We start from the raw sequence: 56,342 nt of genomic DNA on the forward strand, positions 1-56,342 counted from the left end.
GCATCACCAGCACCGTCACGGAGTTCACCGATACCGGGGACACCAAGGTGATCGAGTGGCAGCACCCGCTGGGCCACAAGTGGCGCTGGGAGTTCGTCGCGGTGGGCCCCTCGTCCACAGAGGTGACGGAATCGTTCGTCTACGGAACGGCGAAGATCCCGAAGATGCTCGAGGTGACCAAGCAGACGGCACAGAACGCGAACGGCATCACGAAGACGCTGGAGAAGCTGGCAGCCCGCTACTCCTGAGACCATGGTGCGGGCAGGCCGGAGGCCGGTCGGTGGGACCAGCTGGATCGTCCCCCTCGGGGCGCCGGTCGGGGCTCGAGCGATAATCGACGTGCGCCGACCGGCGCGCCCTTGCTCGACCCGAGAGGATCACCCATGACTGCCCGCACCGAGTTGCGACGCGTGGATCTACGCGGCAGCTCTCCGTCCACCGCCGAGCTGCGCGCGGTTCTCCCACGGGGTGGAGTGGACGTGAACTCGGTGCTGCATCTGGTCACCCCGGTGGTCGAGGCGGTGCGTGAGCGCGGCGCCGACGCGGCGCTCGAGTACAGCGAGACGTTCGACCGCGTGCGTCCCGACTCCGTGCGAGTCCCGGCCGCCGAGCTCGAGAAGGCTCTGGACCAGCTCGATCCTGACGTGCGGGCGGCACTCGAGGTGTCCATCGAGCGGTCGCGCATCGTGCACGAGGATCAGCGTCGGTCCGAGACCGTGACCACCGTCGTCCCCGGTGGAACCGTCACCGAGAAGTGGGTCCCGGTCGAGCGAGTCGGACTGTACGTACCGGGCGGCAACGCCGTGTACCCGTCGTCCGTCGTCATGAACGTCGTCCCCGCGCAGGTCGCCGGCGTCGGCAGCCTCGTCGTCGCCTCGCCGCCGCAGGCGGACTACGGCGGCCTCCCGCACCCCACCATCCTGGCGGCGGCAGCGTTGCTCGGCGTGGACGAGGTCTGGGCGGTCGGCGGTGCCCAGGGCGTCGCACTGCTCACCTACGGCGGCGTGGACACCGACGGAGCGCCGCTCGAGCCCGTGGACATGATCACCGGCCCGGGCAACATCTACGTCACCGCGGCGAAGCGGTTGTGCCGTGGAGCGGTGGGCATCGACTCCGAGGCCGGGCCCACCGAGATCGCCATCCTGGCCGACGACACCGCCGACCCGGTGCACGTCGCCGCCGATCTGATCTCGCAGGCCGAACACGACGTGCTGGCGGCGAGCGTGCTCGTCACCACCTCGGTCGCCCTGGCCGACGCCGTCACGCGCGAGGTCGCCGAGCGCACGCTCACCACCAAGCACTCCGAACGCGTCGCGACGGCGCTGTCCGGTGAGCAGTCGGGCATCGTGCTGGTGGACACGCTGGCCGACGGCATCCGCACGGTCGACGCCTACGCCGCGGAGCACCTCGAGATCCAGACCGAGAACGCCTCCGAGGTGGCGGGCCGCATCCGCAGCGCCGGAGCGGTGTTCGTCGGACCGTGGTCGCCGGTGAGCCTCGGCGACTACTGCGCCGGGTCCAACCACGTTCTGCCGACGGCCGGATGCGCCCGTCACTCGTCCGGGTTGTCGGTGCAGACGTTCCTGCGCGGCATCCACATCGTCGACTACTCGCGCGACGCTCTCGACGGCGTCGCGAAGCACGTCGTCGCCCTCGCGAACGCGGAGGATCTGCCGGCGCACGGTGATGCCGTCCGCGTGCGGTTCGAGAGCCGATCGTGACGGCCGCGCCCGGCGCCGGGACCGCACTGTCGGACCTGCCGCTGCGCGACTCGCTCGTCGGGAAGTCGCCGTACGGTGCGCCGCAGCTCGAGGTGCCGGTGCAGCTCAACACCAACGAGAACCCGCACCCACCGTCGGCAGCGCTCGTGGAGGACGTCGCCCGCTCCGTGCGGGAGGCGGCAGCGTCGCTGCACCGCTATCCCGATCGGGACGCCGTCGCACTGCGCACGGATCTCGCCGCGTACGTGGCGGCCCGTACGGGGGTGCCCGTCACCGTCGACAACCTGTGGGCCGCGAACGGATCGAACGAGATCCTGCAGCAACTGCTGCAGGCGTTCGGGGGGCCGGGACGCACGGCGCTGGGATTCGTACCGTCGTACTCGATGCACCCCATCATCTCGGCGGGCACCCAGACCGAGTTCCTCGATCTGCATCGGCGTGACGACTTCTCGCTGGACGTCGACGCGGCCGTGGCCGCGATCGAGTCGATGACGCCGGACGTCGTGTTCGTCACCAGCCCCAACAACCCGACGGGACACAGTCTCTCGCTCGACGACCTCCGGCGTCTCGCTTCCGCGACCACCGGGATCCTCGTCGTCGACGAGGCGTACGGCGAGTTCTCGGCGGCGCCCAGCGCGGTCGACCTCATCGACGAGTTCCCCAGCCGAGTCGTCGTCAGCCGGACCATGAGCAAGGCCTTCGCGTTCGCGGGTGGGCGACTCGGGTACCTGGTGGCCGCTCCGGCCGTCGTGGACGCACTGCTGCTGGTGCGGCTGCCGTACCACCTGTCGGTGCTCACGCAGGCTGCTGCGCGCGCCGCACTGCGCCATGCCGACGACACGCTGGCCTCGGTGGCCGAGCTGGCGGCCGAGCGTGATCGCGTCGTCGCCCGGCTCGCCGTCCTGGGCTACCGAGTGGTGCCCAGCAGCGCCAACTTCGTGCTGTTCGGCCTGTTCGACGATGCGCCCGCGGTGTGGTCGCGGTACCTCGATCAGGGTGTACTCATCCGCGACGTCGGCATCGCGGGGCATCTCCGCGTCACCATCGGCACCGAGGCCGAGAACGATCGGTTCCTCGAGGTCAGCGCCGACCTGTCCGAGGACGTCGTCCACTCGTCCGCCCCCGCCACCTGAACCCCAACAGAGGATCCGACCAGTGAGCAGCATCATGACCCCGAACCGCATCGCGCGCATCGAGCGGACCACCAAGGAGTCGTCCATCACGGTGGAGCTGAATCTCGACGGCACCGGCATCGTCGACGTGTCCACCGGTGTGCCGTTCTTCGACCACATGCTCACCGCGCTCGGGACGCACGCGAGTTTCGACCTCACGGTGCACGCGAAGGGCGACATCGAGATCGAGGCGCATCACACGGTCGAGGACACCGCTATCGTCCTCGGACAGGCGCTGGGCCAGGCACTCGGCGACAAGAAGGGAATTCGCCGTTTCGGTGACGCGTTCATTCCGATGGACGAGACGCTGGCACACGCCTCGGTCGACGTGTCCGGTCGGCCGTACTGCGTGCACACCGGGGAACCGGAGCACATGCTGCACGCCGTCATCGCAGGGTATCCGGGCGCGCCGTACTCGACGGTGATCAACCGCCACGTCTTCGAATCGATCGCGTCCAACGCGCGTATCGCCCTGCACGTCCGGGTGCTGTACGGACGCGACCAGCACCACGTCACCGAGGCCGAGTTCAAGGCCGTCGCTCGCGCCCTCCGCGCGGCCGTCGAGCCCGATCCGCGGGTCTCGGGAGTGCCGTCGACGAAGGGAAGCTTGTGACCAGCAAGTCTGTCGCGTTGCTGGATTACGGTTCGGGGAATCTGCACTCGGCGCAGCGCGCACTCGAACGTGTGGGCGCCGACGTCACGGTGACGTCCGACCACCGCGTCGCGCTGCAGGCCGACGGACTGGTCGTGCCCGGTGTCGGCGCGTTCGGCGCATGCATGGACGGTCTGCTGTCGGTGCGCGGCGACGAGCTCGTCGACAAGCGGCTCGCCGGGGGTCGCCCCGTGCTCGGCATCTGCGTCGGCATGCAGATCATGTTCGACCGCGGCGTCGAGTTCGACGTGCCCGCCACCGGCTGCGGCCAGTGGCCCGGCACCGTGGAGAAGCTGCAGGCCGAGGTGCTCCCGCACATGGGCTGGAACACGGTGCGCCCGGGCGAGGACTCAGTGCTGTTCGCGGGCATGGACCCCGACACGCGCTTCTACTTCGTGCACTCGTACGGCGTGCAGGACTGGGAGATGGCACCGAGCGAGTCGCTCGCCGCTCCGGTTCTCACGTGGGCCGATCACGGCGGCGAGTTCCTCGCGGCGGTGGAGAACGGCCCTCTCTCCGCGACACAGTTCCACCCGGAGAAGTCCGGCGACGCCGGCGCCACGCTGCTCGAGAACTGGCTCCGCACCCTCGGATGAGCGAGCCCCGCGAGTTCTCACTGGGTCGCCACACCGGGCTCGTGCTCGGTGCGGCGACCCTGATGCTCGCCGCGACCACGCTCGTCCTCTGGCTGCTGCAGCCGAGTGGTCCGGTGGGGCTGCTGGTGGTGGCCGTCGGACTCGTCGCCACGGGCGTCTGCGCGTCGCTGGTGGCGAAGGCGTCCGTTCGCCGATCCTTCGGCGAGGAGCCCGACGGGTCCGAGCCGTCCGACTGACGCGCCGCCCTGCCCGGTGTCGCCGCGGATCGTGCCGGTAACCTCGTCGAACGTGAGCCTGGTACTTCTCCCCGCAGTCGATGTCGCCGATGGTCAAGCTGTTCGTCTCGTGCAGGGAGAGGCAGGCAGCGAGACCGCCTACGGCTCTCCGCGCGACGCCGCGCTGGCCTGGCAGAACGACGGCGCCGAGTGGGTGCATCTGGTGGATCTGGACGCCGCCTTCGGTCGCGGTTCGAACCGCGACCTCCTCGCGAGCGTGGTGGGGGAACTCGACGTGAAGGTCGAGCTGTCCGGTGGCATCCGCGACGACGAGAGCCTGCGGGCAGCGCTCGCGACGGGCTGTGCGCGCGTCAACCTCGGCACCGCCGCACTCGAGGATCCGGAATGGTGCCGCCGCGCCATCGGTGAGTACGGCGATCGTGTCGCCGTGGGACTGGACGTGCGCATCGTCGACGGTGAGCACCGCCTGCGCGGACGCGGCTGGGTGAGTGACGGCGGCGATCTGTGGGAGGTGCTGGAGCGGCTCGACCGCGACGGGTGCTCGCGGTACGTGGTCACCGACGTCACGCGGGACGGCACCCTCACCGGCCCCAATCTCGAACTGCTCGAACAGGTCTGCGCTGTCACCGAGGCGCCGGTCATCGCGTCCGGCGGAGTGTCCACCGTCGCGGATCTGGTCGCCATCGCCACGCTGACCGACAAGGGCGTCGAGGGTTCCATCGTCGGCAAGGCCCTCTACGCCGGCCGCTTCACGCTGCCGGAGGCCCTCGCCGCCGTCGCGGACAGCGCACCGTCGGCGACATGACCGCCGTGGACCTGGACGCTCTCGCGGCCACCGCGCGCACCCTGCTCGACGGCACCCACGAGCGGTTCGTCGCGGGCGCCGGCGCGCCCAGCGCCGTGGCCAAGGGGCCGGACGACTTCGCCACCGCGGTCGACCTCGAGCTCGAACGTCGGCTGGTCGAGGAACTGCAGGAGCAGACCCAGATCCCCGTGCACGGCGAGGAGTTCGGCGGGCCACCCGTCGAGTCCGGCACCGTGTGGGTGCTCGATCCGATCGACGGGACCTTCAACTACTCGTTCGGGCTGCCCACGGCGGGCACCCTGCTGTCGCTGCTCGTCGACGGGCGCCCGGTCATCGGTCTGACGTGGCTTCCGCTGATCGGCCAACGCTTCTGGGCGGTGGAGGGCGGACCCGTGCACCGGGACGGGGAGGCGCTCCCCGCGCTGCCCACCTCCGCACTCGCCTCCTCCATCGTCGGATTCGGTGCGTTCAACATCGACAGCCGCGGCCGGTTGCCCGGCGCTTATCGGGTACAGGTGCTCTCGGACATCAGCCGCGTCTCGTCTCGCATCCGGATGCACGGGTCGACCGGACTGGACCTCGCGTACACCGCGGCGGGAACACTCGGTGCGTCGATCGTGTTCGGCCACCATGCGTGGGACAACGCCGCCGGAGCGATGCTGGTCCGCGCCGCCGGCGGAATCGTCACCGATCTGGCGGGGGAGCCGTGGACGGTGACCTCGACGTCGGTGCTCGCCGCAGCCCCCGGCGTGCACGAGGAACTGCTGCAGGTGCTCGCCGGAGTCGGCGAGCCGTCCACGTACACACCGACATCGCGCGCGCGGGAAGGAGTCCGGAGATGAGTGTCGCCGTACGCGTCATCCCGTGCCTGGACGTCGATGCCGGTCGCGTCGTCAAGGGTGTCAACTTCGCCGATCTGCGCGATGCGGGTGACCCGGTCGAGCTCGCCGCGAAGTACGACGCCGAAGGTGCCGACGAGCTGACCTTCCTCGACGTCACCGCGTCGTCCGGTGGGCGCGCCACGATGTTGGACGTCGTCACCCGCACCGCGGAGCAGGTGTTCATTCCTCTCACCGTCGGCGGCGGTGTCCGCACCGTCCAGGACGTGGACACGCTCCTGCGAGCGGGTGCCGACAAGGTGTCCGTCAACACGGCAGCGCTCGCGCGACCGGAGTTGTTGCGCGAGTTGAGCTCTCGATTCGGATCGCAGTGCATCGTGCTGTCGGTCGACGCCCGGACGGTGCCCGAGGGCGAGGCGCCGACGGCGTCCGGTTGGGAGGTGACCACGCACGGCGGCCGCCGCGGTACCGGCGTCGACGCCGTGGAGTGGGCACACCGCGGGGCCGAACTCGGGGTGGGCGAGATCCTGCTCAACTCGATGGACGCGGACGGCACGAAGGCCGGCTTCGACATCGCCATGATCACCGCTGTCCGCGCGGCCGTCCGGGTCCCGGTCATCGCCAGTGGCGGCGCCGGCGCCGTCGAGCACTTCGCGCCCGCCGTGGCCGCGGGTGCCGATGCCGTTCTCGCGGCCAGCGTCTTCCACTTCGGCGAGATGACCATCGGCGACGTCAAGGGCGCTCTGCGCGCGGACGGTGTGGAGGTTCGATGAGCGCCCCCGTTCTCGATCCGGCGATCGCCGACCGTCTCAAGCGCACCGACGACGGACTGGTGTGCGCCGTCGCGCAGGAACGCGGCACCGGTGACGTGCTCATGGTCGCGTGGATGGACGACACGGCCCTGGCCATGACGCTCGCGACGCGCAAGGGCACGTACTGGTCGCGGTCACGGCAGGAGTACTGGGTCAAGGGCGAGTCGTCCGGACACGCACAGTACGTCCACGAGGTCCGCCTCGACTGCGACGGTGACACGATCCTGCTGACGGTCGATCAGACCGGCGGCGCCTGCCACACCGGTGATCACTCGTGCTTCGACGCCGACGTGTTGCTGAGCGAGCCCCCGACCGCCTGAGTACCGGCGGTCAGCCACCGCCGTCGCGGGCGATGCCGGCGTCGAGGTTGGTGACCATGACCTCGGCGAGCGCTCGCATCGTCTCGACCTGCTCGTCGTCCAGCCCGTCGAACACGAGTGACCGCACCGTGGAGACGTGGCCGGGAGCCGTGGCGACCACCTTCGCGTACCCCTCGTCCGTGAGAACGGCGTGGGAGCCGCGGCCGCCGCTGATGCTCTCCCGCCGGGCCCATCCGGCGCGCTCGAGCTTGGTCATCACGTGCGACAGCCGGGACAGCGACGCGTTGGCGAAGTCCGCGAGGTCACGTAGGCGCAGCCGACGATCCGGAGCCTCGGACAGCGTCGCCATCACGAAGTAGTCGAAGTGCGTCAGTCCGGAGTCGCGCTGCAACTGGGTGTCCAGCGCGGCGGGCAACCGGGTCACGAAGGCGACCAGCACGCGCCAGGCGTCCTGCTGTGCCGGTGTGAGCCAGCGCATCTCGTCCGGGTGCGTCTCGGACGGCGGTGTCGCGGTCATCGGGTGCGCGTTCCTCTCCTCGTGCCGGATCACGACCGACCAGTTCGGTTTCCGACTCGTCGAGTGTCCCACCGCCCGTGCGACCACCGCGTTCGGCACCTCCCGAACCCGGCGGGACGGCACCCGGGAAGATGACACCCATGGATTCGCAGAAGGACCCGGCACCCGGAACCACCACCCGGGAGCAGTTCCGCCAACTGGCCGCCGTCCATCGCGTGGTCCCCGTCGTCCGCAAGGTCCTCGCGGACTCCGAGACTCCGCTGTCGGCGTACCGCAAGCTCGCCGGTGACCGGCCCGGCACGTTCCTGCTCGAATCAGCCGAGAACGGGCGGTCGTGGTCCCGGTGGTCGTTCATCGGTGCGGGCAGCCCCAGTGCGCTCACGGTCGTGGACGGCGAGGCCGCGTGGATGGGGGAGACGCCGGCGGGTGCCCCGTCGGGTGGCCATCCGCTGGACGCACTCGGAGCCACCATCGAGCTGCTCCGCTCCGAACGGTTGCCGGACCTGCCCCCGCTCACCGGTGGGATGGTGGGGTATCTCGGCTACGACGCGGTGCGCCACATCGAGCGACTGCCCGACCTCACCGAGGACGATCTGCAGATCCCCGAGATGGTGATGCTCCTCGCGACCGATCTGGCCGCGGTGGACCACCACGAGGGTGCGATCACCCTCATCGCCAACGCGGTGAACTGGAACGGCACCGACGAGCGGGTCGACGAGGCGTACGACGACGCCGTGGCACGGCTCGACCGCATGACTCTCGCACTGTCGTCCGCCGCGGAGTCCACGGTGGCATCGTTCTCGCGACCCGAGCCGCAGTTCCGGCGCCAACGGACCTCCGAGGGATTCGGCGCCGACGTGCACCGCCTGGTCGAGGAGATCGAGGCGGGCGAGGCGTTCCAGGTGGTGCTGTCCCAGCGTTTCGAGATGGAGACCACCGCGACGCCGCTCGACGTCTATCGCATGCTCCGACGCTCCAATCCCAGCCCGTACATGTACCTGATGCACGTCCCCGGCGCGGACGGCGAGACCGCGTTCTCGATCGTCGGGTCGAGCCCCGAGTCCCTCGTGACGGTCGCCGACGGTGTCGCGACGACGCACCCTATCGCCGGGACCCGGTGGCGCGGCGCCACCGAGGAGGACGACCTCTTGCTCGAGAAGGACCTCCTCGTGGACGAGAAGGAGAACTCCGAGCACCTCATGCTGGTGGACCTCGGACGCAACGATCTCGGGCGAGTCTGCGAGCCGGGCACGGTCAAGGTCACCGAGTACCGCCACGTCGAGCGCTACAGCCACGTCATGCACCTGGTGTCGACGGTGACGGGTCGGCTCGACGAGGGCAGGCACGCACTCGACGCCGTCCGCGCCTGCTTCCCGGCGGGCACGCTGTCGGGCGCTCCCAAGGTGCGGGCGATGGAGCTCATCGAGGAACTCGAACCGACCCGCCGCGGCGTCTACGGCGGCATCGTCGGATACCTCGACTTCGACGGGGACGCCGACACGGCGATCTGTATCCGCTCCGCCCTCATCAAGAACGGCACCGCGTACGTCCAGGCGGGTGCTGGCGTGGTGGCCGACTCGGTCGCCGAGTACGAGGACACCGAGGCGCGCAACAAGGCGATGGCGGTGCTCAGCGCGGTGGCCGCAGCGGAGACGGTGACCACCGTCGGAGGCGCCGAGTGAAACGCGGGGGCGTCGGTCTCGCCGCGCTGCTCCTGGCTCTCGCGGCGCTGGCGCTGTGGGCGTCGTCGCGCATGACCTGGGTCCGGGTCGTCAGCTCGGACGGGCTGGGGGAGCAGCAGACGTCCTCGCTCGTCGGGGGTACGTGGGCCGCGGCGACCACGCCGTTGGCCATCGCGGCCATCGCTGCGGTGGCGGCCCTGTTCGCGATCCGCGGACGGTGGACGGTGCTGCTCGCGGTGCTCGTCGCGCTCGTCGGTGTCGGAGCCGCCGTCCCCGCGGTGCAGTTGATCGTCTCGGGCGTGGATCCGGAGCGCGCCGGCGCGCTGGCGGAACTACCCGGTCGTGCCGAGGTCCTCTCCGCGGAGGCGAGCCGCGCGCCCGCCGCACTCGCGCTCCTGGGCGGTCTGCTCGCGCTGGCCGCCGCCGTCGTGGTCGCGCGCACGCCCCGCTCCAAGGCCGGCCTGTCGGCCCGGTACGACAGTCCCGCGGTGCGCCGTGAGCGCGCCGAACAGGACGTTCGGTCTGCCGCCGTGGACGCCGACGAGGAACCGAGCGAGCGGGCCATCTGGGACGCGCTGGACTCCGGCGCCGACCCGACCGTGACCGACGACGCCACCGGTGTCGACGACCGACCCCGCGGCGGTGAGACCCGCTAGTCGGTGGTGTTACTCCGGCCTCTACTCTGAGCGCACCGGATGAGCAGCGCCACACATCCACTGCGATGTCGAGCAGACATTCACCACTCTGGCGGAAGGACGCGGGGGACACCGATGACCGTTCTCGATTCGATCCTCGACGGTGTACGGGCCGACACGCAGGCCCGTGAATCCGTGGTGGACTTCGCCTCCGTCAAGAAGGCCGCCGCCGCCGCGCGGCCGGCTCTCGACGCCGCCGCCGCGCTCATCGAGCCGGGCATCGCCGTCATCGCAGAGGTCAAGCGCGCCAGCCCTTCCAAGGGTGCGCTGGCCGACATTCCGGACCCCGCCGTGCTCGCGGGTGCCTACGAGTCGGGCGGAGCGCGCGTCATCAGCGTGCTCACCGAGGAGCGCCGCTTCCGCGGATCGCTGGACGATCTCGACGCCGTGCGTCGCGCCGTCGAGATCCCCGTGCTGCGCAAGGACTTCATCGTCGGGCCGTACCAGATCCACGAGGCTCGCGCCCACGGCGCCGACATGATCCTGTTGATCGTCGCGGCTCTGGAGCAGGACGCCCTCGCGTCCCTGCTCGACCGCACCGAGTCGCTCGGCATGACCCCGCTGGTCGAGGTGCACACCGAGGAGGAAGCGGACCGCGCGCTCGAGGCCGGCGCCAAGGTCATCGGCGTCAACGCCCGCAACCTCAAGACGCTCGACGTCGACCCGGACACCTTCTCCCGCATCGCGCCCGGCCTGCCGTCGGACATCATCCGGGTCGCCGAGTCCGGCGTCCGCGGCACCGCCGATCTTCTGGCCTACGCCGGAGCGGGTGCCGACGCGGTTCTCGTCGGTGAGGGACTGGTCACCAGCGGCGACCCGCGGTCCGCGGTGCGTGACCTGGTCGCGGCCGGAACGCACCCCTCCTGCCCGAAGCCTGCGCGCTGATTTCAGGCTCCACCCGGCTCGTCGTCCCGGTGTGTCATCGGGCAGACTCGACACCGTGACTACCAGCTATCTTCCGAACTCGAGCGACGGCATCACCGATCGCACCGATCACGACCCCGACCTCGGCGGACACTTCGGTAAGTACGGCGGCCGCTACGTGCCCGAGGCGCTCATGGGCGTCATCGAGGAAGTCACCACCGAGTACGCCAAGGCGCGCGGAGATCGAGACTTCCTCGACGAGCTCGATCGTCTGCAGCGCGACTACACCGGTCGCCCGTCGCCGATCTTCGAGGCGGCGAATCTGTCGAAGCAGGCCGGTGGGGCCCGCATCTTCCTCAAGCGCGAGGACCTCAACCACACCGGTTCGCACAAGATCAACAACGTGCTGGGCCAGGTGCTGCTCGCCAAGCGGATGGGCAAGACCCGCGTCATCGCCGAGACGGGCGCGGGCCAGCACGGCGTCGCCACGGCCACGGCCTGTGCGCTGCTCGGCCTCGAGTGCCTCGTCTACATGGGCGAGGTGGACACCGAGCGTCAGGCCCTCAACGTCGCCCGGATGAAGCTCCTCGGTTCCGACGTCGTCGCGGTGACGTCCGGCTCGCGCACACTCAAGGACGCCATCAACGAGGCGCTGCGCGACTGGGTGACCAACGCGGACGAGACCTACTACTGCTTCGGCACCGTCGCCGGACCGCACCCGTTCCCCATGATGGTCCGCGATTTCCAGCGCATCATCGGCATGGAGGCACGCGCACAGATGCTGCACGATCACGGCCGGCTTCCCGACGCCATCGCCGCGTGCGTCGGCGGCGGGTCGAACGCCATCGGCATCTTCCACGCCTTCATCGACGACGCGGACGTCCGGCTGATCGGGTACGAGGCAGCCGGCGACGGCATCGAGACGGGTCGCCACGCCGCGACCATCGGTGCGGGTTCGCCCGGCGCCCTTCACGGCGCCTTCTCGTACCTTCTGCAGGACGAGGACGGTCAGACCATCGACTCGCACTCCATCTCCGCCGGGCTCGACTACCCGGGCGTCGGACCGGAGCACTCGTACCTCAACGACATCGGGCGAGCCGAGTACCGACCCATCACCGACACGGAGGCCATGGAGGCCTTCACTCTGCTGTGCAAGACCGAGGGCATCATCCCGGCGATCGAGTCCGCGCACGCCATCGCGGGTGCCGTGAAGCTCGGCCGTGAACTCGGTGACGGCGCCATGATCCTGGTCAACCTCTCCGGTCGCGGAGACAAGGACGTCGACACCGCCGCGAAGTGGTTCGGCATCCTGGACGAGAAGGGCAACGTGACGTGAGCACCCCCACCCCCATCCCGGTGCACTCCGGTCCGTCGCGGTTGGGCCCGGTCTTCGACCACACCCGCGGTGAGCACCGCGCGGCCCTCGTCGGCTACCTGCCCGCCGGGTTCCCGACGGTGCCCGAGTCGATCGACGCCGTGCGTTCGCTCGTCGACAGCGGCTGCGACATCATCGAGGTCGGCGTCCCGTACTCCGATCCCGTCATGGACGGCCCCACCATCGCGGCCGCCGCAGGGCGCGCCCTGGCCAACGGCGCCCGCGTCCGCGACGTCTTCACCGTGGTCGAGGCCATCGCCGACGCCGGTGGCAAGGCCGTCGTCATGACGTACTGGAACCCGGTCATGAAGTACGGCGTGACCGAGTTCGCCGCGAATCTCGCGTCGGCGGGCGGCCTCGGCATGATCACGCCGGACCTGATCCCCGACGAGGCCGGCGACTGGCTCGGCGCCTCCGAGGAGCACGGGCTCGATCGCATCTTCCTCGTCGCACCGTCGTCGACGGAGGAGCGTCTCTCGCGCACCGTGCAGTCGAGCAGCGGTTTCGTCTACGCCGCGTCGACCATGGGCGTGACGGGTGCCCGCGATGCGGTGTCCTCGGCCGCGCCCGCACTGGTGTCCCGCATCCGCGTGCACTCCGACATCCCCATCGGCATCGGCCTCGGGGTGCGTTCCGGTGCCCAGGCCGCGGAGATCGCCGCGTACGCCGACGCCGTCATCGTCGGATCCGCGCTCGTCTCCGCCGTCGACCAGGGTGTCGGCGCCGTCTCCGCGCTCACCGCAGAACTCGCCGAGGGCGTGCGGTCGGCGAAGGCCGCGTCGTGATGCTCGCGGCGAACACCGCCGTGCTCGCCTACATCCCCAGTCCGCCGCAGGGCGTCTGGTACGTCGGGCCGCTCGCACTGCGGGCGTACGCCTTCTTCATCATCGTCGGCATCGTCGTCGCGATCGTGTGGGGTGACCGCCGCTGGGTCGCCCGCGGCGGCGACAAGGGGACCGTCCTCGACGTCGCCGTGTGGGCCGTGCCGTTCGGTCTCATCGGCGGCCGGCTCTACCACGTCATCACCGACGCGCCGACGTACTTCGGCGAGGGTGGCAATCCGATCGATGCCCTCAAGATCTGGCAGGGCGGTCTCGGCATCTGGGGCGCCGTCTTCCTGGGTGGTGTCGGCGCGTGGATCGCCTGCAGGCGACGCGGGATACCGCTCCCGGCCTTCGGCGACGCCGTCGCGCCGGGCATCCTGCTCGCGCAGGCCATCGGCCGCATCGGCAACTACTTCAACCAGGAGCTCTACGGACGCGACACCACCCTGCCGTGGGGCCTCGAGATCTACGAACGCGTCGACGCCAACGGTCGGGTCGACTCCCTCGCCGGCGTCTCCACCGGGATCGTCGAGCGGGTCGTGCATCCGACGTTCCTGTACGAACTGTTGTGGAACGTCGTCGTCGTCGTGCTCCTGGTGCTGGTCGACCGTCGCTACCGCCTCGGACACGGCCGCATCTTCGCCCTGTACGTCGCGGGCTACTGCGCCGGACGCTTCGTCATCGAGCTGATGCGCAGCGACTTCGCGACGCTGATCGGCGGCATCCGCGTCAACTCGTTCACCTCCGGCATCGTCTTCCTGCTCGCGCTGGCGTACGTCGTCCTCGCGCCCAAGGGTCGTGAGGAACCGGCCACGCTGCGCACCCGGACCGACGAGGTCGAGCCTGACGGCGAGGTGACGGACGAGGCGGACGCCGATGCTCCGGCGAAGGACGAGGACCGATCCACCGACGAGGTGACCACCCCGACGACGAGTGAGGACGAGGGACGTGACCGATCCGGACAAGCCTGACCTGACGAAGAAGTCGACCGGCTCGGACCCCGTGGGGTCCGACGACGTCACCGGGAGCACTCCCGGTCCGGGGTGGAACACCAACGCCAGTTTCGGCGAGGGTCCGGGTTCCGGCGCCTACCCGTCCTACCCGTCGCCGGGGACGTACCCCGAACCGTCGGCCGGTGACACGGCTGCCTTCGGCTACCCGGTCGGCGAGTACGGCTCCTGGAATCGTGAGCCCGAGTCGACGGACTGGTCCGCACGGCCGGCCGCGGACACCCCGTACGCCCAGCCGCAGTACGCCCAGCCGCAGTACGGGCAGCCCCAGTACGGTCAGCAGCCGCAGTACGGGCAGCCACCGTTCGCGGGCGGCCACGGCGTCGATCCGATGGCGCCGTTCGGTCGAGACATGGGGACGGGTGAACCGTTCGGCGACAAGTCGAAGGTGACGGCAGGTGTTCTCCAGTTGGCCCCGCTGCTCTTCGGTCTGCCGCTCGGCATCGGCCGGTTCTACATCGGCTCGACGGTGCTCGGCGTCGCGCAGCTCGTGTCGTTCATCGTGAGCGTCCTGCTGACCGTGACGATCATCGGCGCGTTGATCGGTATCCCGCTCTACGCGGCCGTCTGGCTGTGGTGCCTCGTCGACGGCATCGTGATGCTCGTGAGCAAGGTCCGCGACGGGAACGGCCGACTTCTCAAACCCTGAACGACCTCCCGGTTAACTACTGGCCAGTAGCCCAATTGTCAGGACATAGAGCGGCGTCGTCGATAGGAATCGGGTCCGGCGGGGACTAGGCTTGCGCCCGTGACCCGACGGACGAAGATCGTATGCACCCTGGGACCGGCGACTGCCACCGACGAGAGAATCAAGGAACTCGTCGAGAGCGGAATGGATGTGGCTCGGCTGAATTTCAGCCACGGCGACTACCCCGACCACGAGGCGAACTACAAGCGGGTGCGTGCGGCGTCGAACGCCACCGGGAAGGCCGTGGGCATCCTCGCCGACCTGCAGGGTCCGAAGATCCGGCTCGGCCGGTTCAAGGAGGGCAAGACCACCTGGGCCAACGGTGAGCTGATCCGCATCACGGTCGAGGAGTGCGAGGGCACCCACGATCGGGTCTCCACCACCTACAAGGAACTCGCGCAGGACGCCAAGGAAGGCGATCGCCTCCTCGTCGACGACGGCAAGGTCGGTCTGGTCGTCACCGGTGTCGAGGGCAACGACGTCCTCTGCCGCGTGACCGAGGGCGGCCCCGTCAGCAACAACAAGGGCGTGTCCCTCCCCGGCATGGACGTGTCGGTTCCCGCCATGTCGGACAAGGACACCGAGGATCTCGAGTTCGCTCTGGCCCTGGGAGTCGACTTCATCGCACTGTCGTTCGTGCGGTCGCCGGCCGACGTCGAGCTGGTGCACGCGATCATGGACCGGGTGGGCCGCCGGGTCCCCGTCATCGCCAAGATCGAGAAGCCGGAAGCGGTCGACAACCTCGAGGCCATCGTCCTCGCGTTCGACGCGGTGATGGTCGCGCGTGGTGACCTCGGTGTCGAGCTCCCGCTCGAGCAGGTGCCGCTGGTGCAGAAGCGCGCCATCCAGATCGCGCGCGCCAACGCCAAGCCTGTCATCGTCGCCACGCAGATGCTCGAGTCGATGATCGAGAACTCGCGTCCCACCCGCGCGGAGGCGTCCGACGTCGCGAACGCGGTGCTCGACGGCACCGACGCCGTCATGCTGTCCGGCGAGACCTCCGTCGGCAAGTTCGTCATGGAGACGGTGCGCACGATGGCACGCATCGTGGAGACCGTCGAGATGGAGGGCGACGCGGTTCCGGCGCTCACCCACACTCCGCGCACCAAGCGCGGCGTCATCTCCTACGCGGCTCGCGACATCGGAGAGCGGCTCGACGCACGCGCTCTCGTCGCCTTCACGCAGTCCGGTGACACCGTGCGGCGCATGGCGCGTCTGCATTCGCGGCTGCCGCTGCTGGCCTTCACGTCCATCCCCGAGGTGCGCAGTCAGCTCGCTCTGACCTGGGGCACCGAGACGTTCCTGGTGCCGTTCGTCGACACCACCGACGGCATGGTGCGTGAGGTCGACAAGTCGTTGCTCGAGCTCGACCGTTATCACCGCGGCGACCAGGTCGTGATCGTCGCCGGTGCGCCTCCCGGCACTGTAGGCTCCACCAACTTGATCCACGTGCACCGAATCGGAGAAGAGGACCGGTAAGTGACCGAACTGGGGGGAACGGTCGACAGACCGGAATCGGCGCGTCGGGGGGACGCGCCGATCGCCACGGCGGGGCGCTCACGCGACCTCGACGTGTTGCTGGACATCCTCGACCTCACGGAGGTCGACGAGAACACCTACGTCGGCCGTCACCCGGCAGAGGTCGGGAGCAGAACGTTCGGCGGACAGCTGGTCGCCCAGGCGCTGGTCGCGGCCGGCCGCACCGTCAGCGGGGCGAGGCCGATCCACGCCATCAACGCACACTTCATTCGCGGCGGAGATGTCAAGCGAGACATCACTTTCCGCGTGGAACGTCATCGTGACGGCCGCGCCTTCGCCAACCGTCAGGTGACGGCTTACCAGGGTGACGAGGAGCTGTTCGTCATGCTCGCCGCCTACCAGGACTCGCGCGGCGGCCTCGAGCACAGCGTCGAGTGGCCCGAGGTGGAGTACCCGGAATCGCTGCCGCCGCTGGGCAACCACTTCGACGGGTACGAGGACCGTCTGAAGATGTTCGTGGACGCGCTGAAGCCGATCGACATGCGGTACGCCAATGATCCGGCCTGGATCATGAAGGGCACCGGAGAACGGTCGAACCACAACAGGGTATGGATGAAGTCCGACGGACCGTTGCCCGACGATCCCGCTCTGCACGTCGCCACGATGGGATACGCGTCGGACACGACGGTGCTCGACTCGATCATCACCACACACGGTCTGTCCTGGGGTTTCGACCGCATCGTGGCCGCGACAGTGAACCATTCCATCTGGTTCCACCGTCCGTTCCGCTTCGACGAGTGGATGCTCTACGCCACCGAGTCGCCGGTCGCCGCGGGGTCCCGCGGACTGGCCACCGGCCGATTCTTCTCGCGCGGAGGAGAATTGGTGGCGACCGTGGTGCAGGAAGGGCTCATCCGCCATTTCCCGGCACGATGACGCGGTCGTCGGTCACCACGAAGACGTCGTCGAAGCGGTCGGTCCCGAACTCCGAGAGCAGGCCGGCGATGAATTTCGTTCCGGGCGCGCACTTCCCGCTGAGAATGCGGGAGACCGTGGCCGGGTCGACCCCGATGCGTTCGGCCAGTTGCCCGTCGGTCGTGATGTGAGCGAAGCGCCGTAGTCGTTCCAGCCCGTCGCGGTCCAGCTCGAGATTCGCCATCGATTCCCCCCGGTGATCGATCGTGTCGCGCTCGTTGCGCGCACGAGACGAAAGGTACACATGCACTGGCGGGCGGGCAATCGACACACTGCGCGTGAACTTGCGTCCGTGTCAGTAGTGTTCGCGCCATGGATCAGACGTCCGGGGTGGGGGAGACGTGGTGGGAGTATCTGAACCGCGTCACAGACAGAGCATCACAAGTGGAGATCGCGCGGGCTGCAGGGGTGGACCCCGCGTCGGTCTCGAGATGGAAACTGGGGAAGAACACGCCGAGTGCGGATCGCGTGATCGCGGTCGCACGGCACTTCGGTCGGAATCCGGTGGAGGCGCTCGTCGTCGCGCGCTACCTCGAGCCTCGAGAAGTCGACGCGTCGATCGAGTTGGCCGCCAGCGCCGCCGCGCTGACGGACGACGAGTTGATCACGGCCGTCCGACGTCGACTCGAGCTGGCGCGGGGCATGGTCGCATCGGGGTCACCGGTGAGCCACGACTGACCGGGGTGTTCAGGGCGTGCGCTCGTCGATGACGAAGATCGCGAGCGTCGCCGCCAACACCGCGGCCGGTATCCACGCGGCGCGGACGCCGACGGACCCGGTCGCGGCGGCGCCGGCCAGTGCGCCGAGGACGAACACGGCGATCACGGCGCTGTAGACACCGAACGCCCGTCGGCCGGCGGAGTCGCGGTCGACGATCGCAGCGAAGCCGGCCTCGGTCACGCGCATCAGATTTCCGGTCATCGCGATCGCGATGTAGTTGAGATCGCCGATGTTCCGGAACAGGGCGATCTGCAGCGCGGCGATGAACGAGATCGGCACGGTGACCAGCGCATTCGGCACCGTGGCGGGTACGAAGCCCACCACGGCGAGGATGGCTGCCTGCGCCGCGATGGACCACCGGATCGGCCGGTGCACTCGGCGTTCGGCGCGTCCCGTCTTGATGACGTTGGCGATCGAGACACCGACCACGAACGCGAGGATCGGCCAGAGGTGTTGGGCCGCGTCCCGCCAGTGCGTCCGAGACACCTCGATCGCCAGGAAGATCACGTTGCCCGTCTGCGCGTTGGCGAAGACGCCGCCTCGGCTGACGTAGGTGTAGGCATCGAGGAACCCGCTCGCGGCGGTGACGAGGAGCGCGAAGCGCAGACTCGAGGCCGTCGCGGTCACCGGTCTTCCCTCGCGACGATGCGCCAGGCGTCGACCTTCGCCGCCGTGCTCAGGGCGGCATGGGCAGGGCTGGTGGACGGCAGACGGAACGTCTCGACGGGCCGGGACAGCGCCACGTGGCGAGCGAACAGCCGCGCCGCCGCGGCGCCGTTGAACACGATGCGGTCCAGGGTGGGGTGGGCCGTGAGCAGCGCGTCGATGTCGTTCGGCACCACCGTGTCGCTCTCGATGGCCGAGTCGAGACTGCCCTCGCGAGTGCACAGTTCGAGAACGTCCCACACCGCGACGCCCGCGGCCGTGAGTGCGCGCACGCGCTCCGCGTACCCGGCATCCCCGGGTAGGTGGAAGAGATGAGTCATGATGGGCCAGAACGCATTCCGCGGATGGGCGTAGTACTGCTCGGCCGTCAGCGACGCGACCCCCGGCATGGAACCGAGCACCAGCGTGCGAGGCGAGTCGCCGACGAGCGGGGCGAAGCCGTGCACCACCGTCATGCTGCGACACCGGCGACGACGAACAGCACCGACGCACCCAGTCCCGCGATCACGCGGACGTGGTTCCACCGGGTCCACCGAGTGAGGTATTCGGGCCACACGTCCTCCGCGGCAGCGAGCCGAACGTTGAGCGGCACGTTGACGGCGACGGTCACGCCGAGGCAACCCGCGACGTAGAGCGCCGCCGCCGCTGCGACGAGAACGGCGGGTGTGCCAGGCTCGAGGAACGCGGTGACGGCGGCGAGGACCGATGCCGCCGCGGTACCGAACAGCAGGACCATGAAGACGGGAGCGACGATGACCACGTTCACGCGCGTCATCACCGCCGTGGCGGCGGACGCGGGCTGTACGCCCAGCGCCGGCATCACGGCGATGGAGAAGGCCAGCAGGACGCCGGCCACCGCAGCGGAACCGACACCCGCCGCGACGACGGCGGCGGAGAGCAGAACGGACACGACGGAGCCTTTCGATGATGCGGCGGTTCTGTCGTCCCATCAGATCACGGTGCCCACCGCCGGGGTCGTCCGATGATCGTCACGAGTGCCTTCTTCGCCGACTACGCGCGCCAGTCGGACCAGAAGCTCGACGTGCTCGGCGGCATCTGGGACTGGTGTGTGCTCCCGTCCCTCGCGCAGCCCGTCGAGGCCTACCTGGTGGTCCTGCTGCAGCGTGGCCCCGACGACGTGTCGGGTGAGCGGGTACGGGTGGAGATCACGGACGGCGAGGACGAGCCTCTGCACGTGTTCGAACTGCCCGTCGCCGGTCACCTCGAGGGGGAGCAGCAGGCTGTGGCGTTCCCGATCTCCTTCGCATGCCGACGGGTGGGGCGCCACGTGCTGCGCCTGACGACGGGGGCGGCCGATCCGGGATTCGCGTTGTCCCTGGATGTTCGGTCGATGACCTGAGAGCGACCGAACACGCCGGGACTGTCAGCCACACTCGAAACCGTCCGGTTTACTATCTACCCATGACAGAAGGTGGTGCGCCCGCGGGTTGGTTCGATGACGGGCACGGATCCGTTCGCTGGTGGGACGGCACACAATGGACTGAGCATGTACAGCCGGCCGCTAGGTCCGCAAACAGTTTCACTCAGAGTGCGGCACGGCTTGGCCGTAGTGTTCTCGCCAAAGATGATCCCTCGTCGGATCCGAATGCGCTGTGGTCGGCGGTGGGCAAGCCACTGTCTGGGATCGGGGGCGGGCGATACAAGCTGACTGCCGAGTATCTTCATTTCGAACGCGGAACAATCTCTACCAGAGCGCAGCAAATACGCACACACGAGATACATGATGTCGACGCGAGTCAGACCATGACGCAGAAGGCGCGTGGCGTCGGAACGATCGTTTTATGGGCCAACAGGACCGGAAGCGGGCAGAGCGAACGCGTCGAACTGGTCGACGTACCGAATTTCCGGGAAGGCGTAGCACTGCTCAACAGGGTTTCGAACGAGGCGAGAGATAACTTGCGGTTGAAGGAGCGCACGCAAACGGTGAACTACTCGTCCGCGGTCCCAGCCCGTGACCCCGCTCCCGTGAACTCGGCCAAGAACCCCGACCTCGACTTGAACTCGGAGATTGCAAAGCTGGCGGCTTATCGGGAAACGGGCATTCTGACAGAGGATGAATTTATCGCCGCCAAGAGAAAATTATTGGGCTTGGAATAGAGGCAGGGCAATTAATATCTCGTCACCCGAGTATGTTGTTCAGGTAGGCGAACGCCGCATTGTCGCTTCTATCACTGGTGTGCGGGCCCAACGATCTGGGCCGATTGAATCCATGGGCTGAGGTCGATTCTCGTGTGCTGCACCCCCATAGGCGCGGATTGCTCGAGGCTGACCAACGCGAGGGAGCGACCTGCCCTTCTGGTACCACGTCGCCGGATGGTCGCGGTCGATGGACATCCAGGTTGCACGCGGAGCCATGAGGAAGCGACAGTTGTCGAGTAGCGTCGCATCCTTCCGGTGCTACGTGCTCGACGACTTCGGCGGGCGCGCAGTCGGTAGCATCACGCCCCGGCAGTGCGAGAACTACCTCGCCGAACTCGTTGCACGCGGCATCGCTCCCAAAACCGTCAAACACGCGTGGTCGGCGTTCAAACGAGTGCTGAAAGACGCCCCGCAACACGACGCCATCGAGTCCAACTCAGCAGAGCGCGTGGAGTTCGGCGGCGGTCACGCGGTGCGACCATGAGAAGTTCGACATCACACACTGACCGGCGAGCAGGTGGGCCAGGGTTGCGGCCATCGTTGGGGAGCGCCACCCCATGTACGAACTCATGGGGTTGTTCTTGGCGTACTCGGGACTGCGCAGCGCGGAATGCAGCGGCCTAGAGATCGCTGATCTTGCGTTCACCACGGCACCGGGCGAGACGCGTTGCCTGGTGCACGTGCGACGGACCAAGGCTCGCCGCGCGGGAGTGTGGAAGGCGACTACGCCGAAGTCGCGGAGGAGTCGGCGATCCGTTCCGCTGCCGCCCTGGCTGGCCGAGCGGATGCGCGCGTACGTGGTTGACCGTCCCAACGCGGACGACCCCGCAGCGCCGTTGTGGCCCAGCCGGGGCGTGGGTGGTGCTCGCCGTGCCGGTCAAGCGGCGGTGGCCCCGTTGGACTGGTCTGAGCCGATTCACCTGAGCACGTTCTACAACACAATCCTGCGTCCGGCATATGCGGCAGCAGGCCTCCCGGTCAGCCAACCAGCGACAGGCACGCAACCCGCGCGGCTCGGCGTCCGGCTGCACGACCTCCGACACACGTTCGCCACGATGCAGCTCATGGCAGGTGTGCACTTCCTACAGGTGAGCCGATGGCTCGGCCACGGCCAGGCGTCGCTCACCCTCGACGTCTATGGCGATTGGATTCCGGCCGAAGACGGCGGCGCGGGTAAGCAACTCCCCGAACCAGCCGCCCCCTCAGTCGCTACACCGGCGGAGGAGAGGATCGCAAAACTAACGAACGTGGTGCAGTTATTCGGTCGGTGAGGTCTCGGGTCGCTTGATCGCTCGGAGGATAGCAAGATGCCGCAGCCCCTTGCTGGTCAATTTCAAATACTTATTGTCATCCTGAACGCCGCGCTTCTTAACACCCGAATCAATCAGTCCAAGCGCACGCAACTGAAACTCAACCGTTTCCCAATCAGCTCGTTCGAGTATGGATTCAGAAGACTGTGACTCCTCTGGAATTTCGTCGAGGTCTGCATCGGTGAGATGTTTCACAAGTTCGTCGTCGCAACGATCCTTCACTTGTTCGACCGTTGCCTCGTCTATCAGCAATGCTCCAATTGATCCGAATATTTCGTCCCATGTCAGTTTTACATTGAAGCTAACGTATTCCCATTTTCTCCCTCTAGGAAGAAAGTATTTCACTCTCAATGGAATTGATATTTCGTCCTCGCCTTGGGCTAGTTTCGTTGTGTCTTCAACGAGGGATCTCTCGGCTTCGGCCTGGGCGGTGCGTGCCGCATCCAATTCCTTGCGCAGATCCAGAATTTCTTTTTCTGTTTCGACCGTCATGGCTTTATCGCCACGAATCCAACCGACACGCGGTTTTCTCCTCGTCGCCTGTATGAGGCTTGTTACTACTAGTCCGCCCAGTTCTTCCGGTGAGCCGAAGAAGTTTACCGGACGGGACTTGACCTTTTCGCGGAACAATTCAAGCAATTCACGCGCGTCCTCTTTATGCTCGGTGTGACTATCAGGAATGCTCCCTGGATCCTTGTGGACAAAACCCAGTACCGGGATACCACTCTCTACGGCGTAGTCATACTCTTTTTCCGTATAACTAATTCCGTCAGCGTCGATGATGCTGCCGTAACGGCCAGCTACTACTACGACATAGTAATCGCTCTGGTCAATGACTTGCTTGATAAGCTCCCACTGGTCGTCATCTGCGGACGGAAACATCTCCATACCGGCAGGTAAGTGATCCATCCGCAGAATGCTTTGGATGACGGCTGCGCGCTCTTTCGTCAGATCCGTGTATGTGGAACTGACAAACACCTGGTATCGCTTTTCCTCGACCACGGTCAGATAACCTCAGCTTGAGCATCAATGGCAATTGCGGACCCGTCAGAAGACCCGTCGGCGCCGTTGTACAATTGCGCGACGTCCGCAAACGCGTTGTTCCGCTTTTCGCTCAAACTGCGCTTCCATGTGCACCTTCGGTCGTACGCATCGCTCGTTCTGAGCCACAACTGGGCCACCCAACCGTCCGAGTGTTCTGAAGCGTCTCCGGTCATATCGGGAAGTCTGACACAGCCGTCTTGTTGACACTGTGCCCCGCTGGTGACCGGGGTGGAGCCGGGTTGAGTGCGTCCACGACGCCTTGCGTGGCGTTATAAAACGCCCCTGCCTGCATGTACTGGTGCCCTCGGTGAGACTCGAACTCACACTGCACGGGTTTTGAATCCGTTTCCTCTGCCAATTGGGATACGAGGGCGAACCGCTCGCGGGGCGAGCTGGTGCGGTCACCGAGTGTAGAAGATCGGTGCCGGCTGCGGTGCACCGGTACCCTGACGACGGCCCGGGCGCAGCGTCGAGAACGGCGCCGCCGCGGGGGAGCAGTGCATCGAGGGAGGGCGAGTCAGCGTGAACACACCGGCACCGTCGCAGCCACGTCGTGTGGTGGTCGCGGAGGACGAGTCACTCATTCGGCTGGACCTCGTGGAGATGTTGCGCGAGGAGGGGTACGACGTCGTCGGCGAGGCCGCGGACGGTCAGGAAGCGGTGGACCTCGTCCGCGCCCTGGTTCCGGATCTGGTGATCATGGACGTGAAGATGCCGCGTCGAGACGGTATCGACGCGGCCTCCGAGATCGCCGCGGCTCGGTTGGCTCCGGTCGTGATCCTGACGGCCTTCAGCCAGCGCGAACTCGTCGAGAGGGCCCGCGACGCCGGCGCCATGGCGTATCTGGTGAAGCCCTTCACGAAGGCGGACCTGGTGCCCGCCGTGGAACTGGCCGCCAGCCGGTTCACCGAGATCTCCGCGCTGGAGACCGAGATCGCGGATCTCCACGACCGCCTCGACACGCGCAAACTCATCGAGCGCGCCAAGGGTCTGCTGATGACGTCCCAGTCGCTCTCCGAGCCGGAGGCCTTCACGTGGATCCAGCGGGCCGCGATGGACCGCCGCACCACCATGAAAGCGGTCGCCTCCGTCGTCATCGAGACGCTCGGAGACGCCCCCGTCGCGTGACACCGAGTGCCGTGATCCGGCCTCGAAGACTGTGCCAGGCTACGGCTGCGTTAAAACTGGCTGCGTAGACGTCACAGTAAGGTCACAGGGCTTGTTCCACGGGTCGCGAACCGTCGGGGAGCGATAGGTTCTCCTTCACGAGCGTCACGGTATCGGGTGCGTGACGCACATATTTCTAGGAGACGACAGATGGCAAGACGAACCATCGTTCGGACGGCTGCGGTGGTGAGCGTCGCTTCGCTCGCCCTGTTCGGCTGTTCCTCGAGCGACGATTCGAGTTCCGGCAGCGAAACCAGCGCTGCCGGCGGCTCTTCCGCAGCTGCGGAGGCCACCGTGGACACCGACTGCACACCCGAGCAGGCAACTGCCGGCGCGACGCCGGTGACCACTCCGCTCAAGCTCGGCACACTGCTTCCCGAGACCGGTAGCCTCGCCTTCCTCGGCCCGCCCGAGGTCGCCGGCGTGCAGCTCGCAGTCAACGACGTCAACGGCGCCGGTGGCGTTCTCGACCAGCCGATGGAGCTCATCCCCGGCGACTCGGGCGACACCACCACGGACACCGCGAACAGCACCGTCGACCGCGAGCTCGCGGCCGGCGTCAGTGTCATCCTGGGTGCAGCGTCGTCCTCGGTGTCCCTCAAGGTCATCGACAAGATCGCCAGCGCCGGCGTCGTGCAGATCTCGCCGGCCAACACCTCCGACCAGTTCGTCTGCTATGCGGACAAGGGCCAGTACTTCCGCACGGCACCGACCGATGTGCTTCAGGCACAGGCGCTCTCGCAGCTCATCGCCGAGGACGGCGGCCAGCGCGTCTCCATCCTCGCGCTCAACGACCCGTACGGTACGGGCCTGGCGAGCAACACTGTCACCAACCTCGAGGACGCCGGCATCGCGTCCGACCAGATCCAGAAGATCATCTACGACCCCAACGCGCAGTCGTTCAACGCCGAGGTGGACCAGGTGAAGAACTTCAACCCGGACGCCGTCGCCATCATCGGCTTCGAGGAGTCGGCGAAGATCATCACCCGTATGCACGAGATCGGCATCGGACCGTCGGACGGCACCGCCGTCTACGGCGTCGACGGCAACATGGGCAACGCCCTCGGCGAGTCGGTCGGACCCGGCCTGCTCGACACCATGCGTGGCACCACGCCGCTCACCGACGTGGGCGCCGGTTTCCAGGACCGTCTCAAGGCCGTCAACCCGGCTCTGGTCGACTTCAACTACGCCGGTGAGTCCTACGACGCCGTCGTGATCTCCGCCCTGGCCGCGGAGCAGGCGAAGTCCACCGCGGGTGTCGACATCGCGGCGAACATCAACTCCGTCACCAAGGACGGAACGAAGTGCACCACGTTCCAGGAGTGCCTGCCGCTGGTGAAGGCCGGAACCGACATCGACTACGACGGTGTCACCGGTGAGCTCGCGTTCACCGACGGCGGTGAGCCGTCCGTCGGCTCGTACGGCAAGCTGGTCTTCGGACCGGACAACAAGCTCACCACCGAGGACTACATCGTCGTCGGCGGCTGATCTGCAGTAGCCCGGAACGGGCCCGACTCCACTGGAGTCGGGCCCGTTCTGCTGTCGTGCTCGGGGCTCCCCGTCCGCGAGTACGTCGACAGTGCTGTGAATACGGCTCGTTGCACGGCACTTCGGACGTACTCGCCGAGGGTGAGGGGCCGCAGACAGCGAGAAGGGCGCCCCGAGCGAACTCGGAGCGCCCCTGTCGGTGTGCGCGGGTACTACTTCTTCTCTTTGCTCCCCGCCAACGTGCCGAGGTACAGCTCGATGACCTTGGGGTCGTTCATCAGGTTCGTGCCGGTGTCGGTGTACGCATTCTTGCCCTGATCCAGCACGTAGCCGCGGTCACAGATCTGGAGGCACCGGCGAGCATTCTGCTCCACCATGATGATGGAGACGCCCGCCGCGTTGATCTTCTTGCAGCGGATGAAGACCTCGTCCTGGAACATCGGAGACAGTCCGGCCGACGGCTCGTCGAGCAGCAGCACGGACGGTTCCATCATCAGCGCGCGGCCCATGGCGACCATCTGCCGCTCGCCACCGGACAGTGCGCCCGCCTTGATCTTGCGACGCTCCGACAGCAGCGGGAAAAGCTCGCTGACGAAGTCGAACCGTTCCTGGAACTTCTTCGGCCGCAGGTAGATCCCCATCTCGAGGTTCTCCTCGATGGTGAGCGAGGGGAACACGTTCTGGGTCTGCGGAACGTAACCGACGCCCTTCGTCACGAGCACGTGTGCCTCGGCGGAGGTGATGGTGTCGCCGCGCAGCGTGACGGATCCGCTGCGGATCGGGATGAGACCGAAGAGTGCCTTGAGCAACGTCGACTTGCCGGCACCGTTGGGGCCGATGATGCCGACGATCTCGCCGTCGTTCAGATAGAAGTTGCAGTCCTTCAGGATGTTCACGCCGGGGATGTATCCGGCCACCAGGTCGTCGGCACGCACGAGCGCGTCGGTGGCCAGGCGGCGGTGTTCGTCCGGTGTCGCCGCGAATTCTGCTGCGGTGAGCCCGGTTCCCCCGGATGTGGTCGCTCCGGATTCGGTCATGTCGTGGTCCTCTTGTCCGTCCCGATCTCGGGTTCGGCCGCGGAGAGATCTCCGCCCGACTCGAGTGTCTCGACCTCGGCCTGCTCGAGCGCCTCGGCCAGTTCTGCCGTGGCGCCCACAGGATTTCCGTCGGCGTCGAACTCGAGCGCCTGATCGTGGTGGCTTCCCAGGTACGCGTCGACGACGGCCTCGTTGTCCGCCAACTGCGCGGGCGCGGACTCGGCGATGACGCTGCCCTGAGCCATGACCACGACCCAGTCACTGATGTCGCGGATCACGTCCATGTCGTGCTCGACGAAGACGACGGTCATGCCGTCGTCGCGCAGCGACTTGATGTGGCCCAGAAGGCTCTGCGTCAGTGCGGGATTGACGCCGGCCATGGGCTCGTCGAGCATGACGACGGCGGGATCGGTCATGAGCGCTCGCGCCATCTCGAGCAGCTTGCGCTGTCCGCCGGAGAGGGATCCCGCGAGGTCCTCGGACTTCGCGTCGAGTTTGAATCGCGCGAGCAGTTCCCGCGCACGCTCGGTCACCTCCCGCTCCTGCGCCTTCCACGTCCACGGCATGAGCGTGTTGAAGATCCGCTCACCCTTCTGTCCCGTGGCACCGAGCCGGACGTTGTCCAGCACGGTCAGCTTCGACAGTGCCTTCGTCAGCTGGAATGTCCGCACCACACCGTGGCGCGCCACCTGGTGCGGCGTCATCCTGCCCAGCGACTTGCCGTCCATCGACCAGGACCCGGTGTCCGGCTGGTCGAACCCGGTGAGCAGGTTGAACAAGGTCGTCTTGCCGGCGCCGTTCGGGCCGATCAGGCCGGTGATGCAGCCACGCTGGATCTCGAGGTGTGCCACGTCGACGGCCTTGAGGCCACCGAAGGTCCGGGACACGCCGTCGACCACCATGGTCGGGTCGGGCTTGGCGACGCCGGGGGTGTTCGCGACGTCGGCGAACAACGCCGCGCGCACCTCGGCGCTGAGCGGCTTGCGTGCCGCGATGGTGTTACTTGGCATCGAGCTGTACCTCCCGCTTGTTGCCCAGCAGTCCCTGCGGGCGGAAGATCATCAGCACCGCGATGAGGATGCCGAGGAGGACGAATCGTGTGGCGCCGACCTGCTGTTCGGTCATCGGAATGAGCGGGTCGTCGCCGGCGGCGGCCTGACGCAGCAGCACGTCGGGGATCGACAGGAAGAACCAGAAGAGCATGGCTCCGACGACCGGACCGAAGACCGTGGCCGCACCGCCGAGGATCAGTGCGCCGAAGGCGAAGAAGGTCTGCGCCGTCGAGTAGAAGTCGGGGTTGATCGACTTGGTCTGCAGAGCGTTGAACACGCCGCCCATACCGCCGATGACGCCACCGAGGACGAGGGCCTGCATCTTGTAGACGAAGACGTTCTTGCCCAGCGAGCGGGCGGCGTCCTCGTCCTCGCGCACCGCCTTGAGGACGCGTCCCCAGGGGCTGTGCGTGAGCAGGTACACGAGTCCGCACAGGATCAGCACCAGTGACCATCCGACCACCATGGCCCACAGGTCGTCGCCGTAGAACTTCACGCCGACGAACGAGTACTGCTTGCCCGAGTCGAACGGGCTGAGGTTGGTGAACGGATCGGCGAAACCGAAGAGGCCGTTGGTCGATCCGGTGACACCGTTCGACGCGGTGGACCGGAAGACCAGTCGCAGGATCTCCGACGCCGCGATGGTGACGATGGCGAGATAGTCCGCCCGCAGTCGCAGGGTGGGGATACCGAGCACGAGCGCGAGGAGACCGGCTGCCGCGAGTCCGACGAGGATGCCGAGCCACAGCGGCTGTTCGTACGTGATGGTCATGATGCCGACGCCGTATCCGCCCAGCAGGGCGAAGCCGATCTGACCGAAGTTGAGCAGTCCTGCGTAGCCGAAGTGCAGGTTCAGTCCGATGGCGAGAAGTGCGTAGAAGATCGCGGAGGGCCCGACGAGCTGGGCCAGCGATACCTGGATTGCTCCGATGATGTCCATGGTCAGCCGATCCTTTGCCGCGAGCCCAGGATGCCTTGCGGCCGGACGATGAGGATGACGATCAAGACGAGCAATCCTCCGATGTATTTGAGGTCGGGGTTGATCACGAGCGTCGACCACTGCACCAACAGACCGACGATGACACAGCCGAGCAGGGCGCCGTACGCCGTACCGAGGCCACCGAGGGTGATGCCGGCGAACATGAGCAGGAGGAGCTTGAAGCCCATCTCCCACTGGACGCGTCCGCCGAGCTCGGAGAGCCCGAACAGCACGCCGCCCAGAGCGGCGAGACCGCCGCCCATGCACCAGACGAAGGTCACGACGCGCTCGACGTTGATGCCGGACGACGCGGCGAGATCGCGGTTGTCGGCGACGGCGCGCATGGCCTTGCCGATACGGGTCTTCTGCAGCATGAGCGCGACGAGCACGAGCACCACGACGCTGATGACGATGCAGGCGAGGTTGACGTCGGTGATGGCGAACGGCCCCCACTCACGCTGCACCTGCGCCTGGTAGTCCTTGTACGGCTCGGCGCGGTCGGAGAAGAAGATGAGGATCAGGTACCGCAGGGCGATCGCGAGACCGATCGAGACGACGAGTTGGCCGATGAGGCCCGTCTTGCGTCTGCGCAGCGGTCTCCAGAGTCCGGCGTTGTTCGCCCAGCCGACCGCCACACCGACGATCACCGCCAGGACGGTCGCCGGGATCAGCTGGATCCCGAGCTTCTGGTTGAAGACCCATGCCGCGACGGCGCCGAGCGTGACCAACTCGCCGTGGGCGAAGTTGGTGAGCCCGGTGGTGCCGAAGATGAGGCTCAGACCGATCGCGGCGAGCGCGATGACCAGTCCGAAGCGCAGCCCGTCGATGGTGGTGCGCAGGAACTTCTCGTAGAACGGGACGACCGTGGCGCTGCGTTCCTCACCGAAACTGAAGATGACGGTGTTGGCGCGACCTGCCTCCACGGTGCGTTCGACGTCGCCCTGCACGGAGACACCGTCGGGCAGGGTCTCGGGGTCGACGCGGAACGTGTAACTGCCGGGTGAGACCGGAAGTGTCCATCGCCCACCGGTTTCCGACGTGGTGCGAGCCACCTCGGACTCTCCGGAGTCGAGGGCCACGACGTCGACGCCGACGAGGCGTTCACCGGCGTTGTTCAGGCTGCCGCTGACGTTCACCGCGTCGGCGGGTGGAGCGGAGTCGGACTCGGAGCCGCTCGCGGGTGGGGAGCTCGAGCTCGGAGTGGGGGACGGAGTGGGTTCCTGGGCCAGGGCCGTTCCACCGAAGGTGGCTGCGGCGATGAGGCCGAGGAGTACGACGACGAGCGCGCGGACGAGGGCGGCGGTGGCCGTCGTTCGTCCGGGCCGTCGAGGACTCGAGGGGGGCACGGGGGTCCTCTCGGACGGTCGACTAACGCCGAGGAATCTCGGCTCTGCTTGCAATTGTCGGACTCTATCGGGCTCCGGGTATCGAGAACGGCCGCTTCGATTTCTTCGATGTTTCAGTCTTGTTTCGAAGCGGTCGACCGCCGACCACGCCCGTGTCGGTACGCCTCCCTAGACTGACCTGCGTGAGTCCAGTAACCGAGTCCTCGCCCCTCCTGATGCTGATCGACGGTCACTCGGTGGCGTACCGCGCCTTCTACGCCCTGCCCGCCGAGAACTTCAAGACCACCAGCGGGCAGACCACCAACGCGGTGTACGGGTTCACCTCCATGCTCATCAACCTGCTGCGGGACGAGTCGCCCACGCACGTCGGCGCGGCCTTCGACGTCTCTCGTCAGACCTTCCGGGCGGACAAGTTCCCGGAGTACAAGGCCAATCGCATCAAGACGCCCGACGAGTTCGCGGGCCAGATCGACATCACCAAGGACGTCCTCGGAGCACTGGGCATCCCGGTGATGGCGGAGCCGGGCTTCGAGGCGGACGACATCATCGCCACCCTCACCACGCAGGCGGTCGCGGCGGGGTACCGGGTGCTGGTGGTCACCGGCGACCGGGACTCGCTGCAGTTGGTCAACGACCAGGTGACCGTCCTCTACCCGCGCAAGGGCGTCTCCGACCTGACGCGGTTCACGCCGGCGGAGGTCGAGAGCAAGTACGGACTCACCCCGGCCCAGTACCCGGACTTCGCGGCGCTGCGTGGAGACCCCAGCGACAATCTTCCCGGCATCCCGGGGGTGGGGGAGAAGACCGCCACCAAGTGGATCCGGGAGTACGGCAGCCTCGAGGACCTGGTCGACAAGGTCGACACCGTGCGCGGCAAGGTCGGCGACGCGCTGCGCGCCAATCTCTCCAGCGTCGTCCTCAATCGCCAGCTCACCGAGATGGTTCGCGACGTCCCTCTGCCGTACACACCGGATCAGCTGCAGCTGGCGCCGTGGGACCGCGAGCGCGTGCACGCGCTGTTCGACGATCTCGAGTTCCGTGTGTTGCGCGATCGGCTCTTCGCCACCCTCTCGTCGACCGAGCCGGAGGCGGAGGAGGGCTTCGAGGTGCGGGGCCGCGCGCTCGAACCGGGCGAGCTCGCCGAGTGGCTCGAGGCGCACACGCAGGACGGTGTCCGCACCGGGCTCTCCGTCGTGGGGACGCGGTCCCCGTTCGACGGTGACGCGTCGGCCGTCGCGTTCGCGTCGGCGGACGGGGAGGGTGCCTACGTCGAGACCATCGGGCTCACCGCCGAGGACGAGCAGGCGCTCGCGGCCTGGTTCGCGAACGAGTCGCGGCCCAAGGCGCTCCACGAGGCCAAGTGGGCGTTGCATGCGCTGCGCGGTCGCGGATGGCCCGTCGCAGGGTTGACCAGCGACACCGCACTCGCGGCCTACCTGGTCCGACCGGGGCAGCGGAGCTTCGCGCTCGACGACCTGTCGCTGCGGTACCTCAAGCGCGAGTTGCGCATCGAGGACGCCGGCGACGCCCAGCTGTCCCTGCTCGACAGCGAGGACGAGACGCAGGCAGCGGTGGCCGAGGGGGAGATACTGCGAGCGCAGGCGGTGCTGGATCTCGCGGACGCGCTGGACCGTGAGCTCGACGAGATCGAGTCCGCGCCGCTGCTCTGGGACATGGAGCTGCCGCTGCTCGGCGTGCTCGCCACCGTCGAGAACACCGGTATCGCGATCGATCTCGATCATCTGCACGACCTGCAGAGCCAGTTCGCCGGGGAGGTAGGCGTCGCCGCCGAGGCGGCCTATGCGGTGATCGGCAAGCAGATCAACCTCGGGTCACCCAAGCAGTTGCAGGTGGTCCTGTTCGACGAGCTCGACATGCCCAAGACCAAGCGCACCAAGACCGGCTACACCACCGATGCCGAAGCGCTGCAGTCGATGTTCGAGAAGACCGAGCATCCCTTCCTCCGGCACCTGCTCGATCACCGGGACGCCACGCGGCTCAAGGTGACGGTCGACGGTCTGCTCAAGTCGGTCAGCGACGACGGGCGCATCCACACCACGTTCAACCAGACCATCGCCGCGACGGGTCGGCTGTCCTCCACCGAGCCCAACCTGCAGAACATTCCGGTCAAGACGTCCGCGGGCCGTCGCATCAGGGAGGGCTTCGTCGTCGGCGAGGGTTACGACTCGCTGATGACGGCGGACTACAGCCAGATCGAGATGCGGATCATGGCGCACGTCTCCAAGGACGAGGGGCTCATCGAGGCCTTCAACACCGGCGAGGATCTGCACAGCTTCGTCGGGTCGCGCGCTTTCGGGGTGCCCATCGACGAGGTGACGCCGGAGTTGCGCCGCCGGGTCAAGGCGATGTCGTACGGACTGGCGTACGGGCTCAGTGCCTACGGCCTCTCCCAGCAGCTCAAGATCTCCACCGAGGAGGCCAAGGAGCAGATGGAGGCGTACTTCTCCCGGTTCGGTGGGGTGCGCGACTATCTGCACGAGGTCGTGGAGGCGGCGCGCAAGGTCGGCTACACCTCGACTCTCTACGGACGTCGCCGCTACCTGCCGGATCTGACGAGCGACAATCGTCAGCGCCGCGAGGTCGCCGAGCGCGCGGCCCTCAACGCCCCCATCCAGGGCACCGCGGCCGACATCATCAAGGTCGCGATGATCGACGTCCAGCTCGGACTGGTCGAGGCCGGGCTCACCTCGCGGATGCTCCTCCAGGTGCACGACGAACTGGTGCTCGAGGTCGTCGAGTCCGAACGCGCCGAGGTCGAGGCGTTGGTCCGAGACAAGATGGCGCACGCCATCGAGCTGTCGGTGCCGCTCGACGTCTCCGTGGGAACGGGTCGCACTTGGGACGACGCCGCACACTGAGGCGACCACACGACGACGACGGCGGGCGACGGAATCTCTTCCGTCGCCCGCCGTCGTGGTGCGGGTGTCAGCCCGCGGTGGTCACTCGGCCGCGGCCTGCTGCTCCGCGATCTGCTTGCGGACGTCGTCCATGTCCAGGCCCTTGATCTGGCCGACCAGGTCCTCGAGCGCCGCCTGCGGAAGTGCGCCGGGCTGCGCGAAGACGAGGACGCCCTCGCGGAACGCCATGAGCGTGGGAATCGAGCGGATGTTCGCGGCGGCGGCGAGTCCCTGCTCCGCCTCGGTGTCGACCTTGCCGAACACGACGTCGGGGTGCTGCTCCGAGGACTTCTCGAACGTCGGGGCGAACTGCTTGCACGGTCCGCACCAGTCGGCCCAGAAGTCGACCAGAACGACGTCGTTACCGGTGACGGTCTCGTCGAAGTTCTGCTGGGTGAGGGTCTGCGTTGCCACGAGGATCCTTTCGTCGTGAGTGCCGACCCACCTCGTGTGGGCTCCGGCATGGTGTTCTGTCCACCGTCAACAGGCGGACCCGCGCCGTCATTCCCGAATTCGATCAGACCGAGACGGGCGCCGCCCGGAAGGTGCGCCGGTAGGACTGCGGTGTGGTGCGGCGTAGCCGCAGGAAGTGCTGGCGCAACACCGCCGCGGAACCGAATCCCACGGTGTCCGCGACGGCGTCCACCGACAGGTCACTTGACTCGAGGAGTCGCTGCGCCTCGAGAACGCGCTGATCGCTGATCCAGCGTGCCGGGGTCGTGCCCGTCTCCGCCTGGAATCGGCGAGCGAAGGTGCGGGGCGACATCGAGACGCGTGCTGCCAGGACGTCCACGGTGAGGTCCTCGCGCAGGTTCTCGGCGATCCAGTCGATGAGCGGGGCGAGGGTGTCCGAGTCGCAGGTGGGGACGGGCACCGCGACGTACTGGGCCTGGCCGCCGTCACGGTGCGGGGGCACCACCATGCGTCGTGCGATGCCGTTGGCCACCGCGGCGCCCTGTGTGGACCGCACGATGTGCAGGCACAGGTCGATCCCGGCAGCGGTTCCCGCGCTGGTGTAGACGTTGCCGTCCTGGACGTAGAGCACGTTCGAGTCGACCGTGGCGCCGGGAAAGCGCTCGGCCAGGCGCGCCGCATGGCGCCAGTGGGTCGTGCACCGACGTCCGTCCAGCAGTCCCGCCTCGCCGAGAACGAAGGCGCCGGTGCACAGGCTCGCGACGCGCGCGCCTCTCGCCACGGCAGCGCGCAACTTCTCGGCCAGCGGCTCGAGGTCGTGGCCGTCACCGGTGCCGCAGGCGAACGTGCCGTCCGGCGCCGTCGCGGTACCACCCGCGGACATGATGATCAGATCCGCGTCGTCGAGTCGATCGAGGTCGTACGGGACGTCGATGGAGTAGCCGAACCGAGTGCGGATCGGGTCGGGGACGGCTGCGATCAGCGAGAAGTCGTAGACCGGCAGTCCGTCGTCCGACCGGTCGAATCCGAAGACCTCGCACGCGACACCCAGTTCGAACGCCTCGGTCAACGGCAGGAGCGGGACGACCACCTTCGTCAGCATGTCACCCAGTATGGCAGGAAAACGACGAAATATGTCATTACTGCCACTGTTGGTGGAATCCGCTGCGACGGAGTATTTCTCGCATGACCTTCTTCCTCGTTCTCGCGACAGTCCTGCTCCTCCTCACTGTCCTGGCCGCCCTCGCACTCGCGGATCGGACACCCGACACCCATGCCGAGGTGACCCGCCACGGCGACTACCGTTTCTGATCGTGCTCGTACTGCAGTTCCTGGCCACCGCAGCGGTGTGGGGCGCGAGCTTCCTGTTCATGAAGGTGGGCCTCGAGGGGCTGAGCTTCGTCCAGGTGGTGCTGGCGCGACTCGTCCTCGGTGCGGCCACACTGCTGATCCTGTTGCGTCCCATGCATGTTCGACTCCCGCGGCGAGGAGTCGTGTGGCTCCACTCGACGTTCCTCGCGGTGGTGCAGTGCATCCTCCCGTGGCTGCTGTTCGCGTGGGCGGAGCAGGAGATCGACTCGGCCACGGCATCCATCGTCAACGCGACGACGCCGCTCATGACGACGGTGCTGGCCTTCGCCGTTCTTCCCGCCGAACGGCCGACTCTGCTGCGCGCCGCGGGCCTCCTGATCGGCTTCGCCGGCATCGTCGTGGTGTTCGCGCCGTGGGAGAGCGGTCTGAGTGGCAGCCCGCGTGCGCAGCTGGCGTGCCTCGGCGCCACCGCGTCCTACGGTGTCGCGCTGGTGTACCTGCGTCGGTTCGTCATCCCGCTGGGTGTGCCGTCGTTGGCGGTGGCGACGATGCAGATCGGTCTCGCCGCGATGATGATGCTGGTCGCGGCACCCGTGGTGGCGAGCGACGCGGTGCGTCTCGACGTGCCCGTCGTCGCGTCGATGCTCGCGCTCGGCTGTGCCGGCACCGGGCTGGCCTTCCTGTGGAACACCAACGTCGTGACGGGATGGGGACCGTCCGCCGCGTCGACCGTGACGTACCTCAGTCCCGTCGTCGGCATCGCGCTCGGCGCCCTCGTGCTCGACGAGTCGGTCACCGCGAACGCGGTGCTCGGTACCGCGCTCATCATCGTCGGGGTGGTGGTCACGACGAGGCGCCGAGCCGCCTCGGTGGCCGCGCCGCCTGTCACCCGATGAGCCAGTCGGCTCTCGCGTCGCCGTCCCAGCGACGGACGGCCGACACCTCGGCGTCGACGTCCTGAAGATCGGTCACGAGATGCGATGCTGCGGAACCGATGTCCTCGGGACGCGCGCGCATCGCCAGGGTCACGTGCGGAGTCCAGTGCCCGGGTTCGAGATGCGGGGGAATGCCGGGCGAGTCGGCGAGCGCCTCGTACACCCGCGCGTGCAGATCCAGGAGAGCCGCGGTCGGCACGACGGAGCGGGCCAGGACCGCCCGCGATCCGCCGAAGACCACCAACCCGCCGAGGCGTACCGACTCGGGGAACCGCCACGACCCGGCGTCTCGTCCGTCGGCGATCAGGGCGGCGAGCCGGCGCTCGGCGACGTCGTCGATCCTCGACGCGACCGCGATGGTGACGTGCGGACGGTTGGACGCCCCCGCGTGCCGAGCCTGACTCGGCAGGCCCAGCTCGGCGAGGTAGTTCCACTCGCGCCGGATCGCATCGTCGCTGCGCTCGTCCAGGAGGAGTTCCACCGACTGCACCATGATGGGTAATGATGGCGGCCATGACGAGTGCAGCGCATCCCGGGGCCTCACGGTCCGACGACTCCGGTGCCGGTTCGCGCCGCGCACCGCACCGCATCGGTGTCCTGCACGGCGACGGCATCGGCACCGAGATCGTGCCCGGGACCGTACAGATCGTCGATGCGGCCGTGCAGGCCCTGGGTGCCACGCCCGTCGAGTGGGTGGAGCTGCCCTTCGGTCGTGCGGCACTCGACGAGTTCGGCGACGCGGTACCGCCGCGCACCCTGAGCGCGTTGGCAGAGTTGGACGCCTGGGTCCTCGGACCGCACGACAGCGCGTCGTACCCCGAGGAGACGCGGGGGCAGCTGACGCCGGGTGGTCGCATCCGCAAGGAGTTCGATCTGTACGCGAACATCCGGCCGGCACGCGCGTTGCCGGGTGTGCGGGCGACGAGTCCGGACATGGACCTGGTCGTCGTCAGGGAGAACACCGAGGGCTTCTACGCCGATCGCAACATGGCCGTCGGATCCGGGGAGTTCATGCCCACTCCCGACGTCGCCCTGGCCGTGGCGGTGTTCACCCGTCGAGCGTGCGAACGCATCGCCGAGCAGGCGTTCGCCCTCGCGGAGACTCGTCGGCGTCACGTGACCGTGGTGCACAAGACGAACGTGTTGCGGTTGACGACGGGGCTGTTCAAGGACGTGTGCATGGAGGTGGCCGAGCGGCACCCGGACGTCGAGGTGGACCACGAGCACATCGACGCCCTCACGGCGAAGCTCGTGCGGTCGGGGGAGACCTTCGACGTCCTGGTGGCCGAGAACATGTTCGGAGACATTTTGTCCGACCTCACCGGCGAGTTGGCGGGGTCGCTCGGGACGGCACCGTCGATCAATGCCTCGGACACCAAGGTGATGGCTCAGGCCGCCCACGGCGCGGCCCCCGACATCGCGGGCCGCAACCGCGCCAACCCGACGGCGCTGCTGCTGTCGGTGGCCGCGATGCTCGAGCACCTCGCGGCGGGACCCGGGCCCGCCGATCACGCACGGGTGGGTGAGCGGATCCGCGCGGCGGTCGAGGCGACGATCGCCTCGGGAGTCGGTACCGCGGACATCGGGGGACTCGCGTCCACGAGCGAGTTCCTCGAGACGGTCGACGCCCACGTGGTGCGTGGTCTCTGACAGGTCAGGCGGTGCAGCAGAAGATCGCGGTGCCGGGGAAGAGCACTCCACGCAACGGCGACCACTGACCCCACTCGCGATCGAGCCACTCCGGCCAGTCGGGTTCGACGATGTCGACCAGAGTCAGCCCGGCGGCGACGATCTCGCGAACGCGGTCGCCCACCGTGCGATGGTGTTCGACGTAGGTGGCGGTGCCGTCAGGATCGAACTCGGCGTACGGCGTGCGGTCGAAGTAGGGGATGGTGGCGGTCAGCCCGGCCGGGCCCGGATCGTCCGGGAAGATCCACCGCATCGGGTGGTTGACCGAGAACACCCACCGTCCGCCGGGGCGCAACACGCGCCGGACCTCACGCATGACTCCGGCGGAGTCGGCGACGAACGGGATCGCGCCGAAGGCCGAGCACACCACGTCGAAGGACGCGTCGGCGAACGGCAGGTTCTCCGCGGAGGCCTGGATCAGTGCGGGTGACGCACTGCCGGGGGACGATGCCTCGCGGGCCGCGATCGCCGCAGCGCCGTGCGCCAGCATTCCGGCCGAGATGTCGAGGCCCGTCGCGCGGGCACCGTGACTGGCCAACCAGCGCGAGCAGGGTGCGGATCCGCATCCGATCTCGAGCACGTCGCGCCCCTCGACGTCACCGAGCAGGTGCACGTCACCCTCGTGCAGACCCTCGGGGCACCACACGAACTCGCCGGCCTCGCTCGTCACGCCGAGGAAGTCGCCGTGGGTGCGGTGGTACTCGTCGGAATCCTGGTCCCACCAGGACCGGGACGCCCGCTCGGAGGATCGGGAGTCGACGCGGCGGCGACCGGGCAGCGGCTCCGCGGGGGCCGCGTCGGCAGCGGGAGCGTGGCCGGGCGTGGACCCGGTCGGACGTGCCGGAACACCGAGATCGCCGGGGGTTTCTGTGGACACGCGCAACACGGTAACCGGGTTTGCTCGGTGCGCGGGGCACCGAGTAGTCTTCGATACGCGAATGTCTGTCTTCGCGTGCACGTGGTCGGACTCCCGCTCGTCGGCGAGGGTCCGTGGCGTGTCCGGGGGGACTGCGTCGTGTCTCGTCTCCCAGCGCTCAAGATACGGCAGCACGCGTGTCCTGTCCGCAGGAAGAACGAGTCTGTCCGACCGAACATCCATCCACCGACCCCAACCCGTCCGGAGCAACTCACCACATGGCCTCATCCACCGTCACCTCGCCGCAGGTAGCCGTCAACGACATCGGCTCCGCCGAGGATTTTCTCGCCGCGATCGACGCGACGATCAAGTACTTCAACGATGGCGACATCGTCGAGGGCACGATCGTCAAGGTCGACCGTGACGAGGTCCTGCTCGACATCGGTTACAAGACCGAAGGCGTCATCCCCTCTCGCGAGCTCTCCATCAAGCACGACGTCGACCCCAACGAGGTCGTCTCCGTGGGCGATGAGGTCGAAGCTCTCGTCCTCACCAAGGAGGACAAAGAGGGTCGTCTGATCCTGTCGAAGAAGCGCGCACAGTACGAGCGCGCCTGGGGCACCATCGAGGAGCTCAAGGAGAAGGACGAGGCCGTCAAGGGCACCGTCATCGAGGTCGTCAAGGGTGGACTCATCCTCGACATCGGTCTCCGTGGCTTCCTTCCCGCGTCGCTCGTCGAGATGCGTCGTGTCCGCGATCTCCAGCCGTACGTCGGCAAGGAGATCGAGGCCAAGATCATCGAGCTCGACAAGAACCGCAACAACGTCGTCCTCTCGCGCCGTGCATGGCTCGAGCAGACGCAGTCCGAGGTGCGCAGCGAGTTCCTGCACCAGCTCCAGAAGGGCCAGGTCCGCAAGGGCGTCGTGTCCTCCATCGTCAACTTCGGCGCGTTCGTCGATCTCGGCGGAGTCGACGGCCTGGTCCACGTGTCCGAGCTGTCCTGGAAGCACATCGACCACCCGTCCGAGGTCGTCGAGGTCGGCACCGAGGTCACGGTCGAGGTTCTCGACGTCGACCTGGACCGCGAACGTGTCTCCCTGTCGCTCAAGGCGACGCAGGAAGACCCGTGGCGTCAGTTCGCCCGTACCCACGCGATCGGTCAGATCGTCCCGGGCAAGGTCACCAAGCTGGTTCCCTTCGGTGCGTTCGTGCGCGTCGAAGAGGGCATCGAGGGCCTGGTCCACATCTCCGAGCTGGCCGAGCGCCACGTGGAGGTCCCGGACCAGGTCGTCACCGTGGGCGACGACGCGCTCGTCAAGGTCATCGACATCGACCTCGAGCGTCGCCGCATCTCGCTGTCGCTGAAGCAGGCCAACGAGGACTACAGCGCCGAGTTCGATCCGTCCAAGTACGGCATGGCCGACTCGTACGACGAGCAGGGCAACTACGTCTTCCCCGAGGGCTTCGATCCCGAGACCAACGAATGGCTCGAGGGCTTCGACAAGCAGCGCGAGGAGTGGGAAGGCCGCTACGCCGAGGCGGAGCGTCGCCACAAGATGCACACCGCGCAGATGGAGAAGACCGCAGCCGACGAGGCGCAGGAAGCTGCCAACGCAGCGGCCGGCTACTCCTCGGAGACCGGTACCCCGTCCGCACAGGGTGCACCGGCGGCAGCAGCTCCCGAGTCCACCGGCGGATCGCTCGCCAGTGACGCTCAGCTCGCCGCTCTGCGCGAGAAGCTGTCCGGCGGAGCCTGATTCGCCGACCCGGCGGAGCATGATCCGCTGATCGACCGCTGAACGAGAGAAGCCCCGAACCGCACAGGTTCGGGGCTTCTCCCGTTCGTGGCACCGGCACCCGACCGGCTCCACACACGAGAGAAGGCCCGATCCGCGCAGGATCGGGCCTTCTCTCGTGTGGTCGGTGGTGCGGTGGGTCAGCTCGCTGCGGCTGCACTCCAGCCGGTGCCCATCTGCACGCCGCGCTTGCGCATGGACGCGAAGCTGTGGCGGGCAGGGCTGATGAGCGAGGTGAACCAGTTGCGGCGATGTTCCGCCAGCGCATCGGCGACCTGAGGGATCAGGATGCAGTGGACGCCGTCGGACATGCCCAGGCGGTGCCGTCCGGACTGCATCCGACCGACTCCCTCTCCCGCAATGGTGTTCATGCCCGTCCTTTACCTGTCGAGTACCGTCTCGCGGAGCCTTCCGGAGAAAATACGAAAGCCTGTTGTGCGCCTCGAAGATAACCGACAGGTTGGGAAACATGGTGCATTTGAGACTGGTGATTCGCGGCGTGTTGATGCGCTGCGCGCCGGACTCGGCCACACTGGGTGCGTGTTGAGAATCGGATTGACCGGTGGAATGGGCGCGGGGAAGTCGACGGTGTCACGCACCCTCGCCGACCTCGGCGCCGTGGTGGTGGACGCCGACAAGATCGCGCGCGAGGTCGTGGAGCCGGGCACGCCCGGGCTGGCCGCTCTCGTCGAGCGCTTCGGCGGGGACATCCTGGCTGACGACGGCAGCCTGAATCGACCGGCGTTGGCGGCCAAGGCCTTCGGGGACGAGGAATCCCGCCTCGCCCTGAACGGCATCCTGCACCCCTTGATCGGGCAGCGCACGACCGAGCTCGTGAACAGCGCTCCGCCGGACTGCGTCCTGGTGCACGACATCCCGTTGCTCGTCGAATCTCGCACCGCCGCAGCCTTTCACCTCGTCGTGGTCGTCCACGTCGAGGCGGAGGAGAGGGTGCGACGGCTGGTGGCGTCGCGTGGGCTGAACGAGGACGACGCCCGCGCCCGCATCGCAGCCCAGGCGACGGACGAGCAGCGCCGCGCCGCCGCCGACGTGTGGCTCGACAACTCCGGGACACCGGAAGCGTTGGAGGCCACCGTCCGTGAACTCTGGGCCGATCGTCTCGAGCTCTTCGCGGCCAACCTCCGCTCGGAGACCGTGGCCCGGACCGCCCCCCGCGTGGTGCCGGCCGACCCGATGTGGCCCGCCGAGGCACAGCGCGTGATGGATCGTGTGCGTCTCGCCTGCGGCGACCGAGCGCTACGGATCGACCACATCGGATCCACCGCGGTTCCCGACTTACCGGCGAAGGACGTCCTCGACATCCAGGTGACGGTGGCGGATCTCGCCACCGCGGACGCACTGCGCGATCCGTTGACGGCGGCCACCTTTCCGCGCATCCAACACATCACGGCCGACGACCCGAAGCCGTCGGCGGTGCCGGGGGAAGCCGATCCTGCACTGTGGGAGAAGCGTCTGCACGGCGCAGCCGACCCGGGCAGACTGTTGAACATCCACCTCCGGGTCGACGGGTACCCCGGGCAGGTCTTCGCGCTCATGTTCCGAGACCGGCTTCGCGCCGACCCCGCCGCTCGGGAGGCGTACCTCGACGTGAAGACCCGTGCTGCCTCGCGAGCCGCGGAACACGGCGAGTACGTGGAGGCCATCGAGGCGTACGTGGGGGAGAAGGCGCCGTACTTCGACACTGTGTATCCCGAGGTCGTGGAATGGGCGGCTCGGACGGGGTGGAAAGCCGACTGATCGCTCCTCAGCGATCCGCCCAGTGGGTCGTCATGCCGAGAGCGGCGAGCCATCCGTCGACGTCGTGGTTCGCCGCCGCGATGCCGTCCACGGCGTCGGACGCCCGACGGATGGCGGCCTCCGTCGTCCGCGCGTCGAGCAACCCGGTGCTGTGCGCGACGAGCAACTCGTCGACGTCCAGGAGCTCGGCGTCGCGGCCGGTACGGACGACGATGTCGAGGTAGTGGTCGACCGAGTGCCACACGTTCCCGTCGCGGACGAACTCGCCGATGTCGACGTAGTGATTCTGGTCGCGGACATGCGTGGGCAGGTAGTGGAAGATCGACGCGCGGATACCCAGGCTGGGGACGATCCACGACTCCAGGTAGTCGAAGGACGGATGGTCCGACGGACGGGCCATGTAGAGCCCCCAGTCGGTCGTCTCGTACACGTCGACCGGGCGGACGACACCTTTCGGATCGGTGTTGGTGCGTCCCGCGACGTCGAACACCTCGATTTTCGGTGGGTGCACGTGTGCCAGACCCGTCATGGTCCGCACCGTACCGCGCACCGTCACGGAGCGGGCGGCGCGAACATGCTGCGCACGCCGTCGAGCGTGTCGGCGTCCGCAGCCACCTTGTCGTCGCGGTAGCGGACCACGCGCGCGAATCGGAGTGCGATGCCGCCCGGATAGCGCGAGGAACGCTGCAGTCCGTCGACCGCGATCTCGACGACCTGCTCGGGCCGCACGTGCACCACGTGCGAGGTCCGTCCCGTCTCGAGAGCCAGGAACCGCTCCGTCTGCCAGGCGAGCATCTCGTCGGTCATGCCCTTGAAGGTCTTGCCCAGCATCACGAACCCGCCGGCAGGATCCACTGCGCCCAGGTGGATGTTGGACAGCAGACCGGACCGGCGACCGGATCCCCACTCGACTGCGAGCACCACCAGGTCGAGCGTGTGCACCGGCTTCACCTTGACCCAGGCGGCGCCGCGCCGTCCCGCGTCGTACGGCGCATCGAGGTTCTTGACGACCACACCCTCGTGACCGGACGCGACCGCCGAGGCCGCGAACGAGTCCGCGGCCTCGAGGTCGGCCGTCACCAGCCGCGGCACCCTGTTGTCCTCCGGCATCAGAGCGTCGAGAACGGCCAGCCGCTCGTGCAGCGCACGGTCCAGCAGGTCCTCACCGTCCAGGTGGAGGATGTCGAAGAAGAAAGGCGTCACGGTCACACCGGTCGACTGCGCCGTGCGGGACGCCGTCTCCTGGAAGGCCCGCGGACGTCCCTGTTCGTCCAGGGCCAGTGCCTCGCCGTCGAGCACCACGGAGGTGAGCGGCAGGGCGCGCACGAACTCGACGACCTCGGGCAGGCGTGCGGTGATGTCGTCGAGACTGCGGGTGCTGACCGAGACGTCCTCACCGCGACGGTGGACCTGCACACGGATGCCGTCCAGCTTGGTGTCGAGCGCCACGGCGCCGGCGGCGCCGCCGGCCGCCTTCGCCACACCCTCGGCCACGGTGGGGGCGCTGGAGGCCAACATGGGGAGCACCGCTCGGCCCACGGTCAGTCCCAGCTCCGCGAGTGCCGCAGACCCGCCGGTGAACGCGGCCGTCGCGGCCGTCACCGTGGATCCCGACAGCATCGCGGCCCGGCGCACCTCGGGGAGCGTGACGTCGGCCGCGGCCGCCACGGCTTCCTGGACCAGCGCGTCGAGCGCACCCTGGCGGACCTCACCGGTGACCACGCCGCGCAGCCAGGTCTGTTCCGTGTCGGTGGCGCTGCCGAACAGAGCGGACACCGCCGCCGCGCGTGCTGCCTGCGATCCCGGACCCGCCATCGTCGAGACGGCGTCGAACGCCGCGTCGACGGCGGCGACCGTCAGCGTCGGTGCGTCGGCGGCCGGGGGGAGAGTGGCGACGCTGCGCCACCCCAGGCCGGTACGGCGTTGACGCAGAGTGCCGGACGCGTAGAGCGTCACCAGGGCGACCTCCTCGGGAGCGCACTCGGACAGCAGCGCGGCGAGCGCCAGGACCTTGGCCTTTCGGGACCGGGTGGCGGCCACCGTGGCCGAGGTCTCGACGACGCGTGCGAGCAGCATGGGCTCATTGTGACGCGCAGGTCCGACAGCGACGGTCGGTGTACCCGCGGCCGGGTCGTGTGACCCGCCGAACGGCGACTGTGTCGGTGGTCGGGCCTACTCTGGTGGTATGGCTTTTGCAGCTGAACAACCCGTCCTGGCGCACTCCGAGTTCCGTCCCGTGGGCGACATCGAGCGCAGCGATCGTCCCTTCGAGGTGGTCAGCGAGTACAGCCCTGCGGGCGATCAGCCGACGGCCATCGCGGAGCTGACCAAGCGGGTCCAGGCGGGCGAGAAGGACATCGTGCTCCTGGGCGCCACCGGCACCGGAAAGTCGGCCACCACCGCGTGGTTGATCGAGCAGGTGCAACGGCCCACGTTGCTCATGGCGCCCAACAAGACGTTGGCGGCGCAGTTGGCCAACGAACTGCGAGAGATGTTGCCCAACAACTCTGTCGAGTACTTCGTCTCGTACTACGACTACTACCAGCCCGAGGCCTACATCGCCCAGACCGACACCTACATCGAGAAGGACTCGTCGGTCAACGACGACGTCGAGCGGCTCCGTCACTCGGCAACGGCAAACCTGCTGTCCCGTCGCGACGTCGTGGTGGTCGCCTCGGTGTCGTGCATCTACGGTCTCGGCACGCCGCAGTCCTACGTGGACCGCTCGGTGCATCTCGAGGTGGGGCAGGAGGTCCCGCGAGACAAGTTCCTCCGGCTGCTCGTCGACGTGCAATACACCCGCAACGACATGGCGTTCACCCGCGGATCGTTCCGTGTGCGCGGCGACACCGTCGAGATCATCCCGTCCTACGAGGAACTCGCCGTCCGGATCGAGTTCTTCGGCGACGAGATCGAGGCGCTGTACTTCCTCCATCCGCTCACCGGCGACGTGGTGCGCCAGGTCGACAGCGTGCGCATCTTCCCGGCGACCCACTACGTCGCCGGGCCCGAGCGCATGGAGCGTGCGGTGCGGGACATCGAGGCCGAGCTCGAGGAGCGGCTCGCCGACCTGGAGGGCAAGGGGAAGCTGCTCGAGGCCCAGCGGTTGCGCATGCGTACGCAGTACGACCTCGAGATGATCAAGCAGGTCGGCTTCTGCTCCGGCATCGAGAACTACTCGCGCCACATCGACGGGCGACCTGCCGGGACTGCGCCGGCCACACTCATCGACTACTTCCCGGACGACTTCCTGCTCGTCATCGACGAGTCCCACGTGACGGTGCCCCAGATCGGTGCCATGTACGAGGGGGACATGTCGCGCAAGCGCAACCTCGTGGAGTTCGGCTTCCGGCTGCCGTCGGCCACCGACAATCGCCCCCTGACGTGGGAGGAGTTCACGCAGCGCATCGGGCAGACGGTGTACCTGTCGGCCACCCCCGGCAAGTACGAGCTGGGACAGAGCGGCGGTGAGGTCGTCGAGCAGGTCATCCGCCCGACCGGCCTGGTCGACCCCGAGATCGTCGTCAAGCCCACCAAGGGCCAGATCGACGACCTCGTGCACGAGATCCGCCAGCGCACCGAGAAGGACGAGCGCATCCTGGTCACCACGCTGACCAAGAAGATGGCGGAGGATCTCACCGACTACCTCCTCGAGCTCGGTATCCGGGTGCGCTACCTGCACTCCGACATCGACACTCTCCGACGCGTCGAGCTGCTACGTCAGCTCCGGCTCGGCGAGTACGACGTGCTCATCGGCATCAACCTGCTCCGTGAGGGTCTGGACCTCCCGGAGGTCTCCCTCGTCGCGATCCTGGACGCCGACAAGGAGGGCTTCCTGCGCAGCGGGACCAGCCTGGTGCAGACCATCGGCCGTGCGGCCCGAAACGTGTCCGGCCAGGTGCACATGTACGCCGACAAGATCACCGACTCGATGCAGTACGCCATGGAGGAGACCGAGCGTCGCCGCGCCAAGCAGATCGCCTACAACGAGAAGATGGGTGTGGATCCGCAGCCGCTGCGCAAGAAGATCGCCGACATCCTCGACCAGGTGTACGAGGAGGCGGAGGACACCGAGGCCACCGTGGACATCGGTGGATCGGGCCGCAACGCGAGCCGTGGCCGGCGGGCGCCCGGCGAGGCGGGACGAGCCGGCAGCAGCGGTGTCGTGGAGGGGCGCGACGTCTCGACCATGCCGCGCGCCGAGCTGGCAGACCTGGTCAAGCAGCTCACCGATCAGATGATGAACGCGGCGCGCGAACTTCAGTTCGAGCTGGCAGGCCGTCTGCGCGACGAGATCCAGGACCTCAAGAAGGAGCTGCGCGGGATGGACGCCGCGGGCCTGTCCTGACCCGTCCTCGCACACGAGAAGGCCCGGCACCGACGGACACGGTGCCGGGCCTCGTCGTCAGCTCGTGATGTCCTTCGTCGCGAATCGTCGCCACGCGATGATGCCGAAGATCGTGGCGTACGCGAGCGAGGAGAAGGCGCCGTCGAGCAGGTCGTTCCACGACAGCGTCGGTGACAGCACGCCCGTCCACGACGTCGAGTAGTGGCCGGGCAACAGGTTGCGCAGTGATCCCAGTGCCGTGATCTGATCGAGGATCTGGGCCACGATCGACACCATCACCGTGCCGCCGACCGCGCCCAGGGGCGCGTCGGTGGACACCGACAGGGCGAGTGCCAGCCCGGCCACCCACGTCAGATTGATCGCGATGAAGACGACGCCGATCGCGAGCCTCCCGATCGACAGCCCGAACGACAGGGCATCGCCGAAGGGTGACACCAGCGACCCCAGGCCGTACAGCACGCTGCCCAGGATGAGCGACACCCCCACGAGCGTGAGCAGCGCGGCGAGCGACAGGATCGCCGACACCAGGGCCTTCTGTCGCAGCAGCCGACCTCGCGGAACAGGAACCGCGAGCAGGTAGCGCAGACTCGACCACGATGCCTCGCTGGCGATCGCGTCGCCGAAGAACAGCGCCACCACCACGATCAGCAGGAATCCCACCGACACGAACAGGGCGAAGACGAGAAAGTTCACCCCGCTCTGCGTGCCCAGGTCGATGAGGCTCCCGCTGGCGGTGTCGGAGTCCGACCCGCCCACCGTGAACGCGATGGCCATGATGACGGGCAGCAACGCGAGGAAGCCCAGGGACAACTGGGTTCTCCGCCGCGTGAACTGCCGCGTCAGCTCGGTCCGTAGCGACAGCGTGCCCGCGGGGGTGTACCCCGCGACCCGGCCGTCCGGATGCGCCGCGGCGGTGGTCGTCGGTCGACTGTCGGCGCTCATGTGGTCGTTCCGTTCCCCGAGGATGCTTCCGCCGCATGACGGAGTCGGTCGGTGTCGTCGTGCACGAGGTCGAGGAAGACGTCCTCGAGTCGTGTCGATCGCGACGCGGAGGAGACGCCGATACCGGCGCCCACCAACGTCCGCACCACCATCGCGGGATCGAGCACTCCGAGCTGCGCCTTGATCGCGCCCTCCGGTTCCGCCTCGACGACCTCGCCCATGCCGTCGATGCCTCGCAGCACCGAGACGGCATCGGCGGGCCGATCGACACGGAACTCCAGCGGACCGCTCGCGCCGATCAGATCGTCGACCGTCCCGGAGCTGATGACGACGCCCTTGTTCATGACGACGACGTGCGTGCAGGTCTGCTCGACCTCTGCCAGCAGGTGGCTGCTGACCAGGACCGTGCGTCCCGTCTGCGCGTAGCGGATGAGGACGTCGCGCATGGTGCGGATCTGGGGCGGGTCGAGCCCGTTGGTGGGTTCGTCCAGGACCATGAGGTCCGGGAGTCCGAGCATCGCCTGCGCGATGGCGAGCCGTTGCCGCATGCCCTGGCTGTACGACCGGACCTTGCGGTGGATCGCCGTGCCGAGGTCGGCGATCTCGAGTGCCTCCTCGAGATGGGCGTCCTCCGCCGGTCGGCCGGTCGCCTTCCAGTACAGGTCCAGGTTCTCCATCCCCGAGAGATGGGGAAGGAATCCGGACCCCTCGACGAAGGAACCGAGTCGGGACAGGACCGGCGCCCCCGGAGAGACCAGGTGCCCGAAGACCCGGATCTCGCCGCTGGAGGGCGTGATGAGGCCCATCAGCATGCGCAGCGTGGTGGTCTTGCCGGCGCCGTTGGGGCCGAGGAGCCCGAGCACCTGCCCCGCGCCGACGCGGAACGACACGCCGTCCACCGCGCGGAAGCCGTTGGAGTAGCTCTTCGCGAGATCGGTGATCACCAGCGGGACGTCCACCAGCGACTCGTCCACCTCGGCGACGGTGCGACGCCGGGAGATGAACGATGCGAGAGCGACGAGGGCGGCGACCAGCACGGCGAGCCCCGCGATGCCCACGACGGGGACCCACGGGAACGTCGACTCCGCGTTCTCGGCGGGTACCTCGGGCAGCGCGAGCGTGGCGTCGGAGAGTGTGACCGACACCGCCGCGGGCTCGAGCGGGACGGCGTAGGCCTGGTCGGTGGTGGAGAACGCCACCTCGACGCGATTCCCGGCGGCGACCTGGTACGCCATGCCCGGCAACGTGACGCTCACCGTGGAGGGCTGGTCGGACGGGGGGACCCGCACCGCGGACACCAGGCCGTTGGGCAGAGTGCGTCGACCGTCGTCGGACACGTCGTACAGCTTGGCGAAGAGCACGGTGCCGCTCGGCGAGGTGGTCGGACCGACGGTGACGGACACCGACGACGTACCGACGATCGTGTACGACGAGTCGAGCGGCTCCGTGACGAACGACGCGGTCTGTCCCGGGATGTCGCCCGTCAGGAGTGCGCTCGCGGCCCCGCCGAGCCCGGCCGCGGCGCCGCCGAGGACCGAGGCGGAGCCGACCCCGGGCAGAGACGTGAGAGCAGCCGGGGACCCACCGGGCGGCCGGACGACGGTCTGAGTGTCGTTGCCGGTGGCCGAGGTGAGCGGGAAGTCCTGGCGTTCGGTCGGAGTGGCGTCCGAGAGCCCCGGATACGCGGCGGCGGTGAGCATGCGAGCCCGATCGCCCTGGTCGGTCGGATCGCCCGCCAACGCGTACGTGAACGCCGAATCGGCGCGCGGGGAGTCGGTCCCGTCCCCGATCAGATGCTGCACCAGGAAGTCCGCGACCGCACCGTCCGCGGTGGCGTCGGTCCCGCCGGCATCGTGGCCGCCGTCGAACCACCGCACCTGGACCGAGCCACCGGCCGCCGCGATCTGCCGCGCGGTGGCGTCGGCCTGGTCGAGTCCGAAGAGGGTGTCGCGCTGGCCCTGCACGAGCAGGGTGGGTGCGGTGATCGAGGAGGCGAACGACCGGGGCGAGCGCGCACGCAGCAGTTCGCTGGTGGCCTCGGACGGTTGTCCGCTCACCGCGGACTCCGCGTACGCGAGACACACCTGGAGGGCGAACCGGCCGCATGCTCCAGCGGGGGCGGTCGATGTCGGAGCGTCGCCGGCTCCACCGGGAGCGGGGGCCGCACCGGCGCCGAAGAAGATGCCGGCCCAGCCGCGCTTCAGGACGCCGGCGTCGCTGCCCTCGGACACGGCGGGTGTCGGTGCCTGCGACGACGGCTCGGCCACCGAGTAGTTGGGAAAGAGGGACTGGTTCAGGTCGTTCCACGTGATCGAGGCGGCGTCCGCGTCGATGCGAGGATCGGTTCCGGCCGCCATGAGCGCGAGCGCGCCGCCGTAGGAACCACCGGCGACGCCGACCCGAGGGTCACCCGGGGAATCGAGTTGCACCTCGGGGCGAGTGGCCAGGTAGTCGATCAGCCCGCGAGCGTCGGCCACCTCACGATCGGGATCGTTGAGGCCGATGCTGCCGGTGCTGAGGCCGAAGCCGCGCGCGCTGTACGCGAGGACTACGAGCCCTCGCGACGCGAGATCCCGTGCCTGGGCGGCCACCGAGTTCTTGTCGCCGCCGAAGCCGTGGGCCAACAACACCGCCGGTACGGGCCCGTCCGTGTCCGGCAGGTACAGCGTCGTGTCGATGTCGACGGTGGCACTGCTGCCCGGACTCTCCGGCAGTGTGCGGACGGCGTCCTCGGTCCGCACCGACGACGCGGAACCGTTCGAGTCGCGCAGAAGTGCGAACGACGCCACGGCGAGGGCGAGGACGACGAGCACCGCGACGACGACGATCACCGGTCGTCCGAGCGTCGAGGCGCGTCCGGGCAACCGGAATCGGGGTCGTGGCATTACTTCAATGTATGCGAGGGGAGAGACACGTGCTTTCGACCGGAAGCCGCGTCGGGCGGTCGCCGCTGCGACTAATGTCTCGAATCGACACTCGATGATCGTCGGGACATGACCACTGGAGGAATGTATGAGCGCTTACCGCAACGTCGTCGTCGGAACCGATGGCTCCGATTCGTCACTGCGGGCCGTGGAGAAGGCGGCAGCGCTGTCGGGCGATTCCGCCGCGACGCTCTACATCGCGTGTGCGTACTACCCGGCGGACTCGAAGGCGTCCTCGCAGGACGCGGACGCACTGAAGGACGACGCGTACCAGATCACGGGATCCGCTCCGACACAGGAGATTCTGCGTGTCGCGCGAGAGCGTGCGGTGGCGGCCGGCGCCTCGTCGATCGAGGAGCGTCCCGTGGTGGGCAACCCCGTCGACTCGCTGCTCGAGCTCGTCGGCGAGGTGAAGGCGGATCTGCTCGTGGTGGGAAACCGTGGACTGAACTCGCTCACCGGCCGCCTGCTCGGCTCGGTTCCGTCCGATGCGGCTCGCAAGGCGCGCTGCGACGTGTTGATCGTGCACACCACGCACTGACGCTCGAACCACCGCTGGATGCCGTCACGGCACGATCCGTTCGTGCCGTGACGGCATCACTGCGTCACGGGGGCGATGGGTCCCATCACGTCCGGTAGCGGCGATGTGTGGACGATTCCCAGCCGCTGTGTCGCGCGCGTGAGCGCGACGTACAGATCGTTCAGGCCGCGGGCCGAGTCGTCCACGATCCGTGCGGGTTCCACGATGAGCACCGAGTCGAACTCGAGTCCCTTCGCGTCGCGCACCGTGCACACCCGGACGTCGTCGGCCCCCAGGTGTGCGAGCCGCGCGGCGATGTCCGCGGGTGCCAGCACCGCCGACATCCCCGGGCGCGGATGCGCGGCGACGTGGCGTTCGACCGCCGACACCAGATCGTCCTCCGTGACTCGATGCGCCCACGGCGTCTCACCGTTGTCCCGCACCGACCGCGGGATCGATGCGGCCGGGTCGAGCGTCGAGAGAACTCGCCGGGCGATCTCCATGATCGCCGCGGGGGTGCGGTAGTTCACGGTGAGTTCGGTCAGCTTCCACCGTTGCGCCACATAGGGGCCCAGGACGTCCTGCCAGGACGAGGCACCCGCCGTGTCGCCCGTCTGGGCCACGTCGCCCACGAGGGTCATCCATCGATTGGGTATGCGGCGCATGACCATCCGCCACGCCATCTGCGAGAGTTCCTGCGCCTCGTCGACGATGACGTGGCCGTAGGTCCACGTGCGGTCGCCGGCCGCGCGTTCGGCCGCCGTCAACCGGCGTCCGTGCCCCTGACGCTGGGCGAGTCTGTCGGCGTCGATGAGGTCGTACGCCATGAGGATCTCCGGATCGAGTTCGTCCTCGAGATCCTGCGGTGCCGATCCGGTCAGGATGTCGAGAGCGCCCTGGGCGTCCTCGATCTGGGCGCGCCAGCGACGCTGTTCCCGTTCGCGTTCCGCAGCGTCGTCGATACCCAGGAGCTCGGCGAGCTCGTCGAGCAGGGGAGCGTCGGCACCGCTGAAGCGTCCGTCGTCCGACCGTTCGAGGGCGGCACGGTCCTCGGGGTCCCACCCCGGTGCGGCCGTCCGCAGCCGTTCGGCCGAGGCCAGCAGCCCGGCGAGAACGTCCTGGGCGGACAGCTCCGGCCACAGTGCGCCGATCGCACCCATCAGTTCGGGGCTCTCCCGCATCTCGTCGCGGATGTCGGCTATGTCGTCACGGCTCAGCAGATTCGACCCGTCGAGCACGTCACCGCCCACGATGGCGGCGAACTGGTCGGCGAGCAGATCGATCATGGTGGACACGAAGATCGGTCGAGCGAGGTTGTGGGGTCGACGCGAGGACCGCGCTCGTCCCCGCGCGCGCGTGACCATCTTGCGGTCGATCCGCAATGTGTAGGTGTCGAAGTCGACCGACACCGGCTCCGACGGAAGTTCCTGACGGTCGCGCACGGCGGCGATCAGGACGTCGACGATGTCGAGGGAGCCCTTGAGTTCCGCCGCGCGCGCGGAGTCCTCGCGGCTCGCGTCGACACCCGGGTACAGATCCCCGATGGTCGACAGCAGCACCCCCGTCTCGCCCAGGGAGGGCAGCACCTGGCCGATGTAGTCCAGGAAGGTGCTGTTCGGTCCGATGATCAGCACGCCGCTCTTGTCCAGCTGCTTGCGGTACGTGTACAGCAGGTAGGCGGCGCGATGCAGGGCCACCGCCGTCTTGCCGGTGCCGGGACCACCCTGCACCACCAGGACGCTGCGATGCGTGGACCGGATGATGTCGTCCTGCTCGCGCTGGATGGTCTCGACGATGTCGTTCATCTGTCCCGTGCGTGCGGCGTTGAGCGCGGACAGCAGAGCGCTCTCTCCAGCGACACCGTCCGATCCGGTGGCGACGCCGGCGTCCTGCGCCGTCCGGAGGTCCAGGTACTCGTCCGCCACCCCGGTGACGCGACGACTGCGCGTCCGGATGTGGCGACGGCGTACGACGCCCTCGGGGGCGGCGGGCGTGGCGAGATAGAACGGGCGGGCCAGCGGGGCGCGCCAGTCGTAGAGCAACGACTGGTAGTCGTCGTCCTCGTCGAGGATGCCGACACGGCCGATGTAGCGCGGCGCGTCGTCCTCGACGTCGATCCGGCCGAAGCACAGACCGTTCTCGGACGCGTCGTACTTCGCGATGTCGTCGTTGTAGAGAGCCGAGTAGGACTCGCGTTCGCTGCGCGCCTGCGGTGTCCCGCCCGTCTGGAGCAGGACGGCGCTCAGCCGGGACCGTGCATAGGTCCGCAGAGCGTCGAGGCGGTCGTAGAGCAGGGTGACGCGCTGTTGTTCCTGATCGAGGTCGGCGTCGTGCAGATCTGTCGGGGTGCCCTGATCCGGCACATGGTCTCCTGTACGCGAGTGGGGCGGGGTGACGAGGGCGGTCGTGCACCTCTCGGCGGCGCACGGAAGCGCCAGAAAAGTCTACGGGCTCCCGACGGCAACGGCCGGTGCCCCCGATCTCTCGGGAACACCGGCCGTGTGCTGCGGGGAAAAGATCAGAGGTACTGGTGCACCGTGCCCTCGACGCGGGCCCGTGCCTCCTTGGCGCGCTTCTCGGCGTCCTTGAGCGAGGCCTGCAGCTGCTTCTGCGCGTCCTTCCTGGTGGACTTGTACTGCTTCTTGTACTCCTTGCGCGCTGCGTCGAACTGCTTGCGCGCGTCCTTGCCGGACTTCTTGGCCTGCTTGCGGGCCTTCTTGCCGTACTTCTCCGCCAGATCGCTGCCGTCGGCCTTGGCCTTCTCGGCCAGCTCGGCACCGCGGGACGCGGCTATCTCGGCGTACTTGCTGCCGCGATCCTGGGCGACGTCGGCGAACTCGGATGCGCGTGCAGCGGCCAGATCGGCCCACTTGGCACTGCGCTCCTTCGCCAGCTCGGCGAGCTTGCCGCCGCGATCCTGGGCGACGTCCGCCAGCTCGGCGCCACGCTGCGAGGCGATCTCGACGAGCGGCTGTGCGCGCTCGGCGGCGACGCCCGCGAGCTCCTTGGCGCGCTCGCCGGCGTGGGCGAGCGTCTCGGAGCTGTCCGAGGAGGACACCAGCGGGAGGGCGCCGGCGACGGCGACCTTGGCCGACTTGGCCGCCTTGCGACCGCGCCAGGCGACGGACGGCTTGCCCTCGGTGTCGACGGCGGCGATGAGCAGGCCGCCGAGGAGGCTGACGTTCTTGATGAACTGGGTGCGCTGCAGCGCCTTCGCCTGCGGGTCCGTCTCGTTCCAGAAGGAGTGACCCGCGAGGGTCGTCGGGACGAGGCTGCCCGCGAGCACGGTGGACGCGAGGCGCGGCGCCCGACCGGTCGCGAGAAGGAATCCGCCGCCGATCTGCACCGCGGCGTTGATCTTGACCAGCGTCTCGGGGTCGGAGGGAACGTTCTGCGTCACCTCGTCGGGAAGGGCGTCCTGGCTCTTCTCGATCAGAGGCTTCGCGGCCTGAGCCCTTCCGGCGGGGTTGCGCAGCGCATCCACGCCTCCTGCGATGAAGATGGATGCGAGCATCGGTCGGGCGATCCGGCGGACAATCACTGAGCCTCCTGCGTTGCGGCTTGTGGGGGACTGCTCTGGCTGCACGAGTGCGGTTGTTCACGCCCATGACATGCATGTGACGCTCTCGAACTGTATCCATACCCCCCGCCCCGGCGATTGAATCGCGGGGCGGGCGGGGGACCGGATCGTGGTGACGGATCACCAGCCGCGGGTCCGCCATTCGTGAAGGTGAGGACGTTCCGAGCCCAGCGTCGTGTCCTTGCCGTGGCCCGGGTAGACGACCGTTCGATCGTCGTAGCGACCGAAGATCCGCGATTCCACGTCGTCCAGCAGCGACACGAAGTTCGCCTCTCCGTCGGTCTTGCCGACGCCGCCGGGGAAGAGCGAGTCGCCGGTGAACAGGTGCACGACGCCGCTCTCGGGGTCCGTGAGCGCCAGCGCGATCGACCCGGGAGTGTGGCCGCGGAGGTGGATCACGTCGAGGGTGACGTCGCCGACCTGCACGGAGTCGCCGTCGTCGAGCAGGCGGGTGGGGGCGACGGGGAGCGGTTCCGCATCGAGCGGATGTGCCGCCGACGGGGCGCCCGTCGCCGATGCGACGTCCTCGAGTGCCTGCCAGTGGTCGAAGTGCTGGTGCGTCGTGACGATCAGCGAGACCTCGGGTGCCACGTGGTCGACGACGGCGCGCAGCGTCGGAGCGTCGTTCGCGGCGTCGACGAGCAGCGATCGGCCCGTCCGGGAACAGATGACGAGGTAGGCGTTGTTGTCCATCGGGCCCACCGAGGTCTTCACGATCGTGGCGTGCGACAGGGTCCGGCGCTGCGAGCCCGTCCCCACGGACACCTCGCCGGTGTAGTCGTCGGAGATCGTCGGTGCATTCTCGGTCATGAGCGTGAGATTACCCACGATGACCGGTCGTGAGCCGGGCGCGGAGCCCGTCGGCCGGTCGAGTCTGTCGGACCTCGGGCATATGGTCGTCGAAGCCTGTCGTGTCCGAACACGACATGTCCGACGAAGAGTGGGCAGTTCACGCGGTCGACGAGAGAGTCGACGCAGCACGTTGCACGGCCGTGGGCCGTGACGAAGGAGAGGACAACCGTGGCGGATCGCCTGGTAGTGCAGGGCGCACGCGAACACAATCTCAAGGGCGTCGACATCGATCTGCCCCGGGACAGTCTCATCGTGTTCACCGGTCTGTCCGGGTCGGGCAAGTCGAGCCTGGCGTTCGACACCATCTTCGCCGAGGGTCAGCGCCGCTACGTCGAGTCGCTCTCGGCCTACGCGCGCCAGTTCCTGGGCCAGATGGACAAGCCGGACGTCGACTTCATCGAGGGCCTCTCGCCCGCGGTCTCGATCGATCAGAAGTCGACCAACCGCAACCCGCGGTCCACGGTCGGCACCATCACCGAGGTCTACGACTACCTGCGCCTGCTCTACGCACGCGCCGGCACGGCGCACTGCCCGCAGTGCGGTGAGCGCATCGCCAAGCAGTCGCCCCAGCAGATCGTCGACCAGGTGCTCGCGATGGAGGAGGGCCTGCGTTTCCAGGTGCTCGCTCCTGTCGTGCGCACCCGCAAGGGCGAGTTCGTCGATCTCTTCGAGCAGCTCAACACGCAGGGTTACTCGCGTATCCGCGTCGACGGCACCGTGCACCAGCTCACCGATCCGCCCAAGCTGAAGAAGCAGGACAAGCACGACATCGAGGTGGTGGTCGACCGCCTGACCGTCAAGGCGTCGTCCAAGCAGCGGCTCACCGACTCGGTGGAGACCGCGCTGCGCCTCGCCGACGGCATCCTGGTGCTCGACTTCGTCGACCGCGAGGAGAACGCCGCCGACCGTGAGCGCCGGTTCTCCGAGCGTCTGGCGTGCCCCAACGGGCACCCGCTGTCCGTCGACGAACTCGAACCCCGCGCGTTCTCGTTCAACTCGCCCTACGGCGCGTGCCCCGAGTGTGCGGGACTCGGCATCCGCAAGGAGGTCGACCCCGAACTGGTGGTTCCGGATCCCGATCTGAGCCTGGCGGACGGCGCCATCGCGCCGTGGTCCATGGGCCAGACGTCCGAGTACTTCGGCCGGCTGCTGTCCGGGCTCGCCGACGACATGGGCTTCGACATCGACACACCGTGGCGGAAGCTGCCGGCCAAGGTGAAGCGTGCCGTCCTCGAAGGCAGCGAGCATCAGGTGCACGTCCGCTACAA

At 68.0% G+C, this 56,342-nt stretch carries 57 protein-coding genes and 1 tRNA gene (2 of these 58 only partly in view); 35 read left to right on the forward strand and 23 right to left on the reverse strand.

All coding sequences use genetic code 11. The annotated features are described in order from the left end of the window. The 10 genes from HQ314_RS14895 to hisI all read left to right on the forward strand — a co-directional run. On the forward strand, positions 1-248 hold the 3' portion of the coding sequence (locus HQ314_RS14895; protein ID WP_027506797.1) for an SRPBCC family protein. Its footprint begins 220 nt before the window's first position; the window shows 248 of its 468 coding nt (coding positions 221-468); its start codon lies off the left edge, out of view; it ends in the stop codon at positions 246-248. 135 nt (positions 249-383) lie between these two features. Continuing rightward, positions 384-1,721 (forward strand): histidinol dehydrogenase, encoded by a 1,338-nt coding sequence (gene hisD / locus HQ314_RS14900; RefSeq protein ID WP_222650455.1) that lies wholly within the window; start codon positions 384-386, stop codon positions 1,719-1,721. Next, positions 1,718-2,854, forward strand: a complete 1,137-nt coding sequence (locus tag HQ314_RS14905) for a histidinol-phosphate transaminase (RefSeq protein WP_222638635.1) — start codon at positions 1,718-1,720, stop codon at positions 2,852-2,854. The genes hisD and HQ314_RS14905 overlap by 4 nt, the downstream gene beginning before the upstream one ends. A 34-nt stretch (positions 2,855-2,888) precedes the next feature. After that, on the forward strand, positions 2,889-3,506 hold the full coding sequence (hisB, locus tag HQ314_RS14910; RefSeq protein ID WP_222650524.1) for an imidazoleglycerol-phosphate dehydratase HisB: 618 nt from the start codon (positions 2,889-2,891) through the stop codon (positions 3,504-3,506). Beyond that, entirely contained in the window at positions 3,503-4,141 is a 639-nt protein-coding gene (hisH, locus tag HQ314_RS14915) for an imidazole glycerol phosphate synthase subunit HisH (protein WP_056447919.1), read from the forward strand. The genes hisB and hisH overlap by 4 nt, the downstream gene beginning before the upstream one ends. Then, a complete protein-coding gene (locus tag HQ314_RS14920) occupies positions 4,138-4,377 on the forward strand; it encodes a hypothetical protein (protein WP_027506792.1) in 240 nt (79 codons plus the stop codon). The genes hisH and HQ314_RS14920 overlap by 4 nt, the downstream gene beginning before the upstream one ends. 52 nt (positions 4,378-4,429) lie before the next feature. Next, positions 4,430-5,182 (forward strand): bifunctional 1-(5-phosphoribosyl)-5-((5-phosphoribosylamino)methylideneamino)imidazole-4-carboxamide isomerase/phosphoribosylanthranilate isomerase PriA, encoded by a 753-nt coding sequence (gene priA / locus HQ314_RS14925; protein ID WP_222627047.1) that lies wholly within the window; start codon positions 4,430-4,432, stop codon positions 5,180-5,182. Continuing rightward, complete coding sequence (locus tag HQ314_RS14930) at positions 5,179-6,024, forward strand: inositol monophosphatase family protein (RefSeq protein ID WP_037186663.1); 846 nt, start codon at positions 5,179-5,181, stop codon at positions 6,022-6,024. Before priA ends, HQ314_RS14930 begins: the two co-directional genes overlap by 4 nt. Beyond that, positions 6,021-6,794: an imidazole glycerol phosphate synthase subunit HisF gene (gene hisF, locus HQ314_RS14935; RefSeq protein WP_027506789.1), complete on the forward strand. Its 774-nt coding sequence runs from the start codon at positions 6,021-6,023 to the stop codon at positions 6,792-6,794. Before HQ314_RS14930 ends, hisF begins: the two co-directional genes overlap by 4 nt. After that, on the forward strand, positions 6,791-7,153 hold the full coding sequence (hisI, locus tag HQ314_RS14940; RefSeq protein ID WP_056447928.1) for a phosphoribosyl-AMP cyclohydrolase: 363 nt from the start codon (positions 6,791-6,793) through the stop codon (positions 7,151-7,153). The genes hisF and hisI overlap by 4 nt, the downstream gene beginning before the upstream one ends. 10 nt (positions 7,154-7,163) lie before the next feature. Here hisI and HQ314_RS14945 read toward each other — a convergent pair whose 3' ends face one another. Next, positions 7,164-7,670: a MarR family winged helix-turn-helix transcriptional regulator gene (locus HQ314_RS14945; RefSeq protein ID WP_222627041.1), complete on the reverse strand. Its 507-nt coding sequence runs from the start codon at positions 7,668-7,670 to the stop codon at positions 7,164-7,166. A gap of 140 nt (positions 7,671-7,810) precedes the next feature. On the opposite strand from HQ314_RS14945, the gene HQ314_RS14950 reads away from it, so the two are divergent. From HQ314_RS14950 to HQ314_RS14990, 9 genes are all read left to right on the forward strand, one after another. After that, entirely contained in the window at positions 7,811-9,352 is a 1,542-nt protein-coding gene (locus tag HQ314_RS14950) for an anthranilate synthase component I (protein ID WP_231476445.1), read from the forward strand. Next, the gene (locus HQ314_RS14955; RefSeq protein WP_222650456.1) at positions 9,349-10,008 is read left to right on the forward strand and encodes a TIGR02234 family membrane protein; all 660 of its coding nucleotides are present in this window, start codon (positions 9,349-9,351) and stop codon (positions 10,006-10,008) included. Before HQ314_RS14950 ends, HQ314_RS14955 begins: the two co-directional genes overlap by 4 nt. Before the next feature lie 114 nt (positions 10,009-10,122). Beyond that, positions 10,123-10,932 carry an indole-3-glycerol phosphate synthase TrpC gene (gene trpC, locus HQ314_RS14960; RefSeq protein ID WP_027506784.1) on the forward strand — a complete coding sequence of 270 codons (810 nt, stop codon included), beginning with the start codon at positions 10,123-10,125 and terminating at the stop codon, positions 10,930-10,932. 55 nt (positions 10,933-10,987) lie between these two features. Further along, positions 10,988-12,247: a tryptophan synthase subunit beta gene (trpB, locus tag HQ314_RS14965; protein WP_027506783.1), complete on the forward strand. Its 1,260-nt coding sequence runs from the start codon at positions 10,988-10,990 to the stop codon at positions 12,245-12,247. A gap of 20 nt (positions 12,248-12,267) precedes the next feature. Then, positions 12,268-13,071 (forward strand): tryptophan synthase subunit alpha, encoded by an 804-nt coding sequence (gene trpA, locus HQ314_RS14970; protein WP_374197839.1) that lies wholly within the window; start codon positions 12,268-12,270, stop codon positions 13,069-13,071. Continuing rightward, complete coding sequence (lgt, locus tag HQ314_RS14975; protein ID WP_222650526.1) at positions 13,071-14,081, forward strand: prolipoprotein diacylglyceryl transferase; 1,011 nt, start codon at positions 13,071-13,073, stop codon at positions 14,079-14,081. The genes trpA and lgt overlap by 1 nt, the downstream gene beginning before the upstream one ends. Next, the gene (locus HQ314_RS14980) at positions 14,059-14,769 is read left to right on the forward strand and encodes a TM2 domain-containing protein (protein WP_222650457.1); all 711 of its coding nucleotides are present in this window, start codon (positions 14,059-14,061) and stop codon (positions 14,767-14,769) included. The genes lgt and HQ314_RS14980 overlap by 23 nt, the downstream gene beginning before the upstream one ends. A 99-nt stretch (positions 14,770-14,868) precedes the next feature. Continuing rightward, the gene (gene pyk / locus HQ314_RS14985; RefSeq protein WP_027506780.1) at positions 14,869-16,287 is read left to right on the forward strand and encodes a pyruvate kinase; all 1,419 of its coding nucleotides are present in this window, start codon (positions 14,869-14,871) and stop codon (positions 16,285-16,287) included. Between the two features lie 60 nt (positions 16,288-16,347). After that, positions 16,348-17,223 carry an acyl-CoA thioesterase II gene (locus HQ314_RS14990; RefSeq protein ID WP_027506779.1) on the forward strand — a complete coding sequence of 292 codons (876 nt, stop codon included), beginning with the start codon at positions 16,348-16,350 and terminating at the stop codon, positions 17,221-17,223. Here the strand turns inward: HQ314_RS14990 and HQ314_RS14995 are convergent. Next, positions 17,198-17,446 (reverse strand): helix-turn-helix transcriptional regulator, encoded by a 249-nt coding sequence (locus tag HQ314_RS14995; protein WP_027506778.1) that lies wholly within the window; start codon positions 17,444-17,446, stop codon positions 17,198-17,200. The two genes, HQ314_RS14990 and HQ314_RS14995, sit on opposite strands and share 26 nt — an antisense overlap. A 128-nt stretch (positions 17,447-17,574) precedes the next feature. Between HQ314_RS14995 and HQ314_RS15000 the strand changes: the two genes are divergently transcribed. After that, on the forward strand, positions 17,575-17,940 hold the full coding sequence (locus tag HQ314_RS15000; protein ID WP_082544652.1) for a helix-turn-helix transcriptional regulator: 366 nt from the start codon (positions 17,575-17,577) through the stop codon (positions 17,938-17,940). 9 nt (positions 17,941-17,949) lie between these two features. Here HQ314_RS15000 and HQ314_RS15005 read toward each other — a convergent pair whose 3' ends face one another. Genes HQ314_RS15005 through HQ314_RS15015 form a run of 3 tightly spaced genes read right to left on the reverse strand, consistent with a single transcriptional unit; the run spans position 17,950 to position 19,558 of the window. Further along, positions 17,950-18,609 (reverse strand): YoaK family protein, encoded by a 660-nt coding sequence (locus HQ314_RS15005; protein WP_056447941.1) that lies wholly within the window; start codon positions 18,607-18,609, stop codon positions 17,950-17,952. Continuing rightward, positions 18,606-19,103, reverse strand: a complete 498-nt coding sequence (locus HQ314_RS15010; RefSeq protein WP_222650458.1) for a DNA-deoxyinosine glycosylase — start codon at positions 19,101-19,103, stop codon at positions 18,606-18,608. Before HQ314_RS15010 ends, HQ314_RS15005 begins: the two co-directional genes overlap by 4 nt. Further along, positions 19,100-19,558 carry an anthrone oxygenase family protein gene (locus HQ314_RS15015; RefSeq protein WP_308119418.1) on the reverse strand — a complete coding sequence of 153 codons (459 nt, stop codon included), beginning with the start codon at positions 19,556-19,558 and terminating at the stop codon, positions 19,100-19,102. The genes HQ314_RS15010 and HQ314_RS15015 overlap by 4 nt, the downstream gene beginning before the upstream one ends. A gap of 72 nt (positions 19,559-19,630) precedes the next feature. On the opposite strand from HQ314_RS15015, the gene HQ314_RS15020 reads away from it, so the two are divergent. The 4 genes from HQ314_RS15020 to HQ314_RS15030 all read left to right on the forward strand — a co-directional run bounded on the left by HQ314_RS15020 (position 19,631) and on the right by HQ314_RS15030 (position 22,079). Then, complete coding sequence (locus HQ314_RS15020; protein ID WP_222650459.1) at positions 19,631-20,008, forward strand: hypothetical protein; 378 nt, start codon at positions 19,631-19,633, stop codon at positions 20,006-20,008. 62 nt (positions 20,009-20,070) lie between these two features. Then, complete coding sequence (locus tag HQ314_RS15025) at positions 20,071-20,766, forward strand: DUF2510 domain-containing protein (protein WP_222650460.1); 696 nt, start codon at positions 20,071-20,073, stop codon at positions 20,764-20,766. A 304-nt stretch (positions 20,767-21,070) separates the two neighbouring features. Continuing rightward, positions 21,071-21,292 carry a hypothetical protein gene (locus HQ314_RS21435; RefSeq protein WP_261781658.1) on the forward strand — a complete coding sequence of 74 codons (222 nt, stop codon included), beginning with the start codon at positions 21,071-21,073 and terminating at the stop codon, positions 21,290-21,292. Positions 21,293-21,365: 73 nt separating this feature from the next. Beyond that, positions 21,366-22,079 carry a site-specific integrase gene (locus HQ314_RS15030; RefSeq protein ID WP_261781659.1) on the forward strand — a complete coding sequence of 238 codons (714 nt, stop codon included), beginning with the start codon at positions 21,366-21,368 and terminating at the stop codon, positions 22,077-22,079. Here the strand turns inward: HQ314_RS15030 and HQ314_RS15035 are convergent. Together HQ314_RS15035 and HQ314_RS15040 are read right to left on the reverse strand one after the other, a co-directional pair. Continuing rightward, entirely contained in the window at positions 22,065-23,120 is a 1,056-nt protein-coding gene (locus tag HQ314_RS15035) for a DUF4062 domain-containing protein (protein WP_222650461.1), read from the reverse strand. The two genes, HQ314_RS15030 and HQ314_RS15035, sit on opposite strands and share 15 nt — an antisense overlap. 338 nt (positions 23,121-23,458) lie before the next feature. Then, positions 23,459-23,535: transfer RNA gene (locus HQ314_RS15040), tRNA-Leu, on the reverse strand. Positions 23,536-23,684: 149 nt separating this feature from the next. Here HQ314_RS15040 and HQ314_RS15045 point away from each other — a divergent pair. Both HQ314_RS15045 and HQ314_RS15050 read left to right on the forward strand, forming a co-directional pair. Continuing rightward, the gene (locus HQ314_RS15045) at positions 23,685-24,290 is read left to right on the forward strand and encodes an ANTAR domain-containing response regulator (RefSeq protein WP_027506773.1); all 606 of its coding nucleotides are present in this window, start codon (positions 23,685-23,687) and stop codon (positions 24,288-24,290) included. 189 nt (positions 24,291-24,479) lie between these two features. After that, a complete protein-coding gene (locus tag HQ314_RS15050; protein WP_027506772.1) occupies positions 24,480-25,817 on the forward strand; it encodes an ABC transporter substrate-binding protein in 1,338 nt (445 codons plus the stop codon). A gap of 212 nt (positions 25,818-26,029) precedes the next feature. On the opposite strand, the gene HQ314_RS15055 is transcribed toward HQ314_RS15050, so the two are convergent. The 4 genes from HQ314_RS15055 to HQ314_RS15070 are packed head-to-tail and all read right to left on the reverse strand — an operon-like array spanning position 26,030 to position 30,231. Beyond that, positions 26,030-26,854 carry an ABC transporter ATP-binding protein gene (locus HQ314_RS15055; RefSeq protein WP_027506771.1) on the reverse strand — a complete coding sequence of 275 codons (825 nt, stop codon included), beginning with the start codon at positions 26,852-26,854 and terminating at the stop codon, positions 26,030-26,032. Continuing rightward, on the reverse strand, positions 26,851-27,864 hold the full coding sequence (locus HQ314_RS15060) for an ABC transporter ATP-binding protein (RefSeq protein ID WP_027506770.1): 1,014 nt from the start codon (positions 27,862-27,864) through the stop codon (positions 26,851-26,853). The genes HQ314_RS15055 and HQ314_RS15060 overlap by 4 nt, the downstream gene beginning before the upstream one ends. Next, positions 27,854-28,846: a branched-chain amino acid ABC transporter permease gene (locus HQ314_RS15065; protein WP_027506769.1), complete on the reverse strand. Its 993-nt coding sequence runs from the start codon at positions 28,844-28,846 to the stop codon at positions 27,854-27,856. The genes HQ314_RS15060 and HQ314_RS15065 overlap by 11 nt, the downstream gene beginning before the upstream one ends. 2 nt (positions 28,847-28,848) lie before the next feature. Then, positions 28,849-30,231: a branched-chain amino acid ABC transporter permease gene (locus HQ314_RS15070; RefSeq protein WP_027506768.1), complete on the reverse strand. Its 1,383-nt coding sequence runs from the start codon at positions 30,229-30,231 to the stop codon at positions 28,849-28,851. Positions 30,232-30,446: 215 nt separating this feature from the next. Here HQ314_RS15070 and polA point away from each other — a divergent pair, with 215 nt between their 5' ends. Further along, on the forward strand, positions 30,447-33,110 hold the full coding sequence (gene polA / locus HQ314_RS15075) for a DNA polymerase I (RefSeq protein ID WP_222650528.1): 2,664 nt from the start codon (positions 30,447-30,449) through the stop codon (positions 33,108-33,110). An 81-nt stretch (positions 33,111-33,191) separates the two neighbouring features. Here polA and trxA read toward each other — a convergent pair whose 3' ends face one another. Continuing rightward, positions 33,192-33,563, reverse strand: a complete 372-nt coding sequence (trxA, locus tag HQ314_RS15080) for a thioredoxin (RefSeq protein ID WP_027506766.1) — start codon at positions 33,561-33,563, stop codon at positions 33,192-33,194. Positions 33,564-33,666: 103 nt separating this feature from the next. Next, positions 33,667-34,665: a GlxA family transcriptional regulator gene (locus HQ314_RS15085; protein ID WP_027506765.1), complete on the reverse strand. Its 999-nt coding sequence runs from the start codon at positions 34,663-34,665 to the stop codon at positions 33,667-33,669. 83 nt (positions 34,666-34,748) lie between these two features. Between HQ314_RS15085 and HQ314_RS21440 the strand changes: the two genes are divergently transcribed. Next, positions 34,749-34,874 (forward strand): hypothetical protein, encoded by a 126-nt coding sequence (locus HQ314_RS21440; RefSeq protein WP_261769712.1) that lies wholly within the window; start codon positions 34,749-34,751, stop codon positions 34,872-34,874. Between the two features lie 2 nt (positions 34,875-34,876). Continuing rightward, positions 34,877-35,770, forward strand: coding sequence for a DMT family transporter (locus tag HQ314_RS15090; protein WP_268788575.1), 894 nt, complete (start codon positions 34,877-34,879; stop codon positions 35,768-35,770). On the opposite strand, the gene HQ314_RS15095 is transcribed toward HQ314_RS15090, so the two are convergent. Continuing rightward, positions 35,760-36,302, reverse strand: a complete 543-nt coding sequence (locus HQ314_RS15095) for a 2'-5' RNA ligase family protein (protein WP_027506763.1) — start codon at positions 36,300-36,302, stop codon at positions 35,760-35,762. The two genes, HQ314_RS15090 and HQ314_RS15095, sit on opposite strands and share 11 nt — an antisense overlap. A 20-nt stretch (positions 36,303-36,322) precedes the next feature. Between HQ314_RS15095 and HQ314_RS15100 the strand changes: the two genes are divergently transcribed. Further along, on the forward strand, positions 36,323-37,459 hold the full coding sequence (locus tag HQ314_RS15100; protein WP_222650462.1) for an isocitrate/isopropylmalate dehydrogenase family protein: 1,137 nt from the start codon (positions 36,323-36,325) through the stop codon (positions 37,457-37,459). 4 nt (positions 37,460-37,463) lie between these two features. Here the strand turns inward: HQ314_RS15100 and HQ314_RS15105 are convergent, their stop codons facing one another. After that, complete coding sequence (locus tag HQ314_RS15105; protein ID WP_056448095.1) at positions 37,464-38,276, reverse strand: class I SAM-dependent methyltransferase; 813 nt, start codon at positions 38,274-38,276, stop codon at positions 37,464-37,466. Positions 38,277-38,632: 356 nt separating this feature from the next. Between HQ314_RS15105 and rpsA the strand changes: the two genes are divergently transcribed. Then, positions 38,633-40,111: a 30S ribosomal protein S1 gene (gene rpsA / locus HQ314_RS15110; RefSeq protein WP_027506761.1), complete on the forward strand. Its 1,479-nt coding sequence runs from the start codon at positions 38,633-38,635 to the stop codon at positions 40,109-40,111. Positions 40,112-40,290: 179 nt separating this feature from the next. Here the strand turns inward: rpsA and HQ314_RS15115 are convergent, their stop codons facing one another. Further along, positions 40,291-40,521, reverse strand: coding sequence for a hypothetical protein (locus tag HQ314_RS15115; RefSeq protein WP_081821417.1), 231 nt, complete (start codon positions 40,519-40,521; stop codon positions 40,291-40,293). A gap of 169 nt (positions 40,522-40,690) precedes the next feature. On the opposite strand from HQ314_RS15115, the gene coaE reads away from it, so the two are divergent. Then, the gene (gene coaE / locus HQ314_RS15120) at positions 40,691-41,908 is read left to right on the forward strand and encodes a dephospho-CoA kinase (RefSeq protein WP_222650463.1); all 1,218 of its coding nucleotides are present in this window, start codon (positions 40,691-40,693) and stop codon (positions 41,906-41,908) included. Between the two features lie 7 nt (positions 41,909-41,915). Here the strand turns inward: coaE and HQ314_RS15125 are convergent, their stop codons facing one another. Together HQ314_RS15125 and HQ314_RS15130 are read right to left on the reverse strand one after the other, a co-directional pair. Next, positions 41,916-42,437: a DUF402 domain-containing protein gene (locus HQ314_RS15125; RefSeq protein ID WP_222650464.1), complete on the reverse strand. Its 522-nt coding sequence runs from the start codon at positions 42,435-42,437 to the stop codon at positions 41,916-41,918. A 23-nt stretch (positions 42,438-42,460) separates the two neighbouring features. Continuing rightward, positions 42,461-43,984, reverse strand: a complete 1,524-nt coding sequence (locus HQ314_RS15130) for an ATP-dependent DNA ligase (RefSeq protein ID WP_222650465.1) — start codon at positions 43,982-43,984, stop codon at positions 42,461-42,463. Between the two features lie 109 nt (positions 43,985-44,093). On the opposite strand from HQ314_RS15130, the gene uvrB reads away from it, so the two are divergent. Next, positions 44,094-46,256, forward strand: a complete 2,163-nt coding sequence (uvrB, locus tag HQ314_RS15135; protein ID WP_027506756.1) for an excinuclease ABC subunit UvrB — start codon at positions 44,094-44,096, stop codon at positions 46,254-46,256. A gap of 57 nt (positions 46,257-46,313) precedes the next feature. Here the strand turns inward: uvrB and HQ314_RS15140 are convergent, their stop codons facing one another. Both HQ314_RS15140 and HQ314_RS15145 read right to left on the reverse strand, forming a co-directional pair. Continuing rightward, positions 46,314-47,198 carry an ABC transporter permease gene (locus tag HQ314_RS15140; RefSeq protein WP_222638621.1) on the reverse strand — a complete coding sequence of 295 codons (885 nt, stop codon included), beginning with the start codon at positions 47,196-47,198 and terminating at the stop codon, positions 46,314-46,316. Continuing rightward, positions 47,195-50,083: an alpha/beta fold hydrolase gene (locus tag HQ314_RS15145; RefSeq protein WP_222650466.1), complete on the reverse strand. Its 2,889-nt coding sequence runs from the start codon at positions 50,081-50,083 to the stop codon at positions 47,195-47,197. The genes HQ314_RS15140 and HQ314_RS15145 overlap by 4 nt, the downstream gene beginning before the upstream one ends. 127 nt (positions 50,084-50,210) lie before the next feature. On the opposite strand from HQ314_RS15145, the gene HQ314_RS15150 reads away from it, so the two are divergent. Beyond that, the gene (locus HQ314_RS15150; protein WP_027506754.1) at positions 50,211-50,663 is read left to right on the forward strand and encodes a universal stress protein; all 453 of its coding nucleotides are present in this window, start codon (positions 50,211-50,213) and stop codon (positions 50,661-50,663) included. Between the two features lie 56 nt (positions 50,664-50,719). On the opposite strand, the gene HQ314_RS15155 is transcribed toward HQ314_RS15150, so the two are convergent. The 3 genes from HQ314_RS15155 to HQ314_RS15165 all read right to left on the reverse strand — a co-directional run bounded on the left by HQ314_RS15155 (position 50,720) and on the right by HQ314_RS15165 (position 55,032). After that, the gene (locus tag HQ314_RS15155) at positions 50,720-53,005 is read right to left on the reverse strand and encodes an ATP-binding domain-containing protein (RefSeq protein ID WP_222638620.1); all 2,286 of its coding nucleotides are present in this window, start codon (positions 53,003-53,005) and stop codon (positions 50,720-50,722) included. Between the two features lie 155 nt (positions 53,006-53,160). After that, positions 53,161-54,183, reverse strand: coding sequence for a DoxX family protein (locus HQ314_RS15160; protein WP_222650467.1), 1,023 nt, complete (start codon positions 54,181-54,183; stop codon positions 53,161-53,163). A 159-nt stretch (positions 54,184-54,342) separates the two neighbouring features. After that, a complete protein-coding gene (locus HQ314_RS15165) occupies positions 54,343-55,032 on the reverse strand; it encodes an MBL fold metallo-hydrolase (protein WP_056447965.1) in 690 nt (229 codons plus the stop codon). A gap of 210 nt (positions 55,033-55,242) precedes the next feature. Here HQ314_RS15165 and uvrA point away from each other — a divergent pair, with 210 nt between their 5' ends. Continuing rightward, positions 55,243-56,342, forward strand: partial view of an excinuclease ABC subunit UvrA gene (uvrA, locus tag HQ314_RS15170; protein WP_222650468.1) — the beginning only. Its footprint extends 1,819 nt past the window's final position; only the first 1,100 of its 2,919 coding nucleotides appear in the window; its start codon is at positions 55,243-55,245; its stop codon lies off the right edge, out of view.

This window comes from Rhodococcus sp. BP-332 (assembly GCF_019836065.1).
Lineage (GTDB): Bacteria > Actinomycetota > Actinomycetes > Mycobacteriales > Mycobacteriaceae > Rhodococcoides.

Bases quoted from the DNA above. Each gene is read 5' to 3' on its own strand.
- trpC (WP_027506784.1), top strand. From the start codon at position 10,123: ATGACCGTTCTCGATTCGATCCTCGACGGTGTACGGGCCGACACGCAG.
- HQ314_RS15100 (WP_222650462.1), top strand. From the start codon at position 36,323: ATGACGAGTGCAGCGCATCCCGGGGCCTCACGGTCCGACGACTCCGGT.
- HQ314_RS15065 (WP_027506769.1), bottom strand. From the start codon at position 28,846: ATGGACATCATCGGAGCAATCCAGGTATCGCTGGCCCAGCTCGTCGGG.
- hisF (WP_027506789.1), top strand. From the start codon at position 6,021: ATGAGTGTCGCCGTACGCGTCATCCCGTGCCTGGACGTCGATGCCGGT.
- hisD (WP_222650455.1), top strand. From the start codon at position 384: ATGACTGCCCGCACCGAGTTGCGACGCGTGGATCTACGCGGCAGCTCT.
- HQ314_RS15010 (WP_222650458.1), bottom strand. From the start codon at position 19,103: ATGACGGTGGTGCACGGCTTCGCCCCGCTCGTCGGCGACTCGCCTCGC.
- HQ314_RS15165 (WP_056447965.1), bottom strand. From the start codon at position 55,032: ATGACCGAGAATGCACCGACGATCTCCGACGACTACACCGGCGAGGTG.
- hisB (WP_222650524.1), top strand. From the start codon at position 2,889: ATGACCCCGAACCGCATCGCGCGCATCGAGCGGACCACCAAGGAGTCG.
- HQ314_RS14920 (WP_027506792.1), top strand. From the start codon at position 4,138: ATGAGCGAGCCCCGCGAGTTCTCACTGGGTCGCCACACCGGGCTCGTG.
- HQ314_RS15115 (WP_081821417.1), bottom strand. From the start codon at position 40,521: ATGAACACCATTGCGGGAGAGGGAGTCGGTCGGATGCAGTCCGGACGG.
- rpsA (WP_027506761.1), top strand. From the start codon at position 38,633: ATGGCCTCATCCACCGTCACCTCGCCGCAGGTAGCCGTCAACGACATC.
- HQ314_RS14930 (WP_037186663.1), top strand. From the start codon at position 5,179: ATGACCGCCGTGGACCTGGACGCTCTCGCGGCCACCGCGCGCACCCTG.
- HQ314_RS15020 (WP_222650459.1), top strand. From the start codon at position 19,631: ATGATCGTCACGAGTGCCTTCTTCGCCGACTACGCGCGCCAGTCGGAC.
- HQ314_RS15025 (WP_222650460.1), top strand. From the start codon at position 20,071: ATGACAGAAGGTGGTGCGCCCGCGGGTTGGTTCGATGACGGGCACGGA.
- hisI (WP_056447928.1), top strand. From the start codon at position 6,791: ATGAGCGCCCCCGTTCTCGATCCGGCGATCGCCGACCGTCTCAAGCGC.
- HQ314_RS14945 (WP_222627041.1), bottom strand. From the start codon at position 7,670: ATGACCGCGACACCGCCGTCCGAGACGCACCCGGACGAGATGCGCTGG.
- HQ314_RS15095 (WP_027506763.1), bottom strand. From the start codon at position 36,302: ATGGTGCAGTCGGTGGAACTCCTCCTGGACGAGCGCAGCGACGATGCG.
- HQ314_RS15145 (WP_222650466.1), bottom strand. From the start codon at position 50,083: ATGCCACGACCCCGATTCCGGTTGCCCGGACGCGCCTCGACGCTCGGA.
- HQ314_RS21440 (WP_261769712.1), top strand. From the start codon at position 34,749: ATGACCTTCTTCCTCGTTCTCGCGACAGTCCTGCTCCTCCTCACTGTC.
- polA (WP_222650528.1), top strand. From the start codon at position 30,447: ATGCTGATCGACGGTCACTCGGTGGCGTACCGCGCCTTCTACGCCCTG.
- HQ314_RS15150 (WP_027506754.1), top strand. From the start codon at position 50,211: ATGAGCGCTTACCGCAACGTCGTCGTCGGAACCGATGGCTCCGATTCG.
- HQ314_RS15125 (WP_222650464.1), bottom strand. From the start codon at position 42,437: ATGACGGGTCTGGCACACGTGCACCCACCGAAAATCGAGGTGTTCGAC.
- HQ314_RS15055 (WP_027506771.1), bottom strand. From the start codon at position 26,854: ATGACCGAATCCGGAGCGACCACATCCGGGGGAACCGGGCTCACCGCA.
- HQ314_RS14950 (WP_231476445.1), top strand. From the start codon at position 7,811: ATGGATTCGCAGAAGGACCCGGCACCCGGAACCACCACCCGGGAGCAG.
- HQ314_RS15140 (WP_222638621.1), bottom strand. From the start codon at position 47,198: ATGAGCGCCGACAGTCGACCGACGACCACCGCCGCGGCGCATCCGGAC.
- uvrB (WP_027506756.1), top strand. From the start codon at position 44,094: ATGGCTTTTGCAGCTGAACAACCCGTCCTGGCGCACTCCGAGTTCCGT.
- HQ314_RS15000 (WP_082544652.1), top strand. From the start codon at position 17,575: ATGGATCAGACGTCCGGGGTGGGGGAGACGTGGTGGGAGTATCTGAAC.
- HQ314_RS15085 (WP_027506765.1), bottom strand. From the start codon at position 34,665: ATGCTGACGAAGGTGGTCGTCCCGCTCCTGCCGTTGACCGAGGCGTTC.
- HQ314_RS14995 (WP_027506778.1), bottom strand. From the start codon at position 17,446: ATGGCGAATCTCGAGCTGGACCGCGACGGGCTGGAACGACTACGGCGC.
- HQ314_RS15130 (WP_222650465.1), bottom strand. From the start codon at position 43,984: ATGCTGCTCGCACGCGTCGTCGAGACCTCGGCCACGGTGGCCGCCACC.
- HQ314_RS15060 (WP_027506770.1), bottom strand. From the start codon at position 27,864: ATGCCAAGTAACACCATCGCGGCACGCAAGCCGCTCAGCGCCGAGGTG.
- lgt (WP_222650526.1), top strand. From the start codon at position 13,071: ATGCTCGCGGCGAACACCGCCGTGCTCGCCTACATCCCCAGTCCGCCG.
- HQ314_RS15050 (WP_027506772.1), top strand. From the start codon at position 24,480: ATGGCAAGACGAACCATCGTTCGGACGGCTGCGGTGGTGAGCGTCGCT.
- HQ314_RS15030 (WP_261781659.1), top strand. From the start codon at position 21,366: ATGTACGAACTCATGGGGTTGTTCTTGGCGTACTCGGGACTGCGCAGC.